Raw genomic sequence first — 57,671 nt, forward strand, 5'->3', positions numbered from 1 at the left:
AAATCTTTGATGTTGTTTTCAAAATGTTGATTTACAGCGGTAAATAGCTATGAAAATATGTCCTGCTTCATTTTTGACGATAACATAAATATGCCTTACTTTTGCGACAAATGAAAACCGGTATGGCGGTTATAAAGAATTGTGAAAGAAAGTAAGCTTATATCTGTTGTTGTGCCTTTATATAATAGTTGTAATACTATTGAAAGGACGATAAAATCCGTTCTGGCTCAGTCCTATCAGAATCTGGAGGTGATGGTTGTGGATGATGGTTCAGAGGACAACAGCAGGGCGCTTATTGAAAAGATGGCGGATAGTAGGATTCATTACTATTGCCTTCCCCATCAAAATGCCAATGTAGCACGTAATTATGGTATAAATCACAGTCGTGGCGAGTATATTGCTATGCTTGATGCCGATGATGAATGGTTGGCGAATCATTTGGAAACTTCTTTGACGGTTTTGCAGGAAAGAAAGGTAGACTGCATTTATGGTAGTTTGATATTACGTAGCAAGTCTGATAGAGTAGTCTTTACCCGTGCGTTGGAGGCGGGAGAATCCATTATTGATTTTTTACTGACCACAGGATACGGTGCTCAGACCTCTACCTTGGTGATGACAGCATCAAGCGCCAAGGATGTATTGTGGAATGAAAGTTTAAGGCGGCATCAGGATTATGATTTTGTTGTGCGTTATGGAAGGAAATACAGACTGTATCCGAAGTTAGAGCCTACTGTGGTTTATTATCTGTCCGATACCCCGAAAGTGATAGACTTTGGTTCGTGCATCCGTTTTATTCATACGGTAGAAGGAGAAATCACTGACGATGTCTATATGAATTATCATAGACGCATGTTAGGTCTGGCTATGGCAAAAGGAGCAAGGGAGGAGGTGATATGGCATTATCGGAAGGCTGCCACATATTATAAATATCTTTTGTCTTTTCATGACTATCTTTTATTGCTTCAGCCTCAAAGTAAGTTGAAAGTCTGGCATTTGATGATAAAATATTTTTGGGGGCTATTTAGGAGTGTATAGATATCTAGGGTAGTGAACGTTGAGATATATAGTAGAACTGACTAATCTTTAAAAGATAATATTTATGAAAACATTTGTAACCTTTTTCTTTCTTATGCTGATGGCAATGGCAGGAAATGCGCAAAAAACAAAATTTAAGATAGATGAGAATAATAAGGAACTGCAATTGTTGCGTGAACAGGCTAAAAAAAGGACGGAAAGACAAAAGGAACAGTTGTCACCTTATAGTATAAAGAGTAAAGGTAAAGTCTTAAATCCAATGCTGCCTGCTTGTAGGAATGTCTCTAAGTATAAAACTATAGATCATGGTACTGTTCGTATATTGTATGCTTTTAATGCGGAGGATATCGCTGACCCGCAAACGTATGATGACTTACAACGGTTGGAAATTGGTAAAAACTATGTGAAATATTATGGTTATAATGTTTTTCAAGCAGATTCTATTGCGACTGTTGAATTTATGATAAGCAGTAAAATTTATGGTGTGAGTTTTCCAATGGAGGGTGGTAATATTTTTATTAGTATGCAAATTGATGGGAAACATCAAGGATGGTCGCGAAATTTATTTTCTGAGTTTTTTAAAGACTTGTCTAAAAATGAAATGACAGAATATTGCCGTATGCCTAGTGGACGTATGTTGAGGAAATATAATAGCTATTATACAGAACCTGTACCTGTGCAGGATTGGCAAATAGAAGAAGAAACCCAGGAAATAGCCGGTTATTTGTGTCAAAAGGCAGTGTGCGATTTTAGGGGGCGTAGTTATACGGCATGGTTTACCGTAGATATTCCTATCAGTCAGGGTCCCTGGAAGTTCAGTGGATTGCCGGGGTTAATATTAAAGGTATATGATGATAGGCAGGAATATGTGTTTGAATGCGTAGGCATAGAACAACATTCACAGGAATATCCTATTATTCTATTGGATAACTATAAAGATTATCAGAAGACTACCCGATTGAAACTTGATAAGTTGTTGAAGAGTGTCTGTGAAAACTATTATCAGTTAACAGGCATGACAGATGCTGTATCCACGTTACTGTATCCATATAATCCGATAGAACTAAAATAACTGACATAAATGTATAATTCTCAAAGAGTCTCGCAAGCTTATTGAGAAGTCTTGTTAGGATGGACTAAAAATAAATAAAAGCGAAAAAGAATGATAATAGAAGTGATTTTTGTTACTTGAAAATTTGGAATGCAATTGTTAATTTTAAATGTATTATTCATGAAAAAATTTAATAAAATATCTTTGTCTGAGTTGAACCATCTTGAACTTAAAAAGAAGCAACAACAATTGATTTTTGGTGGTAATGCCTGTAAATGTGGCTCTTGTGGAGAATGGGCAAGCACTGAGGCTAATATGAATGCTAATTTTGATGGCAATATAACCGGAACAGGAACCAATGATCCGATTTGTAGGTGCACTGGCGGATTGGAAGATGCAATTGTGCCTGCTATAGCATAGTGTGAAAAACAAGGGGGATTTTTCTATAAAAAGGGAGAACCTCCCCTTGTATTAGGTATTTACATAAAATAGAGACAATGGATATTTACAAAGAAAATGGTTATCAATTCAACTTGTCAGCATCAGTGCCTGTTTTTAAATTGGTCAATTTGAGGCAATTAGTTTTTGAGGTTACAACTTATTGTAATTTGAATTGCACTTATTGCGGTTATGGCTCTCTTTATAATATGCGTACACATAAAGAACGGACTCAAATGCCGTTTTCTATGGCTAAAATAATGATTGATTATCTGTTTGACCTTTGGGTTACGCATGATAATGGCTATGATATAAGAGAGACTTTTATTGGTTTTTATGGTGGAGAACCCCTTTTGAATTTTAAATTTATAGAATCTGTTGTTTCTTATATTGAGGAACATCCCGTGAAAAAACGGAGATTTGGATACACTATGACTACTAATGCTATGCTACTTGATAAATATATGGATTTTTTGGTCGAAAAAAAATTTAATCTTGTTATTAGTTTGGATGGCAATAAAATGGCACATAGTTATCGTGTAGATTGGAATGGTCAAAATTCTTTTGATAGGGTGATTGGGAATATTAAAGAATTACAATCGAAGTATCCTGCATATTTTGACAAGTATGTAGCATTTAATTCTGTGTTGACAAATCGGGGGGATTTATTAGGTATAAAAAAGTTTGTTTTGAAAGAATTTGGTAAAAATCCGATGGTGGCAGAAGTTAATGATTTTGGTATTCAAGAGGCTCAAAGGGATAAATTTAATAAAATTTACAAATCAGTAAGAAGAGAATTATCCCAAAAAACAAGTAAGGAACTTTTTGACAAAATAGATTTTGCTAAAAATCCGACAAACAGAGTTGCTTTTCTTATTTTAAAAAGTTTAAGTGGTAATAGTTTTTCTTCATATAATTCACTCCTCCCTCAAAAGGAAGGGCGTGTTTTTCCAACTGGGACATGCTTTCCGTTCGATAAGAAATTATTTGTTACAGTAAAAGGTGAGTTGCTTCCTTGTGAGCGTATTAATCAGAGATTTAGTTTAGGACATATAGCTGAAGATAGAGTACATATCGATTTTGAGTATATCGCTAAAAAATATTCAGATTATTATAAACGGATTTATAACCATTGTAAAGAATGTTATGCTAAACCAATATGTGAGCAATGTATGTTTTATGTCAGTGGTATAGATGATAATCCTTCTTGTCCGAACTTCCTTAATAAGCAACAATATGAAGAATTAATAGCTTCACATTTAAATTATTTGGCAGAGAATCCGCATATATATCAACGGATGATGGAAGAAATGTTTTGAAGTTAAGGACTCTATTTGTATAATCTATAAAAATATTGTTTATGTATAAATCTATAGTTTTATATCCTGATACTTTTCTTTGGTTTACGGAAACACTGGGAGTGTTTTATAATTGTGAGAATACTTCATTTGTACAATTTGAAATAACTCCTTTATTGTTGAAATATTGTTTTCGTATAAATGATTTTAATAATATGTACACGATTGCTATAGATCCAGAAGACGAAAACGATACAGTCTTTTGCAAATGGCTTAATCGTATCGTAAACAATCATATTGGGAAAATAGTCTCTTTGGCCTTTATAGATAAGAAACCTTTCAGCCTTCCTCCAATATTGAATCTACGGCATGAATTAGAAGAGCGACGCATGGACGATTTTTACTACCGTCCGATAAATATAGCCAATAATTTTCATGAAGTGACTTTCCTGTTGGGGGGAGAAAGAATGTCAGAAGAGGAAACCGGATATTATAAGCAAACGCACTACCCTATAAGCTCGGAATTTCGTTTGGAGGTGAGTAATATTTGCTCCTTTTTGGATAATAACAATATAAGGTATCTTCAACAAATAAATATTGTTAGCGGTGAACTCTCTGCTTATCCCGATTTAGAATTTCTATTGGAAAAACTTTTTCAATATGACATTCCGCTTACTTACTTTTTTCGGGGAAATGATGTGGAAGGTGTAAGTAAAGTCTTAAAATATACTTCCTCCGGGAAAATTTCTCTTGGACTATATTTTGCAGATGTTAAGTCATTTCAAGAGACAGAATCCTTGTTGAAAGACGGAGGGATTGATTATCGGTGGATTTTTTTGTTGCGGGAAGAGAACGAATGGGAACAGGCACAAAGGATTGTGGAAACTTATGATATAGAGTATTACAATTTGGTGCCTGTTGTGACAAGCAATGTTTCTAATCTGGACTTTTTCAGCGAGAATGTGTTTACATCCTACAATGAATTATCTCATATGTCTCTTACTAAGCAGAATATTTTTTGTAACCAAACCATCAACTCCAATTGTTGGGGGCAATTATTCATCACCCCAGACAAGAAAGTGTATGCTAATTTGAACGGAAATTCTCTTGGGACTATCGGAGAAGATGTTTTATGTTTGATACGGAAAGAAATGACAGGTGGAGAGTCTTATTGGAAATATACTAGGGACAAAGTAATTCCGTGTAAGGCTTGTATTTATCGTTATTTGTGTCCGCCACCTTCTAACTATGAGTTTTACTTAAAACGATTTGATTTATGTACGGTGAATAATCTGTAACTTTAAAATCTATGATGATGAAAAAAAAACTAACCATAATTATTCCGTTTGCGAATGAAGGCGAGGAGGTGGAGAACACCGTTAGAAGTATTCGAAATCATTCCAAAGATGATATAGATATTATTGTTATCAATGACGCTTCTGACGATGGTTATGATTATGAACATTGTCTTCGGAAATATTCGGTAGAATATGTACTTAATCGGGAGCGTATAGGAGTTGCCGGTACTCGGGATATAGGGGTTGGCCTGTGTAGAACGGACTATTTCTTATTGTTGGATGCGCACATGCGGTTTTATGACTCGGAGTGGGTGTCTGCTATAGTACAAAGACTTGACGAAGACCCCAGAACAATCCTTTGTGCTCAGACAAAAGTTTTGAAGGAAATAGATGGAAAAATCATAGAAAGAGGGCAGACAGAAATATTTTGTGGAGCCTATGTTAATTTCTATACCCCGGTGGATTACTTGGAACCACAATGGGCGTATGTAAGTTGGTTGGTCGATTCGGTAAACAGTACGGATATGCAATTGATACCCTGCATATTGGGGGCTGGCTATGCAGCTTCAAAAAGATATTGGTTGCACTTACATGGGTTACAGGGACTTTTGCATTATGGCAATGACGAAGTATTGATTAGTATGAAAGCTTGGTTGGAGGGTGGGAAATGCAGGCTAATGCCTGATGTGATAATCGGACATCTTTATCGTCAATCTTCACCTTATAAGCATTATACTGAAAAAAGAATATACAATAGGTTGTATATTAGTCATCTGCTTTGTCCGGCCGAGTACCAAAAGAAATTGTTTGCTATTGAAAAGGTGAAATATTTGCAAGAGAATTTTGATGCTTGGAGGTTGTTTTATGAAAATTTTGATGATATAGAGCAGGCCAAACAAGCTTTTGAACGAATAAGTACAAAAAAATTTACTGTATTTGAACGTTTAAACCGAAGCCGTAAAGTTGTTGAAAAGGAATCAATAGAGAAAAAAGAGAAGTTTTTATTGAAATGTCTTCTATACATTGTAAATAGTATCAACAAATCTGGTAAAATAGGATTGGTAAATGGTAAATTGGGAGTTACTATTTTGCTGTATTGTTATGCGCGATATACCCAAAATCGTTATATAACAACCTTGGCAGATACTTTTTTGGATGAAATTATAGGGCAAGCAAGTATTGATGGCTCTCTGAATATACCAGATGGCTTATTAGGGATTGGTTGGGGAGTCTGTTATTTATCCCAGCAGCATTTTATTTCTTGTAATGTCAATGAAATATTGTCTGATCTTGACCAGAAAATCATGGAAATAGCTCCTGGTAGAATGACGAATTTAGATTTGGAGTATGGTCTGGGTGGTATTTTACGTTATGTTCTTTGTCGTCTATATGGTACGGCGGATTCTTCCGAAAGAGTGTTTTCTCCAGCTTTTCTTTGTGAATTGTATAATCGGGCAAAAACGGTGTTGGAGGAGGGATTGTGTAATACATGCCCGGAGACATACGTCGAATATATATTGTTTTATGAAAGGAAAAGGGATATTCTTCCGGCTTCTATTTATGATATCCTTATGTTACCGGGTTGGAACAAATATAGTAAGGCATGTAAGGATGTGTCTTTACACGGCCTGTCCGGTATGTGTTTAGAGTTTGTGTTAATGCAAATGGATTCAAGAACTTAATATCATACGCTTATGAAAAATAGAATCGCCTTTTTAATTTTATTGATAATGGGAGCATTGTCTGCTTATTCCCAAACAATAATTACCGGTACGGTAAAAAATAAGAAAGGAGAACCTATTTTGGCGACAGTAACCTTGCAGCGTTTGGGAACAAACACCATAGCGGGATTTGCCTCTACGGATGATGCCGGAAAATATAAAGCGGTTTATAAGGGAAGCGGAGATTCTATTCTTGTTGTTGTACGCGGTCTGATGGTAGAACAAACGACACGTTGCATACCCAATTGTTCTGCTATGGTAAACTTTACTGTCGTGGAGAAGGTAAATAAACTGAAAGAAGTATCTGTTACCGCCAGTCCGGTACGCCGTAAGGGCGATACGCTGACTTATGCCGTGGGGGTATTTGCAGGACAGAGTGACCGTACCATAGAGGATGTCATGAAGAAGTTGCCTGGTATTGAAGTGTCCTCGTCAGGGGGTATTTCTTATAATGGGAAGGAAATCAGCAATTTCTATATAGAAGATTTGGATATGTTGGGCGGACGTTATAATGTCGCTACCCGAAATATTGAAGCTAAAGACGTCGCTTCCATTCAAGTCTATGAAAATCATCAGCCCATTAAAGCGAATCCGATGTTCTCGGATCAGACTGCCATCAATTTGAGGTTGAAGGATAATGCGAAAGGCATTTGGACAGTCAATGCACTGGCCGGTATCGGATATAAACCGGTATTGTGGAATGCCGAATTGACGGCAATGCACTTTGCCCGTAACAGGCAGCATATTTCCATGTATAAAGGGAATAATAGCGGGCATACGGCGGATGAAGAATTGCGGAAGCATTATGACACAGGTGCGGCCATTGCCTTTACCGGAAGTATATTGTCGGTTACCCAGCCGGGGACGCCTAATGTTGCCAGGAAACGCTATATTGACAACAGGACTAATAGCATATCCGTGAATCAGCTTCTTAAAGTTAAGGAAACGGAGCTGACAGCGAATATCAACTATTACAATGAATGGTTGGACAAGGAGGGGTATTCTTCGTCCGTCCAATACTTGCCGGATGACACTCCGCTGGTTATTGAAGAAACTGTAAATAATGTTTCCAAAGAAAATAATCTTTCGATGGAATTATCTGCACGTTCGAACAAAGATAGGGAATTCTTTTCCAATAAGCTGGAGGCCAAAGCTTCGTGGAACCGGACATATACTGACGCTCTTTCAACAAGCAACCGCCGGACGGAGAACAGTGCTGTATTCCAACATCTGGACCGACCTTATTTTTCTGTAGCCAATGCATTGAATATGATGAAGCGAATTAATAACCATGTGTTCCGTATCCGTTTCAATGTGGACTACAATGATCGTCCGCATCGGCTTTGTATAACCCCTGCCTATTATTTCAGTGGGGACTCACTGGAGGTCTTGAGTCAGGAGGTGGTGCAGAGGAATATGAATGCTACATTGCACACCTCATACGGATTGAACTTGGGCGATTTCAGTTTGAATTATACTCCCCGCTTCAATATGAACCTTCGTAAACTGACATCCGAATTGACCGGAAGAGACGGGAATAATATGTTTCTTCCGGCTGCGGATAGTATGAGGAATAATCTTTGGTATAACAATTACCAGATAGGAGTGGATCAAGACTATACTTATAAGAAGTATGACCGGTTGAGGATTAAATTGACAATCCCTACTTATTTTTCTGTCATTACCAATAATAATCGTTTATCCGGTTCTTCTGTAAATTATAAGCAATGGATTGTGAATCCTGCGTTGACTGCCGATTATAGCTTTACTCCGTCTTTCAAGGTGGTGCTGAATGGATATTACCGGAAATCATACGGCAATATGAATGATGCCTACACTGGATATATCCTGCAATCGTACAGGAACTTGCTTCGCAATATGGGAGATAGGCTGTTTGCAAGCAGTGTAGGCGGAGGACATCTGTCATTAGAATATCGTGATGCCATCCGCATGCTTTTTTTCAATGTGACAGGCAGTTATCAACATAGTTGGAAAAATCTTTTTTACGGCTATAGTTATGAGAATATTGTAGGCATTAAAACATTTGTTGACCAACCGACCCGTGCGGATACTTATCGTTTGTATGCCAGTGCCAGCAAAACTTTCCGTTTCTGGCGAACCAAGGTTGGGTTTTCTGCGGGATTCAGTAAAAGTGATAACGAACTATTCATTCAAAACAAGGCGGAAGCCTACAATTCAAAAAAATATTTTGCAGGTTTTTCTTTCAATACAACTCCCTGCAGGTATGTAAATTGGGTTTACGATTTTTCGTGGTCACGTACAGAACAAAAGGTGGAGAGTACCTTGGAGGGTGATTCGCCCCTGCGCAGTCATTCGCATGAGTTTAAGCTTTGGATTTTCCCGAATGAAGCGCTAAGCATAAACTTCAATGTAGATTATCAGTATTATAATAAGGCTGGTAACCGGAACATGGCTTTTGCTGATGCATTGGTTCGGTATAAATATAAACAGACCGAATGGGAACTGGAATGTAACAACCTGTTTAATGCCAAGCGATATGTATCTACCACTTATTCCGCAATGAGCACTTACGTTAGTCAGTATGAATTACGTCCTCTTAGTCTTTTACTGAAAGTGAGGTTTAAGTTGAAATAAGTAGTTTTCGGAAATATGAGAGGAAAGTTCCATTTATATACTCAGTTGGATGCCATGGATTGTGGCCCTTCTTGTCTGCGCATGATAGCCAAATATTATGGTAAGAATTATTCATTGCAGTCTTTACGTGCCCGCTCTTTTATTTCCCGTAACGGTGTCTCTATGTTAGGTATCAGCGATGCCGCAGAGTCTATCGGTTTTAGAACATCGGGGGTACGTGTCTCTTTTAAACAACTGGTGGAAGATGTTCCCATGCCCTGTATCCTGCATTGGAACCAGAATCATTTTGTGGTTTGCTATGATGTGAGGAAAAAGAGAGGGCAATATTGGTTTAAAATAGCAGATCCGGCAAGCCGGTTGGTCACCTATAATGAACAGGAACTGAGAAGGTGCTGGCTAGTTACCAAATCGGACGGAGAAGAAAAAGGAACGGCACTTGCACTAGAGCCTACTCCGGACTTCTATGCCGGTGACGACGAACAAGAACTGAAAGCAAGAGGATTGCGCTTCTTTCTTCGTTACCTGATACCTTACAAGAAGCAATTGGTACAGCTGGTACTGGGCATGTTGGTGGTGAGTCTGCTCCAACTCATATTACCTTTCCTTACGCAAGCTCTGGTGGATGTGGGTATCCGTGACGGGAATTTTGGCTTTATCACCTTGGTGTTGGTGGCGCAGATTGTAATCTCCGTATCGCAACTTTCGGTGGAATTCATCCGTAGCTGGATATTGCTGCATGTGAACACGCGTATCTCCATCTCCCTTATTTCGGACTTCTTGGCAAAACTGATGAAACTGCCGCTCCATTTCTTCGACACGAAGATGGTGGGGGACATCATACAGCGTATCGGTGACCATAACCGTATTAAGACCTTCCTGACTGGCTCCTCCATCGGCACCCTCTTCTCCTTTGTCAACTTTTTCATCTTTGCCATTGTACTGGGCTATTACAACTTGACGGTATTGGGAATCTTCCTTCTGGGTAACAGCCTGTACATAGCCTGGATTCTTGCCTTCTTGAAGTACCGGCGAGAGTTGGATGTCCGTCGCTTTGCACAGGCTGCCGGAGAGCAGAGTAACCTGGTACAGATGGTGACCGCCATGCAGGAGATAAAGTTGAACAACTGCGAGACACAGAAACGTTGGCAGTGGGAACGAATACAGGTAAAGCTGTTCAAGATCAGCGTGAAAGGGTTGGCCTTGGGGCAGGTGCAGCAGGTGGGTTCCGTGTTTTTCAACCAGACCACGAATATCATCATCTCGTTTATGGCCGCCAAGGCCGTTGTGGAGGGGCAAATGACTCTGGGTATGATGATGTCTCTTACCTACATCATTGGCCAGCTCAGTGCGCCCGTAGCCTCCTTCATAGGGTTTGCGCAGCAGCTTCAGGATGCCAGGATAAGCTTGGAGCGTTTGAACGAGGTGCATGGCAAGCCGGACGAGGAACAGGATATCGCTTCCAAACTGTCGGTGTTGCCCGAACGGCGGGATATAAGGATAGAGAACCTATCCTTCAGCTATGACGGGGCGGACCGGGACTATGTGCTGGAGAATGTGTCTTTGCTGATTCCTGAACATAAGGTCACGGCGATTGTAGGTGCCAGCGGCAGCGGCAAGACTACGCTGGTGAAGCTGATGCTCGGTTTCTACTCTCCCAACAAGGGGGCGGTGAAAGTGAATGATACGCCGTTGGAGAATATAAATCCTCACCTGTGGCGTGCCAGAACGGGAGCCGTGATGCAGGACGGCTTTATCTTTTCGGAAACGATAGCGCAGAATATTGCCGTGGGAGAGGAGCAGATAGACATAGAGCGGCTGCGCCATGCCGTGACGGTGGCCAATATCCGTGATTTCATAGATTCCCTCCCGCTGGGGTATAACACCAAGATCGGCATGGAGGGTAACGGCATCAGCCAGGGGCAGAAGCAACGCCTGCTGATAGCGCGCGCCGTATATAAGAATCCTGAATTCCTCTTCTTCGACGAGGCTACCAACGCCTTAGATGCGAACAACGAGAAAGAGATTATGGAAAACCTGCATGAATTCTACAAAGGGAAGACCGTAGTGGTGGTGGCTCACCGCCTCAGTACGGTGAAGGATGCCGACAAGATAGTAGTGTTGGACAACGGACACATTGCGGAGGAAGGTACCCATCACGAACTGACGGAGCGGAAGGGGTTGTATTACAGGCTAGTGAAGAACCAACTGGAATTGGGGAGTTGACGGATGGAGGAAGAGAAGAAATATATGGACATAGAGCTTCGCAGTGAAGAGGTGCAGGAGGTGATGAACCATATTCCCTCCCGGGTGCTGAGGTGTGGCATTACGGTTCTGGCAGTGATTCTTTTGACGGTACTGGCGGGGTGCTGGATATTTAGGTATCCGGACACCCTGGCTGCGGAGGTGACACTGGCCACGGAGGAGCCTCCCGCCTTTGTACTGTCGCATGCTACGGGGAAACTGGACACGCTTTATGTGGAGAACGGAAGCTCGGTGGAGGCGGATGCCGATCTGGGGGTGATAGGCAATGCGGCGGAATCCGAAGACGTGCGCTTTCTTAAAGGACAGATGAAAGTATGGGAAGCACAGAGGTATGAACCGCAGGAGGGTGTGGAACTGTTTGTCGGCAGGCACCTGCAGTTAGGGGAGCTGCAACCGGCCTTTGCGGCTTTCATAACTTCGCTTACGGGATATGCACGCTTCATGGAACTAGATTATTATGCCCGAAAGCTCCGGTCACAGGAGAAACGGATGGGCAGACAGCGGTCATATCTCCGTCTGGCGGAGCGGGAATATGAACTGACAGCCAAGGATATAAAGCTTGCCGGAAATATGTATGCCCGCGACTCCATACTGTATGTGCGCAAGGCGATGATTACAGCCGAATTCGAGGAGTCCGCAAGCAAGTACCTGCAAAGTCTCCGTGCCGGGGAGAGTGCGCGCATGAACTTGGTACAGGCGGAAATGCAACTTGTACAGCATGAAGAGAACCTGCTGGATATACGCAAGCAGGCATACGACGAGGAGCAGAAACATCGGATAGGCTTGAAGAATGCCATGGAGCAGTTGTTGGCACAGTTGGGTGCGTGGGAACACTCTTACCTGCTGAGAAGTCCGGTCAGCGGTAAGGTCACTTTCATGACGGTATGGGGGCGCAACCGGAATGTGAAGTCGGGCGAGACGGTCTTTGTGATTCAGCCTTCGGACAGTTCGGGGGTGCTTGGCAAGGCGCTGCTTCCGTTGCAGGGCTCGGGCAAGGTACATACGGGTCAGCGGGTGCATATACGCTTGGATAACTATCCCGACCAGGAGTTCGGCTATGTCAAAGGGCGGGTGAAGAGCGTCTCTCCCGCTCCGACGGAAGAAGGCATGTATGTGGTGGAAATCTCTTTACCCGACGGACTGCGGACCAATTACGGCAGGTTGTTGCCCGTTTCGCGCGAACTGAAAGGCACTGCGGATATCATCCTTGCTGACAGGAATGTGCTGGAACGGTTGTTGGCGCCATTGAGGAGGGTAGTTGAGTATGGGAAGTAGCATTTCTGTTGTTTGAACCGTTAAATCTATCTTTTTTTCTCTAATATTTTGTAGTCGAACATATTATTTATATCTTTGCATGCGAAAACGGATGAAAGGTGGAGGGGCGATAAAGCTCCTCTTTTTTGTTCTTATTAGTTAATCTATGATAGAAAAGAAAACAGTTTGTCAGATTGTTGACGAGTGGCTGGAAGGAAAAGATTACTTTCTGGTGGAAGTAACGATCAGCCCTGATGACAAGATTGTGGTGGAAATAGACCACAAGGAAGGCGTTTGGATTGAGGACTGCGTGGAGCTGAGCCGCTACATCGAGTCGAAGTTGAACCGTGAGGAGGAAGATTATGAACTGGAGGTTGGCTCTGCCGGAATCGGACAACCGTTTAAGGTATTGCAGCAGTACATCAATCATGTCGGTAAAGAAGTGGAGGTGCTGACAAGGGACGGACGTAAACTCGGCGGTGTGCTGAAGGAAGCGGACGACCGGCATTTTGTGGTTACTGTGCAGAAAAAGGTGAAAGAAGAGGGTGCCAAACGTCCCAAGATGGTGGACGAGGACCTGACTCTGAAGTATGATGAGATAAAATACACTAAATACTTAATCAGTTTTAAATAAGACTATGGCCAAAAAAGAAGAAACTATCAGCTTGATAGATACATTTTCGGAATTCAAGGAACTGAAAAATATCGATAGAACCACTATGGTAAGTGTGCTCGAAGAGTCATTCCGTAGTGTAATCGCGAAAATGTTTGGCACCGATGAGAATTACGACGTAATCGTGAACCCCGACAAGGGTGACTTCGAGATATGGCGTAACCGTGAAGTAGTAGAGGATGCGGAACTTGAGAATCCGAACTTGCAGATTGCGCTGTCGGAAGCACAGAAGATTGATGCATCGTATGAGGTGGGTGAGGAAGTGACGGATGAGGTTATATTCGCCAACTTCGGACGCCGTGCCATCTTGAACCTCCGCCAGACGTTGGCCTCTAAGATTCTGGAACTGGAAAAAGACAGTATCTATAATAAATACATTGATAAGGTAGGCACCATCATCAACGCGGAAGTCTATCAGATTTGGAAAAAGGAAATGCTGCTGCTCGATGACGAAGGCAATGAGTTGCTGCTGCCCAAGACCGAACAGATACCGAGCGACTTCTACCGCAAGGGCGAGACTGCCCGTGCCGTTGTAGCCCGTGTGGATAACAAGAATAACAACCCGAAGATTATCTTGAGCCGCACGTCGCCCGTATTCCTTCAACGTCTGTTTGAGATGGAAGTGCCCGAAATCAATGACGGACTGATTACCATCAAGAAGATTGCCCGCATCCCCGGTGAGCGTGCCAAGATTGCCGTCGAGTCATACGATGACCGTATAGACCCGGTAGGTGCATGCGTCGGTGTGAAGGGCAGCCGTATTCATGGTATTGTCCGCGAGCTCCGCAACGAGAATATCGACGTTATCAATTACACGTCGAATATCCAGTTGTTTATACAGCGTGCCTTGAGCCCTGCCAAGATTTCTTCCATCCGCTTGAACGAGGAGGAACATAAGGCGGAAGTGTTCTTGAAACCGGAAGAGGTTTCGCTGGCTATCGGTAAAGGCGGTTTGAATATCAAGCTTGCCAGTATGTTGACTGAATATACCATTGATGTGTTCCGTGAATTGGACCAGGCGGTAGAGGATGAGGATATTTACCTGGATGAGTTCCGTGATGAAATTGACGGTTGGGTGATCGATGCCATCAAGGCTATCGGTATCGATACGGCTAAGGCTGTGTTGAACGCTCCCCGTGAAATGTTGATTGAAAAGACGGACCTGGAAGAAGAAACGGTGGACGAGGTATTACGCATTTTGAAACAGGAGTTTGAAGAAGAGGGCGACAATGAGTGATTAGTGTTTCCTGCTTCTTTCTCCATTATTCATTAAATTTAAAGTATGACGATAAGGTTAAACAAAGTAACAAGAGATTTAAACGTAGGGATTACGACGGCTGTCGAGTTCCTGCAAAAGAAAGGATTTACCGTGGAGGCAAATCCGAATACGAAAATTACCGACGAGCAGTTTGATTTACTCAAGAAGGAATTTAGTACAGACAAGGACCTTAAGATAAAATCGGAACGTTTCAGCCAGGAGCGTCAAAGCAAGGACCGTAACAAGGCGTCCGTGTCCATTGACGGCTACGAGAAGGAAACGCAGGAAAAAGCGAAGCCCGAGGAGATAAAGACTGTGATTCCGGAAGATGCCCGTCCGAAGTTTAAGCCTGTCGGCAAGATTGATCTGGATAAACTGAACCGCAGGCCTGCGCCTGTCCAGGAGAAGGAGAAAGAAGTGGTGGAGAAGAAGGTGGCAGTAGAGGAGAAGAAGGTAGAAGAACCTGCACCGGTAGTCGTGGAGACACCGAAGCCGGAACCTGCTCCCGTACTCCAGCCGGAGCCCCAGCCCGAACCCAAAATGGAGCCTCAGCCCCAGCCGGAGCCTCAACCCGAACCGGTAGCTAAGGAAGAACCCGCACCAGTTGTTGAGGCTAAAGAAGAACCTAAAAAGGAAGAAATGAAAGAAGTGCCTGCTTCGGCACCGGTGGCTGAAGAAGCTCCGGCCGAAAAAGAGGAGAAAAAGGAAAAAAAGGGAGAAGAAATCTTTAAGATACACCAGCCTGAGTTTGTTTCGAAAATCAATGTGATCGGACAAATTGACTTGGCTGCGTTGAACCAATCTACACGCCCGAAGAAGAAATCGAAAGAAGAGAAGCGTAAGGAACGTGAAGAAAAGGAAAAGATTCGTCTGGATCAGAAGAAGCAGATGAAGGAGGCCATCATCAAGGAAATACGCCGTGATGACAGCAAACAGAAAGATGCGAAGGACAATGGCACCGGTGATCCGAACAAGAAGAAGCGTGTACGCATCAATAAGGAGAAGGTTGACATCAATAATGCCTCCAATTTCCAACGTGGCGGAAATGACCGTACGCGAAATAATAATGGAGGTCCCGGCGGCAACCAGCAAGGCGGCAACCAACAAGGTGGCAACAACAAGAACCGTAATAAAGACCGCTTCAAGAAGCCTGTCATCAAGCAGGAGGTAAATGAAGAGGATGTGGCAAAGCAGGTGAAGGAAACTCTGGCGCGCCTGACATCCAAGGGAAAGAACAAGGGTGCCAAGTACCGTAAGGAAAAACGGGATATGGCTTCCAACCGTATGCAGGAACTGGAAGACCAGGAAATGGCGGAAAGCAAGGTACTGAAGCTTACGGAATTCGTGACGGCCAACGAGTTGGCAAGCATGATGGATATTTCCGTTACGCAGGTCATCGCTACTTGTATGAGCGTAGGCATCATGGTTTCCATCAACCAGCGCCTGGATGCCGAGACTATTAACCTGGTGGCTGAAGAGTTCGGCTTCAAGACGGAATATGTCAGCGCGGAAGTTTCTCAGGCCATCGTTGAGGAGGAGGATGCAGAGGAAGACCTTGAGCCCCGTGCTCCGATTGTAACGGTGATGGGACACGTTGACCACGGTAAGACTTCGTTGCTGGACTACATCCGTAAGGCGAATGTAATCGCCGGTGAGGCCGGTGGTATCACACAGCATATCGGTGCCTATCACGTGTCGCTGGACGACGGACGCAAGATTACGTTCCTCGATACTCCGGGTCACGAGGCGTTTACTGCCATGCGTGCCCGTGGTGCCAAGGCTACGGACATCGCCATCATCATTGTTGCCGCTGACGACGACGTGATGCCGCAGACCAAGGAAGCTATCAACCATGCCATGGCTGCAGGGGTTCCTATCGTGTTTGCCATCAATAAGATTGATAAACCGACTGCCAATCCTGATAAAATCAAGGAACAATTGGCCGCCATGAATTTCTTGGTGGAAGAGTGGGGCGGTAAGTACCAGTCGCAGGATATTTCAGCCAAGAAGGGTATAGGTGTGCCCGAATTGATGGAGAAAGTGCTGCTGGAGGCTGAGATGCTCGACTTGAAGGCAAATCCGAACCGCCGCGCTACCGGTTCTATCATCGAATCTTCTTTGGATAAGGGACGCGGTTACGTGGCTACGGTGCTGGTATCCAACGGTACCCTGAAGATGGGTGATATCGTGTTGGCTGGTACAAGTTATGGGAAGGTGAAGGCTATGTTCAACGAACGTAACCAGCGCATGAAAGAGGCAGGTCCTTCCGAACCGGCTTTGATATTGGGTTTGAACGGTGCTCCCGCTGCCGGTGATACGTTCCACGTAATCGAGACCGAACAGGAAGCCCGTGAAATAGCCAACAAGCGTGAACAGCTGCAACGCGAACAGGGACTGCGTACCCAGAAGATGCTGACGCTCGACGAAGTAGGCCGCCGTCTGGCATTGGGTGACTTCCACGAACTGAATGTGATTGTCAAAGGTGACGTGGATGGTTCGGTAGAAGCCTTGAGCGACTCTTTGATCAAGTTGTCAACCGAGCAGGTACAGGTCAATGTTATCCACAAAGGTGTGGGTGCCATCTCCGAGTCGGATGTATCTCTGGCTGCTGCTTCGGATGCGATTATCGTTGGTTTCCAGGTACGTCCTTCCGGCGCTGCCGCTAAACTGGCGGAACAGGAGGGTGTGGACATCCGCAAGTACTCCGTGATCTACGACGCTATCGAAGAGGTGAAGGCGGCCATGGAAGGTATGCTGGCACCGACCTTGAAGGAGCAGGTGACTGCAACTATCGAAGTCCGCGAGGTGTTCAACATTACCAAGGTGGGTCTTGTGGCAGGTGCCATGGTGAAGACCGGAAAGGTGAAGCGCAGCGACAAGGCTCGTCTGGTCCGCGACGGTATTGTAATCTTCACGGGGACCATCAACGCCTTGAAGCGTTTCAAGGACGATGTGAAGGAAGTGGGTACCAACTTCGAGTGTGGTATCAGCCTGACCAACTGCAACGATATCAAGGTAGGTGACGTAATTGAATCTTACGAAGAAGTAGAAGTGAAGCAGACGCTGTAATAAGCGCAATAGATAGTTAGGCACGGATTACACGGATTTCACGGATTGGTTAAAAGAAAAACCGTGCTTATCCGTGTAATCCGTGCCTTTTTTAGAAAACGGAGGATGATGGAGACCATAGACATTATTATATTGGTGATTGTCGGTATAGGAGCGGTACTTGGCTTTATGAAAGGCTTTGTGAAGCAACTGGCTTCTTTGTTGGGCCTGGTTGTCGGACTGTTGGCTGCCAAGGCATTGTATGCTTCGTTGGCAGAGAAGCTTTGCCCTACGGTGACGGACTCCATGACATTTGCGCAGATACTCGCGTTCGTCATCATCTGGATAGCCGTTCCGTTGGCTTTCGCATTGGTGGCTTCACTGCTGACCAAAGCCATGGAAGCCGTTTCACTGGGTTGGCTCAACCGTTGGCTGGGTTCCGGGCTGGGAGCTTTGAAGTTCCTTCTGCTGGTAAGCCTGTTGATCGGTGTTATCGAATTTATCGACTCGGACAATACGCTGATTGATAAAACAAAAAAGAAAGAGTCTGCGTTATATTATCCTATGGAATCATTTGCCGGGATATTTTTTCCCGCTGCAAAGGCGGTTACGGAGCAGATTGTAAACGGAGACTTTGACTGATGACGTAATCCGTGATTTTGTAATTCATAATTTGTAATTATAGAAGTGATGCAACAAGAAGAACCCAATAATAAGAATCGGAAAAAGGACGAAAAGAAAAAGAAGGAAGAGAAAAAGACTTCTAATGAATTTGTCCGAAAGATTGCGGAAGAGAAGTACAAGTACGGTTTCACCACCGATGTACATACCGACATCATTGAGCGTGGACTGAATGAGGAGGTGGTGCGGCTTATTTCGGAGAAAAAAGGTGAACCGGAGTGGCTGTTGGAGTTCCGTTTGAAAGCGTACCGCCATTGGCTGACGCTGGAGATGCCTACATGGGCGCATCTCCGTATCCCTGAGATAGATTATCAGGCCATTTCTTACTATGCCGACCCTACGAAGAAGAAAGAAGGGCCGAAAAGTATGGATGAGGTGGATCCGGAGCTGGTGAAGACATTCAACAAGCTCGGTATTCCTTTGGAGGAACAGATGGCGTTGAGTGGTATGGCCGTAGATGCCGTCATGGACTCCGTATCTGTAAAGACTACCTTTAAAGAGACCTTGATGGAGAAAGGAATTATTTTCTGTTCGTTCAGCGAGGCGGTACGTGAGCACCCTGATTTGGTGCAGAAATACCTCGGTTCGGTAGTGCCTTACCGTGATAATTTCTTTGCGGCGTTGAATTCGGCTGTCTTTTCTGACGGTTCTTTTGTCTATATTCCGAAGGGGGTACGCTGTCCGATGGAATTATCCACTTATTTCCGTATCAATGCCCGCAATACGGGACAGTTTGAGAGAACCCTGATTGTGGCGGATGATGATTCGTATGTTTCTTACCTGGAAGGTTGTACCGCGCCGATGCGTGACGAGAACCAATTGCACGCTGCTATTGTGGAGATTGTGGTGCACGACCGTGCAGAAGTGAAATACAGTACCGTCCAGAACTGGTATCCGGGAGATGCGGAAGGCAAGGGTGGGGTCTATAACTTCGTGACGAAACGCGGCCATTGCAAGGGGGTAGGCAGCAAGCTTTCCTGGACGCAGGTGGAAACCGGATCGGCCATTACCTGGAAGTATCCTTCCTGTATCCTTTCCGGAGATGATTCGACGGCCGAATTCTATAGTGTGGCGGTGACCAATAACTATCAGCAGGCTGATACAGGTACGAAGATGATACATCTCGGCAAGAACACCCGCAGTACGATTGTGAGCAAAGGTATTTCTGCCGGAAGAAGTGAGAACTCATACCGTGGTCTGGTGCGTGTGGCGCAGAAGGCGGACAATGCCCGTAATTATAGCCAGTGTGACTCTTTGCTGCTTGGTGACAAATGCGGTGCGCACACTTTCCCTTATATGGATATCCATAATGAGACGGCAATCGTGGAACATGAAGCCACTACCAGTAAAATCAGTGAGGATCAGATATTCTATTGCAACCAACGTGGTATTTCTACGGAAGACGCTGTGGGATTGATTGTAAACGGTTATGCCAAGGAAGTGCTGAATAAACTGCCGATGGAGTTTGCGGTGGAGGCACAGAAACTGCTCGCCATTTCGCTGGAGGGAAGCGTAGGGTAATTGTTGGAATTCAAAATTCAAAAATAAATATCATGTTAGAAATAAAAGACCTGCATGCCAGCATCAATGGCAAAGAGATATTGAAAGGCATTAACCTGACTATCCGTGACGGTGAAGTACATGCGCTGATGGGACAGAACGGTGCCGGTAAAAGTACATTGAGTAACGTGTTGGTGGGGCATCCCGCTTACGAAGTGACTCGCGGTTCGGTTACCTTCAACGGCAAGGACTTGCTTGCCATGAGTCCCGAAGACCGTGCTCACGAGGGTGTCTTCCTCTCTTTCCAGTCACCGGTGGAGATTCCGGGTGTTTCGATGGTAAACTTCATGCGTGCCGCCGTGAACGAGCAGCGCAAGTACCGCCACCTCCCTGCTTTGTCTGCCAGTGAATTTCTGAAGCTGATGCGCGAGAAGCGTGCCATTGTGGAATTGGATAACAAACTTGCCAACCGCAGCGTGAACGAAGGCTTCAGCGGTGGTGAGAAGAAGCGTAACGAAATTTTCCAGATGGCTATGCTCGAACCCACTTTCGCTATCTTGGACGAGACCGACTCCGGCCTTGACGTAGATGCCTTGCGTATTGTGGCAGACGGATTCAATAAACTGAAGACACCGCAGACCAGTGCCATGGTCATCACTCACTACCAACGTTTGCTGGATTATCTGAAACCCGATACCGTACATGTCCTGTTGGGTGGCCGCATTGTAAAGACAGGCGGTCCGGAACTGGCCCAGGAGATTGAGAAGCGCGGTTTTGACTGGATAAAGAAAGAAACAAGTGAATTATAAGTTTTGAATTTAAACAACATGACTATCGAACAACAATATATAGATCTATTCTCCCAGACGGAAGCCATGATATGCAGGCATAGTGCGGAGGTGCTGAATGCACCGCGTGCTGCCGCATTTGCCGACTTTGAACGGCTCGGCTTTCCTACCCGCAAGCAGGAGAAATATAGATATACGGATGTCAGCAAGTTTTTTGAACCGGATTATGGTCTGAATTTGAACCGTCTGGAGCTTCCTGTAAATCCCTACGAAGTATTCAAGTGCGATGTGCCCAATATGAGTACCTCCCTTTACTTTGTGGTGAACGATGTTTTCTATAATAAGGCTTTGCCGAAACCGCATCTCCCGGAAGGGGTTATCTTCGGCAGTTTGAAGGAAATGGCACAGCAGCATCCGGAGCTGGTAAAGAAATATTATGGTAAGCTGGCAGATACTTCAGAAGATGGCGTGACGGCGTTCAATACGGCTTTTGCACAAGACGGTGTTCTGTTGTATGTCCCTAAGAACGTGGTGGTAGAGAAACCGATTCAGTTGGTGAATATCCTGCGTGGTGACGTGAACTTTCTGGTAAACCGCCGTGTACTGATTGTTCTGGAGGAAGGTGCGCAGGCGCGTCTGTTGGCTTGTGACCATGCCATGGACGGGGTAAACTTCCTGGCAACGCAAGTCATAGAAGTCTTTGCCGGTGAAAATGCCACTTTCGACCTTTATGAACTGGAGGAAACCCATACCAGTACTGTACGTATCAGCAATATGTACGTGAAGCAGGAAGCGAACAGCAATGTCTTGTTGAACGGGATGACTCTGCATAACGGTACTACCCGTAATACCACCCGGGTGACTCTCGCCGGAGAGCATGCCGAACTGAATCTTTGCGGCATGGCGATTGCAGACAAGAACCAGCATGTGGATAACCATACGGCCATTGATCATGCCGTGCCCAACTGTACCAGCAATGAACTTTATAAGTATGTTCTCGACGATCAGGCGGTGGGAGCCTTTGCCGGACTGGTCCTGGTGCGTCCTGACGCACAGCATACCAGTTCACAGCAGACCAACCGGAATCTGTGCGCCACCCGTGACGCGCACATGTACACCCAACCGCAGCTGGAAATCTATGCGGATGATGTGAAGTGCAGTCATGGCGCTACGGTGGGGCAACTCGACGAGAGTGCCTTGTTCTATATGCAGCAGCGTGGAATCCCGGCACGTGAAGCACGCCTGTTGCTGATGTTCGCTTTTGTTAACGAGGTTATTGACACCATCCGTCTGGACGCTTTGAAAGACCGTCTGCACCTGTTGGTGGAAAAACGTTTTCGCGGTGAGTTGAACAAGTGCCAGGGATGCGCGATATGCAAATAGAATGTCATCCATAACTTATAATTCCGATTCATTATGAATAACGATACCAACTTCGGGGAGAGGCTTCGGGCTGATTTCCCCATCCTTTCCCGCACTGTATATGGCAAGCCATTGGTTTATCTGGACAATGGAGCCACTACGCAGAAGCCCCGCCAGGTGATAGATGCCATTACAGACGAGTACTATTCGGTGAATGCCAATGTACATCGTGGCGTGCACTTCCTCTCTCAGCAGGCTACCGAGTTGCATGAGGCTTCTCGCGAGAGGGTGCGGAAGTTCATCAACGCACGCAGTACCAACGAGATTGTCTTTACACGCGGGACTACGGAGAGTATCAATCTGTTTGTCACCAGTTTCGGCGAGGAGTTCATGCAGGAGGGAGATGAAGTGATTCTTTCCGTCATGGAACATCATAGCAATATTGTTCCTTGGCAGTTGCTGGCAGCAAAAAGAGGGATTGCCATCAAGGTGATTCCGATGAATGACAAAGGTGAGCTTCTTTTGGATGATTATAGGAATCTGTTTTCCGAACGTACGAAGATTGTCAGTGTGACACAGGTGTCCAATGTGCTGGGAACGGTGAACCCCGTTAAGGATATGATTGCCTTTGCCCATGCACAAGGAGTTCCCGTACTGGTGGACGGTGCGCAGTCCATTCCCCACATGCCGGTGGATGTACAGGATTTGGATGCCGATTTCTTTGTCTTCTCCGGACACAAGGTCTATGGTCCTACGGGTGTCGGTGTGCTTTATGGTAAGGAAGAATGGTTGGAAAAGATGCCTCCCTATCAAGGCGGAGGTGAGATGATACAGCATGTATCTTTTGAAAGGACCACATTCAACGAACTGCCGTTCAAGTTTGAAGCCGGTACTCCGGACTACATAGGGACAACCGGGCTTGCCAAGGCTTTGGATTATGTATCGCTTATCGGTATGGACAAGATTGCCGCTTATGAACATGAGTTGACCCGGTATGCCATGCGGCGGTTGAAAGAGATTCCCGATATGCGTATCTTCGGCGAGGCGGAAGCGAAAGGGAGTGTCATCTCTTTCCTGGTGGGTGATATCCATCATTTTGATATGGGCACTTTGCTCGACCGACTCGGCATAGCTGTACGGACAGGACATCATTGTGCCCAACCGCTGATGCAGCGTCTGGGCATTGAAGGAACGGTACGTGCTTCCTTCGGACTGTATAATACTAAAGAAGAAATAGATGTCCTGGTTGCCGGCATCAATCGTATCCGGCAAATGTTTTAAGCTGTTGCTGCAACTTTTTGCCTGCTCCGTGCGTCTAATAGTAGCAAATAACTTAAAAGAATAAGATTATGTTAGTAACAACAACTCCGACTATTGAGGGTGGACGTATCACCCGCTATTATGGTATCGTCAGCGGTGAAACGATTATCGGTGCCAATGTATTCCGTGACTTCTTTGCCAGCATCCGTGATGTGGTGGGCGGCCGAAGCGGTTCATACGAAGAGGTGCTTCGTGAGGCCAAGGACACTGCCTTGCGGGAGATGCAGGAGCATGCACGTGCCATGGGAGCGAACGCTGTGATTGGTGTTGACCTCGACTATGAAACGGTAGGAGGCAGCGGAAGCATGCTGATGGTAACAGCCTGTGGCACGGCGGTAACGGTAGAATAAAACAACGCTGGCGAACTGCTCATGAAGCTTATCGTGTCATATTGATTGGGAGATTATTGAAAAAATGACTTTTAGGGGCACTTCTCATTTATACCAGTCCTTATGGTCTGCGCCATTGGAGTTGACCCAATTCATGAAGTTCGGGAAGCTCTGGTCGATGGCTTTATTTTCAGGGGTTTTGAAACTCTCCACATTTATCAGGTGGATGGCGAAAGGATAATTCCCATTGGCGACATAATAGCTGCCGGGAGGGTTAGACAAATCATTTCCGGTATGGAAACGTTTCTTGTCTGCTTTCTCGGTGGGAGCGTAGTTCACTAAATGTATTTCGGTGCGTTGTTCTTCCAGATTGTCATGCGTTATGATGAACGGATTGTAAGGAGGAATGCCGAATGTAGCATGAGGAACAGGCGTGGTAAAGCTGTTCTTTATCTTATAGGTACCGGTGCGGGTATTATTGTCCGTTACATTGATGGCGCTGAGCAGTACGTTGACGGTGGCTTGAGAAAGGTCGGCATCCAGCCCCTGTCCGGTGAAGGTGGTGGCGGCCTCCGTGACCTGCGTGGCGACGTTCGCACGTTCGGTGTTCAACTGGTAGGCGTAGCCATTCTTGAAGGAAGCGCCGGACCAGAGCAACTCATAAGTGTCTTCGGTAGAAAGCACTTCGTTCTTGCTGTTGAAGTTCAGTCGGGAGCTGTACTTCACGATTACGTCGTTCAAGTCATAGTCTCCTTTGGCGGGCCAGTTGTCCTCGAAGGCGACGATTCCCTTGTAGTCTTTGCTGTATTTCACGCTGCCGTTGTCATCACTGCCGCCGTGGTCCGGGTTGATGTCGGGTATCTCAGGGCTGATGATGGCTTCGATGGGATTGGACCATACGTTGAACTGGATGTCGTTGTAGTCCTGGTCAGTCCAGTCCTCAAACGACAATACGATGAAATCGTCGATGCGGAAAGCGGCGGTATGCGTGCGGAGGTCCGAGTTCAAAGCCGTGGTAGAGTAGAAAGCTTCTCCGTTTCCGCTATAGAACTTGTCGTTCAGCAAGAACCAGCCAATCTTTATTCCGTTGGGGAATGCGGTTCCTTCATCTTCCCCTTTATCGTTGATGTAATGCAGTTTGACGCTTTCACCGCTTTTCAAACCGGAAGCTTTCTTTCCATTATAGTTGCTCATCAAGGTGTTGGGGAATACGATGCATTTCGGGGCTTGGGCTATCTCTTCTTGGCTTGCGCCGATTTTATAGCAGTAATAGCCAAACATACTGGCTGCGCCACTGGTACCTCCAATCATGCGGACGGAAACTTCGGCTTTGCGCCCTTGAGGGTCATTCAGCTCAAAATCCACCGATTGGCGAAACTCTTCCGGACAGTCTCCGCCTTCTTGCAGCGTATTGCTGATGGTTTTCAAGACATCTGCGGGGATGTTTATCCGCTCCTTCTCCAAGTAATTGGGCTTGCCTTTGGCATTCCAGTCACCCAGGGTGTGATAGCTGGCCGGTGCTGCTTTTGCTCCTTTTGCCGAACGGGTTTCCGCTGCTGCATTGGCTGTATCCCAACTGATGTCGGCTGTGATGGCATCTCCGTTGAAAGAGGTCTTGAAGAGGGCAGGCACACCCGTATAGGCGGTATAGATATATACTTCGTTGCCGTGGGCGGCTTCGATGATTTCTTTTCCGCTGTATGCACCGTTGCCGTCTGTGATGCGTCTAATGGCGGGTTCCAAGTCTGTCCGTTTCACGATTTGTCCGTCTGCGTCAGTGGTGAAAGGGTTTTCCAGATAAACGTCAAAAAGAATCTCATAACCTTTCGGTACATCGTATTTTACATTTAGTCGGATAGCGGAAGTGGTGGCGAAGTCGAAAGTGTTGGGTTTCTCTTCATCCTTTCCGTTGTCGGGATTGTAAACATTGTTGTGTTCACATCCTGCTAATGCGGAAACCATCATGATGCTGAGCAAAATGTAGGTCAATTTCTCACTGAGTTGATAGATTGGGTTTGATTTCATACATTTGTTGTTATAATACCGGTGCAAATATACAAATTAACATCGTAAATATACAATAAATATGCAATAAAATAGACGGAAAGAACTGATATAAAGCGGTTTTTAAGGGTTTTGCTTGCATCTCTCATTTCAAATCCTTACATTTAGGCTTTCGTTCAACCTTCTTTAATACAATGCTATGGACCAATTGCTTTTCTGGCTGGTTCCAGCCGCTTCCGTTCTGGCACTTTGTTTTGCCTGGTATTTTCACCGTGAGATGATGAAAGAGAGTGAGGGTACTCCTCAAATGATCAAGATTGCCGCCGCAGTGCGCAAGGGTGCCATGTCGTACCTCCGTCAACAATATAAGATTGTGGGGTGGGTATTCTTGGGACTGGTCATTCTCTTTTCCATTATGGCATACGGGTTCGGGGTACAGAATGCCTGGGTACCTATTGCTTTCCTTACGGGCGGTTTCTTCTCCGGGCTTTCCGGTTTCTTGGGCATGAAGACCGCCACATACGCCTCGGCACGTACGGCTAATGCTGCCCGCAACTCTCTGAATGCCGGTTTGCGTATCGCTTTCCGAAGTGGTGCGGTGATGGGACTGGTGGTAGTCGGTCTTGGATTGTTCGATATCTCTTTCTGGTATCTGTTGCTGAATGCCGTGATTCCGGTGGATTTGATGACACCCACCCATAAGCTCTGTATCATTACTACCACGATGCTGACTTTCGGTATGGGAGCCTCCACGCAGGCGTTGTTTGCGCGTGTGGGCGGCGGTATCTATACGAAGGCTGCCGATGTGGGCGCCGATCTTGTGGGAAAAGTGGAAGCCGGTATTCCCGAAGATGACCCGCGCAATCCCGCCACCATTGCCGACAATGTGGGTGACAATGTAGGTGACGTAGCCGGTATGGGAGCTGACCTGTACGAGAGCTATTGCGGTTCCATCCTTGCTACCGCTGCCTTGGGGGCGGCGGCCTTTATCCATTCCGGAGATACGCTGATGCAGTTCAAGGCGGTCGTCGCACCGATGCTGATTGCCGCAGTGGGAATCATACTTTCCATTATCGGCATTTTCTCTGTCCGTACCAAAGAGGATGCGAAGATGAAAGATTTGCTGAATTCACTGGCTTTCGGAACCAATCTTAGTTCCGTGCTGATAGTGATAGCCACTTTCTTTATCCTCTGGCTGTTGAAACTGGATAACTGGATGTGGATTTCCTGTTCTGTGGTGGTGGGATTGGTGGTAGGTATTATCATTGGCCGTTCCACGGAATATTATACTTCCCAGTCTTACTGTCCCACACAGAAACTGAGCGAGAGTGGAAAGACCGGACCGGCTACCGTAATCATTTCCGGCATCGGTTTGGGCATGCTCTCTACCGCCATTCCGGTGATTGCAGTGGTGATAGGCATCATTGCTTCCTACCTGTTTGCTTCCGGATTCGATTTCTCCAACGTGGGGCTGGGACTTTACGGCATCGGTATCGCCGCCGTGGGCATGCTCTCTACCTTGGGTATCACTCTGGCTACGGATGCTTACGGGCCTATCGCCGACAATGCAGGCGGTAATGCCGAGATGTCCGGTCTGGGAGAGGCTGTCCGTAAACGCACCGATGCGCTCGATTCTTTGGGTAATACTACTGCAGCTACGGGCAAGGGGTTTGCCATCGGTTCCGCTGCTTTGACGGGGCTTGCCTTGCTTGCTTCCTATATAGAGGAAATCCGAATCGGTCTTACCCGTATCGGCATGACGGAAATCGTTTCCGGAGGAGGAGAGACGGTCTCCGTGCAGGATGCTACCTTCTTCGACTTCATGCATCACTACGATGTGACGCTGATGAACCCGAAAGTCCTTTCCGGTATGTTCCTCGGCAGCATGATGGCTTTTCTGTTCTGTGGCCTGACCATGAATGCGGTGGGACGTGCCGCTGCCCACATGGTGGATGAGGTACGCCGCCAGTTCCGTGAGATTAAAGGTATTCTTACGGGTGAAGCGGAACCCGATTATGAACGTTGCGTGGCTATTTCCACCAAGGGGGCGCAGCGCGAGATGGTTGTTCCGTCCTTGATAGCGATTGTGGCGCCGATTGCCACCGGACTGGTCTTTGGTGTTCCCGGTGTATTGGGACTGTTGGTTGGAGGATTGAGCAGCGGTTTCGTGCTTGCCATCTTTATGGCGAATGCGGGCGGTGCATGGGATAACGCCAAGAAGTATGTGGAAGAAGGTAATTTCGGCGGAAAAGGCAGTGAGGTACATAAAGCTACGGTTGTAGGCGATACCGTGGGCGACCCGTTTAAAGATACTTCCGGTCCGAGCCTGAATATTCTTATCAAGCTGATGAGTATGGTCGCTATTGTGATGGCGGGACTTACCGTTGCATGGAGTTTGTTCTAAAAGGAACAAAAGAATGTAACCAGGAACGGTACGCTGAAATCGACCACGAAGCCATGGAAGATGGATATGACCACAAATTGTTGCCCCGCTGTCCGGGTGATGATAGGCAGTGTCGTATCCATCGTAGTGGCACCGCCTGCCGAAATGGGGGCGAGGTTTCCAAACCACCTTACCAGCAATGGAGCACCCAGTAAAGTCAGGATTTCACGGCTGATGTTGGCAAGCAAGGCGATTGTTCCCAGTTCTGCTCCCTTGTATTCGGTGATGAATATGCTTGAGAGCGAATAGTAGCCGAATCCGGAACCGATGGCGAGGCAGTCTGTCAGAGAACGGTGTGTCAGGATGAGGCTGGCGGCGGCGGAACCGGCCAATGTACCCAGAATGGTCATAATGGGCAGGAAGATCAGCCGGGGGTTGAGTGAACGGAAGTTCTTCAATGTTTGGGGATCGTTGCCGACACTGATTCCTACACTGAACATCAGTGCGCAAAGGGCGTAGAAACTGATTTGGCTGTCTGCTATCAGGTCGGCGGGAATCAGTTTGTAAGCTCCGCAAAGTGTCCCCAATGCAAAAAATCCTACAATGATGAGGCTTCCTTTCATAGTTGTCCTCCTTTCCTCTTATACAGCGCCTTCCAGAGTCCCCAGGCTGCGATGACACTTCCCGCTGTTCCTCCTATGGTCAAAATGACGGCTTCCAGGCCGATGGTATGGAGTCCCTTGACAATCTGTTCGTTTCCTCCCACTTCTATTCCGAGAATGAAAAGGAGCAACCAGATAAGCAGGGTGATGACTGTATGGATTTTATTCAAGTTCTGTTTTCGCAGGAGATAGCCCAGCAATATTCCCGTGAGCATCAGTCCGATAATTATAAACATGTCTATATCGTTTTTGGGAGACAAAGATACGGATAAAAGGATTATCTTTGCCGAACAAAAGCCATATTATGTTATTACCTTATTTGAATAAAGACTTGATAGAGGCCGGCTGTGATGAGGCGGGTCGCGGATGCCTGGCGGGTGCAGTCTATGCGGCGGCTGTCATTTTGCCCAAAGATTTTAAGAATGAACTCTTGAATGATTCCAAGCAACTGACGGAGAAGCAACGTTATGCCTTGCGGGAAGTGATTGAGAAAGAGGCCTTAGCTTGGGCCGTGGGTGTTGTCTCTCCCGGAGAGATAGACCAGATCAATATTCTTAATGCTTCTTTTCTTGCTATGCACCGGGCTGTCGATCAGTTGAATATACGTCCCCAGCACCTGCTTGTTGACGGTAACCGTTTCAAGAAATACCGGGATGTGCCTCATACCACTGTAGTAAAAGGTGACGGCAAGTATCTTTCCATTGCTGCTGCTTCCATTCTTGCCAAGACTTACCGTGATGATTATATGAACGGACTGCATGAGGAATATCCTTATTATGACTGGAACCATAATAAGGGATATCCTACCAAGAAGCATCGTGCCGCCATTGCCGAACGGGGTACTACGCCTTATCACCGCATGACGTTCAATCTGTTGGGAGGCGACGGGCAGCTGGAGCTTGACTTTGCTCTCATGCCTTGATAAGAAGCTCCGTTTCTATTGCCGTTCGTTCTGCAAGTACGCTTTTTTTCAACTGTTATGGGGAGAAGTCAGGATAGGTGCTTTTCTAACATTTCTATGCGTTTTTCCAGCATTTCAATCAGTTTGCTGTTGGCCTTGATGAGTTCGCGGAGGTCAGAGCTATCCGTATGTATATTGCTGTAGTCTTGTGAAATACCTACATTGATGCTTCCTGAATTGGTGAAATAGATATTGCCGTCTATTTTGCTGAATAATTCAGCGGCCGACATATTCAGTATATTTGCAATTTTATTTAACCGGGTCAGTGTGAGGTCGGTCTCTCCATACTCTATTTTACAGTAGGCACTTGTCGATAAGTTTAATTGTTCTCCCATCTGTTCCTGAGTTAAATTCTTTTCCATACGGAGCAGCTGTAGCCGTTGTCCTACTATTTTTTTCAGATCTGTTTCCATAAGTCATAAAAATTAGGGGAGTTATTCGTCTTTTATCGGGCAAATGTAATAAATATAGTGGATATAATCAATGTTAATGCGTGCTTATCTTTGTGAACAAAGGAAAACACTCATACCAGACCAGTTAATGTGATACGGAATCACAAGAAGAGAACCGATGTCCCGATAGAATTTCAATTACGGCGAGAGAGGACATTTAAAGCTTGTTAGATATTTATAAATCCGAAACAGGAGTACACGCTTCTGCTTCACATTAACTATTACACATTTATGAAAAAGTATTTATTGAATCTGAAGAGTACTATGCTACTCGTTGCCTGCGCTTTTAGTACACTGACTGTCAATGCTCAAGAAGGAGGGGAAGCGAAAGGAAAACCGAATGTATTTATTGATTATTTCTGGCGTCCGGCTGAAGTGTCTTTCACTTGGGCTGAAAACCTCCGTAGTTGTGTGATCGAGGGAATCAGTGCGACAGGCCGTGTGGAACTGACAGATGTCGATTCCAAAGATGCCTTGAATATAGAGCGGTCCCGTCGTGAATCTGGAGAAGCGGTTGCGGGTGATGATATGGACCGCATGAAAGTGATGACTTCAGAGGGAGCCAATTTCTTGATTCAAGGTAGGATCTCATCTATTGCCACTGACATCAGCAAGACAAAGGAAGGTACTTATTATTATACGGCAACTTGTGCCTATACATTGAAAGTCATCAATCCGATGGATGGCAAGTTGATTTCTACCAAGACCTTCAAGCATGGAGATGGCTTGACCAACATTGTTACTGCCGATACCGAAGAAGAAGCCGTGGCTAAAGTTTGCAGACAAGCCATAAAGGCAGTCCGTACACTGGTGGAAGATGCGTTTAAGGTACAGGGTACTATTCTTGAGATTGCCGCTGAAAAGAAAGGCGAAGCCAAGGAAGTTTATATCAGTATAGGTTCAGACCACGGTGTGGGAGACGGTGCTTTCTTCAGCGCATGTATCGAACGCCAGGTTGCGGGCAGAACATCACAGAAAGAAATTGGTGAATTGAAAGTGAAGAATGTGGAAGCCGGTGACCTCACTTTGTGTGAAGTAAAAAAAGGTGGGGAGGAAATCAAGAAGGCAATTGATGCAGGACAGACTGTCGTGATAAAGAGCAAGGAAAAGAAAAGCTTCTTTGATAAGGCAGCAGGTGCTGTAAATAGTTTATAATTTAATTGTTCAGTGATGAAATATTGTTGGACGTTTTTATTGGTGGTAATTCTGTGCGCAGATATCTGCGCACAGAATTATTCTACAGAAGTAAGTCTTGTACAACAGGACAATAATTCGGTTACTGTGCTTGCCACCGCAGTGGGAGACAAGAAAAAGGATGCCGCTTTGCTTGCCGCGAAGTCGGCGTTTTATACGTTATTTCATGCGGGTGTGGAAGGAGTTAAGAATGGTGTGCCTATGGTTGCGGTGGAGAAGAAGGACTACGATTACCGGTTCTTCAATGAATCTCGTTACATCAATTTTATAGGCAGTGAAGTGAAGACTGTGGATGACACGAAGATAGGTGGAAAGTACCGGGTGACGGTGAGACTGACCATCCAACTGAAAACCTTGCTTGCCGACCTGGTACGTAATAATTTGAGCGTCAGTCCGGGTTGGTCCGATGCTAAGGCTGTGAAGGCCACTGCCGCGCTGACTCCTACCATTGTGGTAGTGCCGGATACGCAGGGAGAAGGCTCGGATGCCGAGGCCATGCGCAAGGTAATGGACAAAGATCCGGTGATGAAGCATCTTATAGCCAAGTTGACGGAAGAATTTACCAAGCATGGATATAAGACCAAGAATTTCATAGCTCAGTTGCAGGGTGCCAAGAATTCGGCTTTCTTGCGGGCAGAAGCGGGTGCGCAATCCGATGGAACTACTGATTTTGTGAGGAACTTGCAGGCTGATATCATAGTGACGGCTTCAATGAATCTCAATATCAATAGTGCATCCAATCGGGGAGAATGTGCCATAAACTTGGCTGCCGTGGAATTTCAGACACAGGGGAACCTTGCGAACAAGAGTTTTGCCAGCGGACAGTATATGACAACAGACGGCATTATGCTTGCCGACCATGCAGTGAAGAAGATGCAGGCGGATTTCTTCAGCCAGTTGCAGGCGGCTTTCGAAAAAATGGTAGCCGAAGGCCGTGAGGTGGCAATCGAGCTGAACTTGTCGGAAGCGGTGACCGATTGGGATTTCAGCCAGAGTTCTCCGGCTACGGGAAAACCTTTCAAGAGGGCGCTTGACGCTTGGGTACGTGAACATTCGTTCCAGAGCGTGTATAGTATGGATTATAGTACGAATAAATATATCAAGTTATCCGTAAACGTACCTCTGTGGGATCAAGAAAACAACTGCTCTTATAATCTGAGCAACTTCGGTGACGACTTGAATGCATTCTTGCAGTCACAGCTTGGAAGTGACTATAGTCCTGAAGTAGTGGCTATGGGACAGGGTATGAGTATTACTGTTAAATAGCCGTGTGCCGATTGTTTTAAACTTAATACACAGCAGAAATGAAGAAATTATTATTCCTGGTGATAGGGTGGTGCATAGGTCTTTCGCCGCTTTTTGCGCAGGGTGAAATCCAGTTTACATTGTTGAAGGCATCGCAGGGGGATATATCCCAAAGTGTTGCGGATGCGTTGGATCTAAGGTTGAAGCAGGTGCTGACGCGTAATACTGCGGCTTCTGCCAACCAGTACAATGTGTTTGCTATCGAGCCGATATTCGAAATGACGGATGTGCTGACTTCCGAAGGGCTGATACAGAATGTATCGGTGGCAAAAGGGGAACTGACTTTGATGGCGAAGAATCTGGTGGACGGAACCATGTACTACAGTATGGTTATTCCCGTGAAAGGCAATGCGGTGGGTGATAAGGAGAAAGCGATGAAGTCGTTGGTAGCCAATATCAAAAGTACGGATACGGCTTTCACACGATTTATCCGTAATACCCGTCAGAAGATTCAGGATTACTATGCCGCCAATTGTGCGACCATACTTCAGAAAGCACAAAGTCTGTACGATTTGAAGAAGTATCAGGAAGCAATGAGCTATCTTTCTGCTATTTCCGATGTTCTGCCTTGTTATGAGCAAGCTGCCGTGTTGCAGGCCGAACTGGCGCAATATATGCCGGAGGTGGCTGATACGGTTATTGTAGAGAAGATCATTGAGAAACCGGTGGAAGTGGAGAAGATAGTGGAAGTTGAAAAGGTGGTGGAGAAACCGGTAGTTGTTGAAAAAGTCGTGGAGAAGCCGGTTGTTGTAGAAAAGATTGTCGAAAGGCCGGTAGTCGTGGAGAAGCCGGTTGAGCGGCCTGTTCCCCAGGCTGATTGTGAAATAACGATGTCGACGAACCGGTTGCAGTTCAAGGTATTGAAATGTTATGGAAACGCTACTCAGCAACGCATCACGATTTTGGTGGAAATGATGAATGTGGATACGAAAAGGAATACCGATGAGTTTCTGAAGGTTACTTCCGCCATTACGGACAGCGGCACGGAGTGCAGCAGTTTTGAGATACAAAACGGTGCGTGGCTCAAGATGCCTCCACGGGTCAAGTTGCGCAAAGAGTTTTATGTCACTAAAGTTTTCGATAAGTTTTCCGGCTTTTCATACGTGGAACTATATATAGCCGATACACGTGTTTATATTCGTAATTTGCCCGTACAGTGGTAATTAGAAAAAAAATCATTATGAAACGATTGATAGGAATAGTTTGTGCCTTGCTGCTGGTTGCCGGTGCAGGAGCCCAGACCAAGGTAATAGAGAAAAGTGCCAAAAAGGTTCCGGTATGGATGAATACGGCGTTGGACGATTATCTGGTGGTGTCGGTAACTGCCAATTCGCTGGCGGAGGCGCAGACGAAGGCAATGGCGGAAATCACGGAGCGGATTATCCAGGCTGTGGCAAGTCATGTTACCGTTTCGCAGAAGAGTGAACTCTCGGAAGTGAATATAAACGGGAATATTGATTCGAAAGATGCTTACAGTCGGGTGTCAAAGATCAAATCGGCTAACCTGCCGTTCCTGAAAGGGATCTCTTCAACCAATATAGAAGAAATTTATTGGCAGAAGGTGCAGGATAAGTCCACGAAAAAGGAGTACTATGATTATGCGGTGAAATATCCTTTCTCGCAGGCGGAACACCAGAAACTGGTGGCGGAGTTTGAGGCGCTGGATGCTGAAAAGGTGGCCCGGTACAAGGCTTTGGAGCAGAAAATACGGGAAATAGAATCCGTTGAGGAAATAAAAAATGCCGTGACGGAACTGAACACTCTGTGCGAGTACTTCTTCGATGAAGTTCGCTTGAGCGAGGCGGAAGGGCTGAAAGAACGCTATCGCCGGTTGTACGACGCCCTTTCGGTCACAGGCACGTTTCTGGAAGCAGGGAAATACCAATGCCAGGTCTTGCTGGAAGGAAACCCGGTCAAGGTGTCGGTTATGCCGAAAGTCACTTCCAACTGTGCGGCTCAAATCAGCGTGCGTCCGTCCGACGGTATGTTCATCGTCTCTTACGATGCGATAGATTGCTTGCCCGAGGAGGATAATTTTCTTCATGTCCTTTTCCGCATTGACGGGAAAAAGCTGGAACATCGGGCATACATCAAAGAGGCTGGCGGTGCAGGTACGTCCACTTTTTCGGTGATTCCCGAAGGTAAGTTGATTTTTACCGCAGACTCCGTGGCGGCCGGTACCCGGAAGATTTTCAATATCAATATTCGCTTGACGCTGAACAACCGTGGCGGAACGGCTTTTGGACTTAAAGCATTGGAACTGCATGTTCCCGACCTGTCTGCTCCCATCGTGTTTGATGACATAGACGCGGTATATAAAACAAAGGGAATACTGCAAATCAAGGCTTTGGCCGAGGGCGAGTTCACGGCATTGGAAAAAAAGAAATCCGTATTCTCGTTTGTACAGGGTTCAATGGTGTTGGTCAATCCGTTGACAGGTGCCGTGGAACGTGTGAAGCTTTCGTTGCCATACGTCACAAACTGGGAATAGCGGAAGCCGGCTTGAACACGTTCAGAATTTAAATAGAATAGTAATATTAACGATTAACATCAGAAGATTATGAAGAAGAGTTTTATGTATTTCATGCTTGTTTTCGCCATCCTGTTTGGGGGCGTAGCCAGCGTTGGGGCACAGTCCAAGGCATTGGCCAAGGATGTGAAAAAGAGAGTGAAGGAATTGAAGAAGGAAGGCTGGACGATGCAGGCAAGCACTTCCACAATGGACTATGCCTTGTTGAAGTATCGCACCTATATGGAGGAAGATGAGGACAACCGCATTGCCATCAATGGAATAGCCGAAGGGAAGAACTTGAAGATAGGCCGTGAGAATGCCATTATGTTCGGTATTTCAAGTTATGCCGGTAGGGCAAAAGCACAGATACAGGGTAAACTGAAAGGTTTGCTCAGTGCGGACAACAAGGAAGCGACGTCTGAAGAGACCGACCGGTTTGCGGCCGCCTACGAGATGGGGGTAGCTGCCAAGATTGGAGGACTTGTGAAGCAGCATTTTGTATTGGTAAGAGACATGGGCAATGGCAAGAAGGAATTCAATGTTTTCATGTCATTGGATGAATCCAAGGCGCGCAAGGCCAGGGAAGAAGCTGCGGAAACGGCAAGACAAAAGGCCGGACTGGCTGATTTGTCCCAAGATGTGAAAGATTTTATCGGTGAACCGATAGAGCCGGAAGAGTAACAGGCGGCTGTCTTAAATTCTCTTCCCGGGAGACTGAAGCATATAAGTATTTATATACTGAACTGCTAGAGAGCATCAAGAGAGCTTTTGCACAGCCTCCCGGGAGAAGAAGAACCTGGGTTATTCTGCCTTGGATATTAAAGAATATGTGTAAGGTGAGTTTCCGGAAGGAGGAGAATTTGAGATGCTTTTTTTTGTATCAAACTTATATTAAACAGAGCGTAGCCATGAAGAAAATAGGATTTCTTGTTATCAGTCTTTTACTGCCGTTGGCGATGAATGCCCAGCAGGAGGAAGATGATTTTTCCAACTTTGTGAAGCAACAGTCGGCAGACTTTGACAAGTTTGTGGATGATGCGAATAAGGATTTTATAAACTTCATGCGCAACCCCTGGAAAGAATTCGAGGCGGAGAAGCCTGTGAAGAAAAGGGTTAAGCCGGAACCTGTGAAGCCGGTGGTCTATGATGAAAAGACGGCTCCGAAGGATAGGAAACCTGTCTGTTTGGACATTGAAAAGATTCTGGACATGACAACCGGCGAAGGCAAGCAAAGACCGGTAGTTAAGGTAAAGGAGGTTGATGAACTGACTTTTGACCAACCTACGGTTATAGTCAAGAAAAAGAAAGAACCGGTGGTGATTGTTGTGGAAGAGAAGGTGACGGACAAAAAGCCTGTGAAAGAACGGCCTGGAAAGAAACCGGTTGTGGTACAAGTTGAAGAGACGCCCGTTGTGGAAAAACCGGTGGAGAAAACTCCTGTCGTAAAGCCGGAAATTCCTGTCGTGAAACCGGAAGTGCCTGTCGTGGAGCCTGAAATACCTGCTGTGAAGCCTGCGGCGCCTATCGTCAAGAATGTCCCTCTGTTTGCGGGAGGTGCAGGACGTACTAAGTTTGTTTATGGAGGAATGACGTACTACTTGAGCAATGCATTGAACCGTAAATGCCGGTTGTCTTCACTGGATGAAAATGCCATAGCGGATGCGTACGAAACGCTGTGCGCTTCTGATTATAAGCCCCTGCTCAATGATCTCCATACAATCAAGAAGGATATCCTTTACAATGACTGGGCCGTTTGCATGTTGGTGAAACAGATTGCCCAAGAGTATTGCAGCACTTATAATGAGAGCATTGTCATGCGGCAGTTTATCTTGAACGAGATGGGCTACAAGGCAAGAATGGCACGGAAAGCCAATGAAAATAAAATGGTGCTGTACGTTGCCACCGATTGCCAGATATATGGCAACATCTTCATTACGCAGGGCGGGCAGAAGTATTATGACCTCGACAATCAGCAGCCATACGCGTTCTATATGTGTCAAAAGGATTCTCCGAAGGCGAAGCATAGCGTCAGCATGTATTGGCAGGAAACACCTGTACTGGCAGGGGAGAAAGCCGTTTCTATTCATCAGGCTGCGGGAAGTACCGCCCGGACAATGGTCAGCATCCCCAAAGCGCTGATCGATTTCTATAAAACCTATCCTCACTGCGATTACAGTGTATATGTCAAGGCACGCGTCGATGCCGGTGTGGAAAGTGAACTTTTGTCGTCTTTGGCTCCCTTGGTGGCAAACAAAAGTGAGGAAGAGGCGGCGAACATTCTGCTCAACTTTGTACAGACTGCTTTCCAGTATGCCATGGACGATGAACAGTTCGGTTATGAGAAACCTTTCTTTGTAGAAGAACTTTTCTATTATCCGTACAGCGACTGCGAGGACCGGTCCGTGCTCTACGGCTACCTGGTGAAGAAGCTGCTGAAACTTGACGTTGTCTATTTAGACTATCCCGACCATATAGCTACTGCCGTGCGCTTCAACGAGGAAGTAGGCGGTGACTACTTGATGGTGGAAGGACATAGATATACTGTCTGTGATCCGACCTTTATCGGAGCAAGCATCGGCATGACCATGCCGATGTTTAAAACGGTAGCGGCAAATGTCCTGAAATACTGATTCCTTCTTTTTAGAACCATTTGATCTTCCGGAACCATACGAACGTGACGGTTGACAGCAATGCCGAAAGCACGATGATGAATATGAAGGCGTGTGGGAAGCTTTCCAGATGGATATCTACATTCATGCCGTAGAAACTGGCGATCAGTGTAGGTATCATCAATGTGATGGAAAGGCTTGTCATGCGCTTCATGATGGCATTTACATTGTTGGAGATGATGGAGGCAAAGGCATCCATCGTTCCCGTTAGGATGTCGCTGTATATGTTTACGGTGTTGTATGCCTGTTTCAGTTCGATGATGACATCCTCCAATAGTTCCAGGTCGAGATAGTTGGTGTCCTGGAAGATGTTCTTCAGCCGTCCTATCATGACCTCGTTGCCGCGAATGGAGGTATTGAAGTAAACCAGTGTCTTTTGCAGTTTCATCAGTTGGAGGAGATCCTCGTTGCGGATGCTCTTCTCCAGTTCCTTTTCGGCGGTGGCTACATCGTTGTTGATTTGTTTCAGATACTTAAGGAACCAGACGGCGGAAGAGTAGATAATCCGCAGGATCAGGTCCAGTTTGTTGTTGACAACAATGCCTTTGCGGCGCGTATGCTGGATGAAGTCGGGTATCAGTTCCGTATGGTGGTAGCAGACGGAGATGATGATTCCGTCATTGGTGATGATGCCGATGGGGACAGTGATGAAAGGGACACCACGCTGGTTGCTCTGCATGGGAATACGCAGGATGGTCAACAGCCAGTTGCCCTCGGTTTCCGTACGCGGGCGTTCGTCCACGTCGGCTATATCTTCAAGAAATGATTCGGGAACTTTCAGTTCTTCGGTAAGGAATTGGAAATCATTGTCGTCCGGGCATTCTACATTGACCCAGCAGTTGGGTTGCCACTCTTCTTTTTCTACAAAGCCGTTTTCGCTGTAGAGATACTTTCTCATAAGGTTTGCCTCCTTTCTTTAAAGTGCGAGCAGAGGCGTTGCGAAAAACGGTCTCCGTTCGCTTTATGGGTGAATACTATTGTACGTTCGTGGGTTTGAATCGTCCATCTTTCTTGTTTTTTGTTTTTTAAGCGCGGCAAAAGTACATAAATCATTTGAAACAGTACGCTTTAACCGCTGTTTTTTGTACCTTTGCAGCGCAAAAAACTTCCTTCTATGTATAGAACGTTTTTGGCATATAAAAAGATTTTACAATTATAATCAATTAATATTATGAGTAAGAAAGCCCTTTTAATGATTCTTGATGGCTGGGGCATTGGCGATCAAGGTAAAGATGATGTAATTTTCAATACACCGACTCCCTATTGGGACAGTCTATTGGCAAATTATCCGCACTCTGAACTTCAGGCAAGCGGTGAGAACGTTGGTTTGCCCGACGGACAGATGGGTAACTCAGAAGTAGGCCACCTCAATATCGGTGCCGGACGTATCGTTTATCAGGATTTGGTAAAGATAAACCGCGCTTGTGCCGACGGCAGTATCTTGAAAAACAAAGAAATCGTTTCTGCTTTCTCATACGCAAAAGAAAACGGCAAGAACATCCACTTTATGGGATTGACTTCCAACGGTGGCGTGCATAGTTCTTTTGACCACTTGTTCAAACTCTGCGATATTTCCAAGGAATATGGTATCGAGAATACTTTCATCCACTGTTTCATGGATGGCCGTGACACGGACCCGAAAAGCGGCAAGGGCTTTATCGAACAACTGACGGCACATTGCGGGAAGTCGGCTGGTAAGATTGCTTCCATAGTAGGCCGTTTCTACGCCATGGACCGCGACAAACGTTGGGAACGTGTGAAAGTCGCATACGACTTGCTGGTAAACGGTGAAGGTAAAGTGGCTACAGACATGGTTCAAGCTATGCAGGAATCGTATGATGAAGGTGTGACGGACGAATTCATCAAACCGATTGTGAACGGTGGGTTCGACGGTACCATCAAGGAAGGTGACGTCGTGATTTTCTTCAACTATCGTAACGACCGTGCCAAAGAGTTGACTGTTGTCCTGACTCAGCAGGATATGCCGGAACAGGGCATGCATACGATTCCGGGCTTGCAGTATTACTGCATGACTCCGTACGATGCCTCTTTCAAGGGTGTACATGTCCTCTTCGACAAGGAAAATGTCCAGAATACCCTGGGTGAGTATTTGGCCGCCAATGGCAAGACTCAGCTTCACATTGCCGAGACAGAGAAGTATGCCCACGTGACATTCTTCTTCAACGGTGGCCGTGAAACTCCGTATGATGCGGAAGAGCGTATCCTTGTTCCGTCTCCGAAGGTGGCCACTTACGACTTGAAGCCGGAAATGAGTGCCTACGAAGTGAAGGACAAGTTGGTTGAGGCTATCAAGACGCAGAAGTTCGACTTTATCGTTGTGAACTATGCCAACGGTGATATGGTAGGCCATACAGGTATCTACGAAGCCATCGAAAAAGCGGTGAAGGCCATCGACGAATGTGTGAAAGATACAGTGGAAGCTGCTAAGGCCAGCGATTATGAAGTAATCATCATTGCCGACCACGGTAATGCCGACCACGCCTTGAATGCGGACGGAACTCCGAATACCGCCCACTCGCTGAATCCGGTTCCGTTTGTTTACGTGACTGCCAACAAGGATGCGAAGGTAGAAGACGGTGTATTGGCTGACGTGGCTCCTTCCATCTTGCATATCTTGGGTATGGAGCAGCCGGCCGAAATGACCGGCAAGGACCTGATTAAGTAAATAGCGTTGATAACTATATCTTAGGCGCGGATTCCGTATAATCCGCGCCTTTTTTCAATTCAATAATTATGTTGCAGATTGGCGATGTTGTAGTCTCTTTTGATGTGTTGCGCGAGAAGTTTCTCTGCGATCTGGATGCCTGCAAGGGAGCATGTTGTATAGAAGGAGACGCCGGTGCACCGGTGGAGTTTGAAGAAATTGCGAGACTGGAAGAGGTGTTGCCCGTGATTTGGGATGAGCTGGCGCCCGAAGCGCGTGCAGTGATAGAAAAGCAGGGCGTGGTATACACCGACCAGGAAGGCGATTTGGTTACTTCCATCGTAAACAACAAAGATTGTGTGTTTACCTGTTATGATGAGAAGGGCTGCTGTTTCTGTGCGATCGAGAAAGCTTACCGTGAAGGCAAGACTGATTTCTATAAGCCGGTTTCCTGTCATTTGTATCCCATAAGGGTGGGTAATTATGGCGTTTATAAGGCTGTGAACTATAACCGGTGGGATGTTTGCAAGGCTGCCGTCCTGCTGGGGCAGAAAGAGAATCTTCCTGTATATAAATTCTTGAAGGAACCGTTGGTCCGTAAGTTTGGCGAGGACTGGTATGCTGAACTGGAAATGGTGGTGGAGGAGATGGTGAAGCAGAAAATGCTGTAAGGCAGTATCGGGAAGGCAGGCACTATTCTCTGAAAAGGACCGGACTCCAAAGATCCAAAGAAAAGCCCCGGACGGCAGGATTATCCTGCCCGTCCGGGGCTTCTTCGTTGTAAGATACGAGGTTGGTTATTGATTAAGCGTCTATATTAGCATAGGTTGCATTCGCTTCGATGAAGTCGCGTCGCGGCCCTACATCTTCGCCCATCAGCATGGAGAATACATAGTCTGCTTCGGCGGCGCTTTCCAGATGGACTTGTTTCAACATACGGTTCTCCGGATTCATGGTCGTCTCCCACAGCTGCTCCGGGTTCATCTCACCCAAACCTTTGTAGCGTTGGGTGTGGATCGCGTTTTCAGAGCCACCGCCATAGGTGTCGATAAACTTCTGGCGTTGCTGGTCGGTCCAGCAGTATTCTTTCACCTTACCCTTGCTGCAAAGGTAAAGCGGCGGAGTAGCGATATACAGGTATCCGTTTTGGATTACTTGCGGGAAGTAACGGAAGAAAAGCGTCATGATCAGTGTGTCGATGTGAGAACCATCGACGTCGGCATCGGTCATGATGATAACTTTCTTGTAGCGCAGCTTGTCGATGTTGGCTTCCTTGCTGTCCTCGCTGTCCACACCGAAGCGGATACCCAGCGCCTGGATGATGTTGTTTACTTCATCGCTTTCGAAAGCCTTGTGCCACATGGCTTTTTCCACATTCAGGATTTTACCGCGCAGAGGCAGGATGGCCTGGAAAGCACGGTTGCGTCCTTGTTTGGCCGAACCGCCTGCCGAATCACCCTCGACGAGGAACAATTCGCATTCTTCCGGATCCTTGCTGGAGCAGTCGGCCAGTTTGCCCGGCATGCCGCCGCCGGACATCGGCGACTTGCGCTGTACGGATTCGCGAGCCTTGCGTGCGGCAACACGTGCCGTAGCGGCCAGAATCACTTTCTCGACAATCAGTTTGGCTTCTTTGGGATGTTCTTCCAGATAATAACTCAAGGCTTCGCCCACGGCCTGGTTAACGGCGCCGCTTACTTCGCTGTTACCCAGTTTCGTCTTGGTCTGTCCTTCAAACTGCGGCTCTGCCACTTTTACGGAGATAACCGCAATCAGACCTTCGCGGAAGTCCTCGCCGGAGATTTCCACTTTTGCCTTTTCTAATTGCTTGGCGCAAGTATCTTCGCCGTATTTTTTCAACACGCGTGTCAAGGCGGCGCGGAAACCACCCTCGTGCGTACCGCCCTCTTTGGTGTTGATGTTGTTGACGTAAGAGTGGAGGTTCTCGCGATAGCCGGTGTTGTACATGATGGCGCATTCGATAGGCACACCCGCTTTCTCGGTATTCAGGTAGATTACGTCGTCGAAGAGCGGGTTATTGTTACTGTTCAGGTAACGCACGAATTCCTTTACGCCTTCCTCGGAGTGGAATTTCTCTACCTGCGGATTGCCTTCCTCGTCTTTGCTGCGAAGGTCGGTCAAGGTGATGGTAATGCCTTTGTTCAGATAGGCCAGCTCACGCAGACGTGCCTGGAGAGTGGTATATTTGTATTCGCTGACGGTAAAGATACTGTCGTCCGGCCAGAAAGTCTGTTTGGTTCCCGAGAAGCCGGGGTCGCAGGTTCCCACTTCCTTGACTGCATACAACGGCTTGCCGCATTCGTATTCTTGCTGGTAAATTTTCCCGTTGCGGAATACCTGGGTCGTCATGTGTTTGGAGAGCGCGTTTACGCAGGATACACCGACGCCGTGCAGACCACCGGATACTTTATAAGAACCTTTGTCGAATTTACCGCCGGCATGCAATACGGTCATGACCACTTCCAGTGCAGACTTTTGCTCTTTCTCATGGAAATCGACGGGAATACCACGGCCGTTGTCCTGTACAGTGATGGAATTGTCCTCATTGATGGTGACTTCGATATGGTCGCAATAGCCGGCCATGGCTTCGTCGATGGAGTTATCTACTACTTCATATACCAGATGGTGCAGACCGTTCTCACTGATGTCTCCGATATACATGGCGGGACGCTTACGTACGGCCTCCAAACCTTCCAATACCTGGATGTTACTGGCCGAGTAATTGTTTTCGCCGTTTATCTTTTCTTCTTCAGTCATAATCTATTTTCCTTATTGTAATAACAAAGCAAAAGTAGTGAAAATCCTTGAGATTTCACGTTAAACGAAGGGATAAATTTGGGTCGTTTACAGCTTTTTAGCACCGTAAAGAGGTGAGGATGAATCCTTGGGATGGAGTAGGTGTAAAATGGAAAAGGCTGAACTTTTTAGTTCAGCCTCTTATATCTTTCGTGCGACAAATCAACTTAAGCGAGCTTGTTGATGTAGATTGCCAACTTAGACTTCAAGTTGTTAGCCTTGTTCTTGTGGATAACGTTTGTTTTAGCCAATTTATCCAGCAATTTTGTAATGCTTGGATACATGGCTGTTGCGGCAGCCTTATCTGTAGTAGAACGAAGTTTACGAACAGCATTTCTCATGGTCTTACCATAATATCTGTTGTGAAGTCTTCTTTTCTCTTCTTGTCTGATTCTTTTCAGTGATGATTTATGATTTGCCATCTCGACTAATCTTTTTTTAATTCGTTTATTTTTTTATTTGTAGCCCGTGGGGGAATCGAACCCCCCTTTCAAGAATGAAAATCTTGCGTCCTAACCGATAGACGAACGGGCCATCCTTTGTTGAGCGTTTCCGCTCTTGCAAGCGCCTTTGTTTCTCGTTTGCGGTTGCAAAGGTAGAAACTATTTTTAAACTACCAAAACATTCCGGAATATTTTTTCATGTATTTCTCTGCCTTGTTTTAAAAATTGGAGTTTTATTGTCTGATAATCAGCGCTGTATAATCTTTCATTTTTTTACTCATCTTCCTTCCTTTTTTTATTCATCTTCTTTGATTATGCTTTTATCGGGCTTTTTTTGTAGTTTTGTTATCGGATTGAAAGCCTAAAAAGAATCGGATATGTTACAGAAAACATCGGGAATTGTGCTGCACACCTTGAAGTATAAGGATACTTCCATCATTGTGGACATCTATACGGAGGTGGCCGGAAGGGCGTCGTTTGTGGTTTCGGTGCCCCGTTCACGCAAGGCGGCGGTGAAGTCCGTGCTTTTCCAGCCATTGGCTTTGGTGGAGTTGGAGGCCGATTTCCGTCCCACTGCTACTATATATAAAGTAAAGGAAGCCAAGTCTTTCTATCCTTTTTCCACGCTCCCATACGATCCCTATAAGTCGGCCATTGCCCTGTTCCTGTCAGAGTTCCTGTATCGGGCCGTGCGCGAGGAGGCGGAGAACCGGCCTTTGTTTGCCTATCTGCGCCATTCCATCATCTGGCTGGATGAATGCGGAACGGGCTTTGCAAATTTTCATCTGGTTTTTCTGATGCGTCTTTCCCGTTTCCTCGGGCTGTATCCCAATCTGGAAGATTACCATAAGGGAGACTATTTCGATATGCGGAATGCCTGTTTCACGCCGTTGCGTCCGCAGCTGCATTCCGATTATATAGCTCCGGAAGAGGCTTCCCGCCTGACGCGGCTGATGCGTATGAATTATGAGACGATGCATCTCTTTTCCATGAGCCGGGCGGAACGTACCCGTTGCCTGGCGATCATGAATGAGTATTACCGCCTGCACCTGCCCGATTTTCCCGTCTTGAAATCCTTGGAAGTACTGAAGGAATTGTTTGATTGAGCGCTGCTATGGGGGGATCCGTTCGTCTTAACGGGAAATGCCGCCTTGCGCACACCCGGCAAACAGCCTGTATAAATAAGGAAATCTGCTTTTGGTAATATATTAATAGTCAGCGACTAATTACTGCAAGGTTACTGCATGTGCTTTGCAGTGGCAGTGAATACGTGTTGCAGTGGCGCTGCAAAGTATATACAGTGATACTGCAAAGTATATGCAGTGGCACTGCAACATATATGCAGTGATACTGTTATATATGTGCAGTAATGCCGTCGTAAGTATGGGGCGGCATTGTGAAATGTATGCGGTGGCACGGCGTGATATACGGGGTTGTGAAATGAAAAGAGAGGGCGCCGTTACCGTGCCCTCTCTCTTGTGATGATCTGTTGTCCTGTTTTTTTTCTCTACATGTCGCCGATGGCGGGAATGCCGGTCGTGTTCTTTTGCGAGACGCTGCGCGTGTTGGCCGAACGGGTATCGATGGCATAGGCCGAGCGGGTGGGAGTGCCGGGCTTGGGCTTCACGTAGGCTTCAAAGCAGTAAACATCTTGAGAGGCTGTATTGGTGAAGACACTGCCTTCGTATTGGCCTCCTTCTGCCCACCAGTTGCGGTTCAGTACATAGATTTCATCGTTCGCCGCTACACGGCGGTAGGTCGGTTGCAGGTAGTAGTCGGGACCCTCGTCCGGAAGCAGTTCCTGGGGAGTGGCTTCAATTTCTGCATCCGTTGCCTTAAAGGTGACGGTGCCGGATATGTTGTATTCATCTATATAGATGTCCGGGTTATAGGGCATGGCGATGATGTAGGGGGTATTCGGCTCGATGGAGGTTACGTCGGTAAATCCTTCTTGGGTCAGACGGCGCAGCCAGAAGGGCTTGGCGCCCTCAATGTCACTTCCGAAAGGTGCCAACCGGCCTTTTTCGGCGTGCGAGATGTGGGTGGGCGTAAAAGGTAGCGCCAGGGTACGCCATCCGGATGAGACATTCTGGTATGTCCATTGTGTATCGAAGTGAATGTCCACTGAAATGCTTTTTGCCTTGAAGGCTTGGGGGCAAGCGAATATATTCTCGCTGCCTCTCCAACTGGAAATGTCGTATTTCAGTTCGATGGACTTGGCTACTCCATCTATGATTACGTTGACCCAGTTGGGGCCCCAATAGGGTACGCTGTTGTTCTTGGTCTGCAGGTATAGGAAGCAGTTCTCGTTTACTCCCTGGGGGTCGCCTACTTCTGCTTCGGAGTTCCAGAAAACTCCTGTGAGGTTGCTGCAATAGTCGAACAGGGAACCTTCTGTTTGGGTAACGGTTTCCGGTATGGTCAGTGTCCGGAGTTGCTTGCAATTTGCAAAAACGCGATTACCCAATGTCGTTACGGATGCGGGAATTTCGATCTTTGCCAGTAGGGTGCCGTTGAAGGCGTATTCTCCTATTTCTTTCAGTGCATCCGGAAGCCGGACGGATGTCAGTCTGGTATTCCCAAATGCCCATGAGCCTATCTTGACTACACCGTCCGGAATCGTTATGCTTTCTAAGGACGGGCAGTTTTCGAATGCGTAAGGCCCTATCTCTTTCAAGGTTGACGGAAGGTTGACGGTTTTAAGCCGGTGACATTCGCCAAGGTTGGAAATGGAGGTAATGCCTTCTTCGATAGTCAGGGTGGTCAGACCGGAATAAGCGAAGGGTCTGTTCATCGACTTTATATTGCTGGGTAGGCTTATTGCCTCAAGGGAGGTGCATCCCTCGAAGGCATGCCATTCGATACTGTTGATCGCAGCGGGTATTTTGAATTCTTTCAGGGAAGTCATGCCTGCAAACATTTGATAGCCTATTGTCTTTTCACTCAAGTAATTGTTTACGTTTACTTCTACGGTATATCCGTCAGGATTAACGTACGAACAAGTGAAAGAGTAGTGGGAATGCTCATTGTGGCTTTTTACTACGGCACCGGTCATGTCCAGGCTTTGCAGTGCGGTCAGTGTGTGCAGGAACTCCACGTCTATGGCATTGAATGTGCCGGATATGGTCAGCTTCTGTACCGTCGGTGCGGCGTCTCCCAACGCCTCGGCCAGTTTGGCTTCCAGCCTGTCGGTATCGGTCAGTGTCACATGGGCAGTCACCGGTTCGGTAGCCCTTGAGTCGGTGCTGCTCGACTGTGTCCCTCCGTTCAGCAGTTCCAGGCTTTCATCGCTTCCCGTACAGCTTGCCCATTGCAGGCCGGTGGCTATGGCCAGGAAGTAGATCCATTTTGTATATTTCTGTTTCATAATCATCATTCTTTGTTTTTATGTCGTTACATATCGCCTATGGCAGGAATGCCGGTCGTGTTCTTTTGAGCGGCACTTCGTGTTTTAGGAGAGCGGGTGTCTATTTCGTACAAAGCGCGGGTGGAGCTGCCGTTCTTGTCCTTGACGTATGCTTCGTAGGCATACACATGGGTGGAACTACGGGCGAATACGCTGCCCAGCTCATGGTTACGGATGCTGTAGTCGTAGTTCAAGGCATACACCATGCCGCCTCTTTTCACAAATTGATAGGTGGGCTGAAGAAGATAGTCCGGTCCTTCATCGGCGGGTAATTCATCCGGAGTCACTGCGATTTCTACGTTCTCTCCCGTGAAGGTGACGTTTCCGCTGATGTTGTACTCGTCCAGATAGACGCCGGGATTGTAGGGCATGGCGATGATGTAAGGCTTGTCGGCCTCGATGGATGTTGCGTCCACGAAACCGTCCGCTGTAAGCTTACGCAGCCAGAAGGGTTTGGCGCCTTCCACGTCGCTGCCAAAAGGAGCCAATGCGCCTTTCTCTTCCGAAGTGATGGAGCTTACCTTGAACGGCAGTGTGAGGGTGCGCCATCCGGAAGCCTTTCCTTCGTAAGTCCATCTGTCGAGGAACGTCATGGTCAGGCTGATGCTTTTGGCGGTGAAGGCGATGGGACAGGAAAACTTCTTGGTCGTTTCCCAGGTACTGTTTGAATAAGTCAGCTGGATGCTTTCCGCAATACCGTCCACAATAGTGTTGGGCCAGGAGTTTGCGTCGTAAGTGGCTGCCGTGCCATTGTCGCTGTTGATGTACAGGAGACAATTCTCGGTGGGACGGAATCCGGGTACGGCTATGGTTGTATTCCAAGCAAGCATCCGGAGATTCTCGCAGCCATCTACCGGTGAACCGTCTGTTTGGGATACGGTTTTCGGTATGGTCAGTGTCTGGAGCTGTTTGCAGCTGTTGAAGACTCCATAGCCCAGTCGTGTACAGGATGCCGGAATTACGATTTCTGTCAGTCCGGATTCGGCAAACGCCTGTGATTCGATATATTCTACACCTTCCGGAATTGTAAGGCTCTTTAAAGAGGCACTGCCTCGGAATGCTTCACTGCCGATTTCCTTTAAGGTGGATGGCAGATGCACAGTGGTAAGCGTGCGGCAATTGTTGAAACCGGAGATGCGGGTTACGCCTTCGGGCACAGTGATGGTGGTTACGGGAGAGCCGTGGCATATATTATAAAAGGCAAAAGATGTAATGGTCGAAGGTATTTCTATTTCCTTCAAAGCCGGCATGCCGGCAAACATATAGTTGCCTATTCCATTATCTGACAAGTGTTCCGATACATTGACTTCTTGGATGTTGCCGTAACTGTCTTCATAAGAGTAGCTGAAGGTATAGTAGGGGCGGTCGTAGTCCCACTTTGTCTCTGCGTCTGTCATTTCCAGTTTCTCCAAGGCGGTCAGTGTGTGCAGGCATTCCACGTCCCTGGCATTGAACGGTCCCGCAATGCTCAGCACCTGGACATTGGGTTTATTGCTGCCCAATTTTTCGCTTAACTTTGCGTCCAGCGTGCCCGCTTCGGTCAAGGTAATGTCGGCCGTCACCGTCTCGACCGTGCGGGAGTCGGTGTCTTGCGGAGCGGCATTCAGCCGCTCCAACTCTTCCTGTCCTCCTGCGCAGGCATATAGCAATAGGCTACATGCGCTTGCCAGAAGAACGTTCCATATTGTATTGTTCTGTTTCATGATTATTATTTTTGATCGGGTGAAACATTGTCGCCTTGTCCGGGAATACGTTTAGTGGTGAATTCCCATCTGCCGATATAGTTGTCTTTGCCGTCAATGGTGACATAAACCCACAGGTTATACGTTTTCCCTCCTGTCAGTCCTTCGATGGTGCCGCTGAATTTCCTTTCGGCATCTATGTTGGTGCATTTCAGTTTGCCGGTCGCTTCCTCCGGCCCGGTTTCAGAATTGTCCGACCAAACGAATCCATATTCAGCGTTGCTCAGGTCCACCTCGCTATGGACTGTGGCTTGGACTTCGCACTTGGTGTCTGTGGGGGTATTGCTAGTACTTATGGATAGGTTTTGCGTGTTCATCCAATACGTACCGTTATAGCAAACAATCTTCTCGTCTCCTATCTGAACAATGGCGTAGGCTCTTACTTTATAGGATGCATTGAAGGACAAATCTTTTATTTCCAGTGTATAGCTGCTTTCGGAGGCCGGGGTTACGGCTTCTTCCACTTTCAGGTCATCCACTGTCGGGTCCGAGGTGCTTTCAGTGCTGATGGCGCAAAAACCTCTTGCCACGATGGTGCCGTCTGCGCCCGGTGTTATTGCCGTGGTTACTTTCAGAGAGTTCAGTGCACTTTCATTCTTCATCTCACCGAACGAAGGACGGTCGAAGTCCGGAGTATAGAAGTTGTTCCAGCCGGAGTAGGCAATCTCGGTTCTTCCCCCTAACTCGCACTTGGCATAGGCGCGTACATAATAGTTGGTCTGGTATTTAAGCCCTGTTACGGTGGTGATGAAACCCGCGTCCGAGGTAATCGCTTTGTCGCAATTCTCCAATGTGACTTCCGAGAACTGGGTACTCAGGACAAACCCGCGTTCCGTGATGTTGGTATTTCCCGGATTGGGCATCTTGCCAACCAGTTCTGCGGAGTTGAACGTCAGCTTGTCGGAACTTGTTTCTATTTCGAGTGAAGGCAGGTTGAATCCCTCTGTCCAAAGCTGTGTATAGCCATTGGTATAGCCTGTTTCCGTCAAGTCGCCCGACTTATAGATGGCGTATGCGCGTATGTAGTAGCTGCTGGCCATTTCCAGTCCTTCGATGGTCGCTACAATCTGGTTTTCTCCGTTGGTCACGGCTTTGTAGGTACCGGCTGTCTTGGCATCTTCGATAGACAGTTCCCCTTGGCTTCTGCTCCAGATGAAACCTTTCTCTACCAGTGCGTTCGCGTCATAGTTCTGGATGGATGCTTTTACGGTCATCGTAGTTGCCGTACAGCTGTAGTCCAGAGAATTGTCGGCTTTATAGGTAAACTCTATCATAGGTCTGTCCAGCCTTTTGGTCGTGATTTCGCGTGTTGCCCCATAGGCGATTCTTTCTTCACCGCCAACGGTGTTTTTGGCGTACGCCCGGATGTAGTAATGTGTATCCTGCAGCAGGTCCGTAATTTCTTCGATGTACGAGTACTTTTCTCCACTGACATTTATGCCCTCTTTGGGGTGAACGAATTTGGAGTCGCTGTTGTAGGTGGGAAGAGCGTTTGTCTTGCTGTAAACGAATCCGCATTCGTCAATGGCGCCGTTGGAACCGACCGCGGAATTGATGGTGCCTGTCATCTTTACGGAAGTGATTTTGATGTCCCCTTCGTCAATCACGCCTGTCTCGATGTTGGCGGACAACAAAGCGGCGGTTTTCTGTTTGAGGATCGTACCATATCCTTCGATGCTGCCGGTAGAGGCGTCTTTGTCGGCGGCATTCTTGGCGTAGGCACGGAAATCATATTCTGTATCGGGCTCCAGGTCGGTCAGCTCGATGGTGTATTGGTCATCTTCCGTGATTTTTTCGCTGGCGACAGGGATGAATGTCTTGGCGTCGCTTTTCTTATAGCTGACACCGCACTCTATCAGGACCTCGTTCCCGTAATCTTCCACGTAGAACTTGAAACGGGCATATCTCTCGCCGATGGAATCGGTTACCAGTTCACTCAGCTGCGGGCCGGACATTGAGGTGGTGTTGAAGGGGCGTTCCTCGCTATAGACAGTCGTGGCGCCCGTGGTGGCATACATGCGATAGTAATAGAAGGTGCTGGGGGATAACCCTTTTACCTGGATGGTCAATGAAGTGCCTGCCCCCGATTCCAGCATCGACACTTGGGTGGTCTGGTCGGTCGGGAAGTCTTTGGAAGTAGAGTATTCGAAACCGAAATCTTTCAGTTTGTCTGTCTCGCCGGAAATGGAACCGGAAAAGACGGCTGAGGTACGGAGGGCATTACTTACTTCCTCTATCGTAAGTTTGGGTGCCATATTGTCGGGAATATCCTCGTTGGTGCAAGAGAATGTTGAGCAAATGAGCCATCCTGCCGCAAAAAAGGGAAGCAGGTTCTGTGTGATGTATTTCTTGATTTTCATATCTGATAGCATAATAGTTGTTTAAAACATGATACCTATACCTACGGTAGCTTCCCAATACTTGAAGCTGTTGCTTTGGATGCCTGCCGTGAAGGCTACGCTCTTGGCGCGCAATACGCAACCGAGGTCAACTTCCACGCCGCTGTAGCTGAGGTCGTTGCATTCGGCCCACAGTTTGTCGGCGGTTTCCCATGCCAGTTTACGGTATCCCCAACCGGCACCCCCATACAGGTAGAAGGGCTTGGCCAGACGCAGCATCATGCCGGTGGTGATGGCCAGGCGGCTGCTTTTCTTTTCACCGGTAAACCAGAAAGCTTCCCCATCGGGTGAATTGCCGCCCTTGTCGCATTCGGTGTCGGTGGAGAGTGACTTGAAGTCGTATTTGGCTTTTAGGTACCAGCCGGTTTTTTTCACGACACCAATCATCAGACCATAGGAGAGGTCGCTGCCTACACCCACGACGGGGGTCAGCAAGGTACGCAGCCTGTTGGCGTCCGATTCAATGAATTTTAGGGTCATCTTATATACCACCTGTTTCTCCAATTTCTGCGTGAACTCGTAGCGGAGCGAGCCGAACTTGTCGCTTTTGATGGTAATGTTGCGTGAGCCTTGTGTCATGTAAACAATGGCCTCACCCGTCTTGTAGATGACATCACCGATGATATTGCCCTCAAAGGTGTATTCTTTTACATCGGCAACGGAAATGCGCACGATGGCGCAGGGATCGTCATTCAAGTCAAGGCGTTCTTGTGTGCGGGCCATCAGGTCACGGTCCATACGTTGGAAAGCGGTTACTTTGACGTCTTGTGCATGGCAAAGGCCGCACAAGAGGAGTAGGACTCCCAAGAGAAAAAAGCGTTGTTTTTTCATAATGAATTAGTTATAAATGATTGATTAAATGTCGAAGTCGTCCACGCTGAAGATTTCGTCTTCGGGCATGGTAACGTCACCGATCTTGTCCGGTTGCCAGGTGCGTACATGGATCTGAGGTGCGTCGGGATTGGTGAAGTCCCACAGCAGGAAAAGATAGCCTTCGTCGCTGTAATGGTCGGAACTGTAGCCCTGCTTGAGGGTGACGCCGTAAAAATTGGGCTTGGCGGGATGGCGCATTACTTTAATATCGTCAAACAGCACGTTGATGCGTTTGTTTGCCCGGAAAATCCGCTCCAGTTTGGTGAGGTATTCCTTTTTGGTCTGTTTGCTGTAAACTACTTTTTTGTTGTTGATGCTCATGCGGTTGACATCGGACTTTACGGTGGTGATGACCTTACCGGTGATGATAAGCGCATCGTCACTGAATATCTGTTGGAGGAAATTGATGTCTTTCAGGTTGTAGGAGTTGCGGAAGCGTTCCACGTATTCCAGAATGAGCTGTCGTTGCACGAAGTCTTCAACGGCGGCTGCGCTGCCCATCACTTTGATGTAGAGACTGGCGTCAATGGCCAGATGAAAACCGGTGACGGTACCTTGCGGGCTGACGGTGAATACGCCTTCCTGGTATTTCTTCCAGGATACATCCTTGCTTTCACCCTCTACGGGCATCATGATGAGCGGGATGTTGCGTAGTTGATAGTCGCCGCCGGAGTTTTTGCCGGCACTCTCCACGACTTCTGTTTCAGCGCAGCGGAAAGGACAGTCTTTCCAAAGTTTCAGCAAGTCACCTTTCGCCTCGGGAGTGATGGCGATGTTTTCCAGCTGGAGAGGGCGATGGTTGCCTTGGGCATTGTTGAACTCTGTCAGCAGGGCGGATAGTGACCGGCTGATTGCTTCACGTGCATTCGTGTCGGAAATTTCAGTGGCAAAGAATTCGGTGGTGTACTGGGCGGAACCGGGTACAGCCATGAGCAAGGCAAAGACAAGTACCGACAGGCGGATGAATATAGGTTTCATATCGTTTTTAATTTTAGTATTCTTGTACGAAAATGGCAGAATGTTTTCCGCCTTTATAATTGTTCAGATGGTCCGGTTGGCCGGTCACGTAGTTGGTGCGGCTGTCGCTGCCCGGGCTTAACAGGGAAACTACTTTTTGGGTAGCTTTGTCAATAATGATAATGTAACATTTTTCCGGGCTTTGCATCGTGCGCATACTGCCGTATATCAAGGTGTGATTCTGCTTTTCTGTGTTCAGATAGCGGATAAGCCCGTTTATGGAACTCTGGGCAAGCATTGCCTTTGCTCTGGCGGGAGTCTCTACGGCAGGTGCGGGAGGAGTAGTCGGCTGCATGACGACAGGGTCGGCCGGTTGTACTACCGGTTGGGGAACAACGGGTGTCTCCTCTTTTTGTGGCTGCGGCTGTTCCTCTTTCGGCTTTTCCTCTTTGGACAGTTCTTCCTGCGGTTGAGTGGAAGTCGTTTCCTGCACCGGTTCAATAGGGGCGGGTACTACTGAATCTTTGGGTTGTGTAGCATGGGTAACCTCTATGGGCACTGAATCGGTGACAACCGGATCAGTGGCAACACTATCCGCTGTAGCTGTTTTTTCCATATATTTCTCTACATCACCTTCTTTCGGCTTCTTGGGGCCTAATCCTATGGCATCCTTCATGATGTAGGAAAACACTCGGAACAAGTCTCCTTTCTTCACTACGATATTCTGGCATTTATCGTCGATGACATCCCAGATTTCCTGTACATCTTTTTTGCTCATCTTCATGCGTTTGGCAAAAATTTCAATAACGTGTGCCTGTAGCATGTCCCGAGATTTCTGGTGGGCGGCCGAGAGGGCTTCTTCATCATCCGAAGCCATTTCCATGATGTCGGCGTAAACGGCCTGTTCGCTTCTTTTGATTTGATTGATTTCTTTCTTTTTGGCCGTCTCTTCATCAACAGGGACGAGGGCGTTCTGGGCTGTGGCCTGGACGCAGCAGCACAGCAGCAGGATACTTAGATATAACTTATATTGTTTCATGTTCTTATTGATTATTATCTATTATAGACGCAATATTGTGGATAGGCACATAGCTGAACATCTTCAGTTTGACCTGTTTCCCTTTTATCTCCGGGATGACGGACTTGTCCAGTGTAAAGGTGAGTATATGCTGGTATCCCAGTTCCGGATTGACGGCCATCCATGCACCGTATATCCGGTCTTTCTCTATTTTCCGGATGGCTGTGTAGAGGGAGCATTTTTGGGAACGGAGATAGCTCGTCAAGCGGCTTAAAGGTATTTCGTAGATGTGGCTTTTGTTGCCATACAGGCTTTGGCTGATTTCCACTGTTGCGCCATAGTCTATTCCGGAATTGAAGAGATTGCAGACGGATTCTATCGGACGGTCCTGTGAGAAGACAGGTTGATAAGCATCGCCTTCTTTCGTATAATAGGAGGTGGAAACAATGTTCTCCATCATGTAATAGTCATCGTTTGCCGTGTAGATGCCTGGCTCTTTTTCCCGGAAATCCGTTGCGGCGGGTTGGGGGACGGAAGTGCTTTTGTGGGTAAGCAGGCTCATATAGACGGCATTTTCTGCTTCCGGCTTCGTATATCCGGTGATGAGTTCGTAGCGGGCAGGGAACTCTATGGATAATATCGTACGGTTTCCGTCCATACACAGTAATTTATAGCGGTTGCCGGCATTGCTGAGAAGGAAGGAAAGGCGGTTGGAAAAGGCTGCGATGATGTTTTGCAGATCCTTGCGCAACTTGCCGGTCATGGGGATGTCAGAAGAGAGTTTTATACGCTCCATCTGTAACCGCTGGAGGGCATCGGCGTCGGTCTGGGTGAGTAATAGTTCCAACATGTAGCGTTCCACGAAATGGAAGATGGGGGTATGCTGTTTTTCTACCATGTCGGGGGCGAAAAGTTTGAGTCCGATATGGTCTATCTCTTTCGTTTCGGATTGGTGCACGAAAAGGGAAGCCGGGGAACCGAGAATCTTCACGGGGATGTCGCCGGACTGTTCGATGGCTACTCCGCAGGAGGCGGACAATTGACCGGCTATATCCTGCAACAGTTTGCTGGTATAGCGGGGCTGTCCGCTCAGCGGCAAAGAAAGGCTGATGCCTGTGAACAGGCATAGGCAGACAAGCTTGGGGGAGATGATTTTCTTCATGCTATATAATAAGGTGTATTTATCTGTCTTTGAAAAAGGATTTCCGTTTCGAAGCCGATGCCTTGTAATAGGCGTTTACAAACTCTTTCTGTTTTTCGGTGCGGGCCATGATTAGCTTGACGGATTCCATCAGGTTGCGGATGGCCGTATCGTATTCTTCAGGAGCATGGGCCAGCTCCAGCAAGTAATTGTAGGCGGCTGTATTGGCTCGGTTCGAAGCGTCAAGCAGTTCGTTGACTTCCTTTTCTTCTTTTTCCGGCTGGAACTTGGCCTGGCGATAATGCACGAACTCATTGTAGAGGTCAGCGGCTTGGTTGAAAGACTTGATGGCTTTTTTATAAATATCGTAAATCTCTTGCCCTTTATAGACTTGGATATTGGACTGCGTCAGTTGCAGGAAGTAGTCAACCAGTGGATTGGGAGTGCCATTGGCTTTTATCCTCCGGTTCACATCGATTTGCTGCTGCACTTTCGTCAAACGGGTATAGGCTCGGATAGTGTCATTGTAATTGATGGCTTTCTCTGTCGAGGCGGGGGGCAGAGAACTACTCTTGTCATATAGGTGGAACGGATAAGGGCGGTCTATCAATTGCCATATCGGATCGAACGGCATATGGTTCTGGAGCATCCGGATAGGAGTGACCTGGCAGTAGTTCATGTTGGGATTACTGGTGAACTGGTTGTTGGCGATGGAGCCCATACCGAACGTTACATCGTATAAAAACCATTGCCCGTTTACCTTGGCGCAACACCAGGCGTGAGGATCGGTCATTAATGTACCCTCAGCCTTTACATACCCCTCGACCACAAAAGCGGGGATGTCCAGCATGTCGGCGACGGTCTTGAACACCAAGGCGAAGTTACGGCATACGCCGCTGCGGGTTTTCAACGTGTTGCGCACATCCTTTTCTTCGCTGTATATATCGTTGCGTGATTCGAAGGTGGTATATACATTATATTTCATGTTTGCGGTCATCCACCGGTAGAGTGCCGACAGCTTGGCGTCTTCTCCTTTATGGTGCAGGCTGATATAAAACGCAAGGGAATCGGCAGAGTAGGTGTATGCAGGGGGGATTTCCGTAGATGTCCCTGCGGTTTGCCCGTATGCAGTCCATACGGATAGGCTTAAAAGCAGTAGCGTATATCTTATAAGACGGTTCATCGTTGTAGTTATTTAAAGGTTTTCATCCAGATGATGGCGTGTCCCCGGTATTTTTTGACAACTTCCATCTCTTTGGTCTTCAAGTTCATGCGTTCTCCTTTACCTTTGTCCAGAACGGCTATCAGTTTGCTGTCCTTGATGATGATCAAGTAGGCTTGCTCCGGTGAGGTGAGTGTGGCGATACGTCCATATACCAAACGTCCGTCATCCTGCATGGCATCCAGATAAAGCATTACATTGGTGTAGGTATCGAGCGCCAGTAAGGCACTTACGTCTTGGTTCAGCGGCTCTTCCAGATCTTCTTCTGATAGGTCGAAGTCGTCCAAGTTGATAAGAGGAGGCTCCGGGGCGGGCTGGACAGCAGCGGCTGTGGTGTCGCTGACTGTGGACGGGACGGTTTCTGCTGCCGTTTGCTTGGTGGCGGCAGTGATGGCAAGATCACCGGCGGGAACGTTGTTTTTCAACAGATATGTGAAAGCCTTGTGCTGGGTCAGATTTTTATATTCCAGCGTCTGGCAGGTGCCCTTTGTGGCATTCCAGGCAGTTTCAGCTGCTTCACTGCTTTTCCCTTGGCCGGTCTGCAAGGCAACGAAGCGCTCGTGTAGTTGCTCCATAGCCGCTTTCCGGGCATCTTCCGGACTTGTGAGGCTGACCGACTCGGCAAAGACAAATTCTTCGCCCAGTTTTATATATCTGATTTTTTCCTTTATGGCTGCATTGGGATTATCTTGCGCCCATGCAGAAAAGGTCATTTGCATTGCTATCAGCAAAAGGTATGCGAAACGTTTCATTGCTTTTAGTGATTTTCGTGTTACAGAATGTCGAAATCATCGCAGGTAAATACGTCTTCCTCCGGTAGTTTGGTGGTGGTACTAAGCATTTCGGGTTGCCAGGTACGTACATGGATTTGCGGGGCTTCCGCATTGGTAAAGTCCCACAGCAGGAAGAGATAG

47 protein-coding genes and 1 tRNA gene (2 of these 48 cut by a window edge) are annotated in these 57,671 nt (G+C 46.9%); 30 read left to right on the forward strand and 18 right to left on the reverse strand.

What is annotated here, in order from left to right; genetic code table 11:
• The 19 genes from HMPREF9446_RS14075 to HMPREF9446_RS14165 form a co-directional block, all read left to right on the forward strand.
• Positions 1–2, forward strand: a 2-nt sliver of a protein-coding gene (locus HMPREF9446_RS14075; protein ID WP_009126381.1) for a tetratricopeptide repeat protein. It extends 1,726 nt beyond the left edge of the window; only 2 of the gene's 1,728 nt are visible here; the start codon falls outside the window, past its left edge; its stop codon straddles the left edge of the window (only 2 of its three bases are visible, at positions 1–2).
• A 139-nt stretch (positions 3–141) separates the two neighbouring features.
• Positions 142–1,035 carry a glycosyltransferase family 2 protein gene (locus HMPREF9446_RS17960; RefSeq protein ID WP_009126382.1) on the forward strand — a complete coding sequence of 298 codons (894 nt, stop codon included), beginning with the start codon at positions 142–144 and terminating at the stop codon, positions 1,033–1,035.
• A 64-nt stretch (positions 1,036–1,099) separates the two neighbouring features.
• Complete coding sequence (locus tag HMPREF9446_RS14085; protein ID WP_009126383.1) at positions 1,100–2,107, forward strand: GLPGLI family protein; 1,008 nt, start codon at positions 1,100–1,102, stop codon at positions 2,105–2,107.
• Between the two features lie 159 nt (positions 2,108–2,266).
• Positions 2,267–2,506, forward strand: coding sequence for a TIGR04149 family rSAM-modified RiPP (locus HMPREF9446_RS14090; RefSeq protein ID WP_157243335.1), 240 nt, complete (start codon positions 2,267–2,269; stop codon positions 2,504–2,506).
• Positions 2,507–2,583: 77 nt separating this feature from the next.
• Positions 2,584–3,843, forward strand: a complete 1,260-nt coding sequence (locus HMPREF9446_RS14095) for a radical SAM peptide maturase (protein ID WP_009126385.1) — start codon at positions 2,584–2,586, stop codon at positions 3,841–3,843.
• Positions 3,844–3,884: 41 nt separating this feature from the next.
• Positions 3,885–5,120 carry a TIGR04150 pseudo-rSAM protein gene (locus HMPREF9446_RS14100; RefSeq protein WP_009126386.1) on the forward strand — a complete coding sequence of 412 codons (1,236 nt, stop codon included), beginning with the start codon at positions 3,885–3,887 and terminating at the stop codon, positions 5,118–5,120.
• 11 nt (positions 5,121–5,131) lie between these two features.
• Positions 5,132–6,802: a glycosyltransferase gene (locus tag HMPREF9446_RS17965; RefSeq protein ID WP_009126387.1), complete on the forward strand. Its 1,671-nt coding sequence runs from the start codon at positions 5,132–5,134 to the stop codon at positions 6,800–6,802.
• A gap of 12 nt (positions 6,803–6,814) precedes the next feature.
• Positions 6,815–9,457 carry a carboxypeptidase-like regulatory domain-containing protein gene (locus HMPREF9446_RS14110; protein ID WP_009126388.1) on the forward strand — a complete coding sequence of 881 codons (2,643 nt, stop codon included), beginning with the start codon at positions 6,815–6,817 and terminating at the stop codon, positions 9,455–9,457.
• A gap of 15 nt (positions 9,458–9,472) precedes the next feature.
• On the forward strand, positions 9,473–11,680 hold the full coding sequence (locus HMPREF9446_RS14115) for a peptidase domain-containing ABC transporter (protein ID WP_039969687.1): 2,208 nt from the start codon (positions 9,473–9,475) through the stop codon (positions 11,678–11,680).
• Between the two features lie 3 nt (positions 11,681–11,683).
• Positions 11,684–12,994 carry an HlyD family efflux transporter periplasmic adaptor subunit gene (locus tag HMPREF9446_RS14120; protein WP_009126390.1) on the forward strand — a complete coding sequence of 437 codons (1,311 nt, stop codon included), beginning with the start codon at positions 11,684–11,686 and terminating at the stop codon, positions 12,992–12,994.
• Between the two features lie 145 nt (positions 12,995–13,139).
• The gene (rimP, locus tag HMPREF9446_RS14125) at positions 13,140–13,607 is read left to right on the forward strand and encodes a ribosome assembly cofactor RimP (protein WP_009126391.1); all 468 of its coding nucleotides are present in this window, start codon (positions 13,140–13,142) and stop codon (positions 13,605–13,607) included.
• Positions 13,608–13,611: 4 nt separating this feature from the next.
• The gene (nusA, locus tag HMPREF9446_RS14130) at positions 13,612–14,883 is read left to right on the forward strand and encodes a transcription termination factor NusA (RefSeq protein WP_009126392.1); all 1,272 of its coding nucleotides are present in this window, start codon (positions 13,612–13,614) and stop codon (positions 14,881–14,883) included.
• A 45-nt stretch (positions 14,884–14,928) separates the two neighbouring features.
• Positions 14,929–17,973 carry a translation initiation factor IF-2 gene (infB, locus tag HMPREF9446_RS14135; protein ID WP_009126393.1) on the forward strand — a complete coding sequence of 1,015 codons (3,045 nt, stop codon included), beginning with the start codon at positions 14,929–14,931 and terminating at the stop codon, positions 17,971–17,973.
• Positions 17,974–18,081: 108 nt separating this feature from the next.
• Complete coding sequence (locus HMPREF9446_RS14140) at positions 18,082–18,594, forward strand: CvpA family protein (RefSeq protein WP_039969742.1); 513 nt, start codon at positions 18,082–18,084, stop codon at positions 18,592–18,594.
• A gap of 48 nt (positions 18,595–18,642) precedes the next feature.
• Entirely contained in the window at positions 18,643–20,154 is a 1,512-nt protein-coding gene (sufB, locus tag HMPREF9446_RS14145; protein WP_009126395.1) for a Fe-S cluster assembly protein SufB, read from the forward strand.
• Between the two features lie 32 nt (positions 20,155–20,186).
• Positions 20,187–20,942, forward strand: coding sequence for a Fe-S cluster assembly ATPase SufC (sufC, locus tag HMPREF9446_RS14150; protein WP_009126396.1), 756 nt, complete (start codon positions 20,187–20,189; stop codon positions 20,940–20,942).
• 18 nt (positions 20,943–20,960) lie between these two features.
• The gene (sufD, locus tag HMPREF9446_RS14155; protein WP_009126397.1) at positions 20,961–22,304 is read left to right on the forward strand and encodes a Fe-S cluster assembly protein SufD; all 1,344 of its coding nucleotides are present in this window, start codon (positions 20,961–20,963) and stop codon (positions 22,302–22,304) included.
• A 33-nt stretch (positions 22,305–22,337) separates the two neighbouring features.
• Positions 22,338–23,564, forward strand: coding sequence for a cysteine desulfurase (locus tag HMPREF9446_RS14160; protein WP_009126398.1), 1,227 nt, complete (start codon positions 22,338–22,340; stop codon positions 23,562–23,564).
• 68 nt (positions 23,565–23,632) lie between these two features.
• Positions 23,633–23,953, forward strand: a complete 321-nt coding sequence (locus tag HMPREF9446_RS14165; RefSeq protein WP_009126399.1) for a heavy metal-binding domain-containing protein — start codon at positions 23,633–23,635, stop codon at positions 23,951–23,953.
• A gap of 84 nt (positions 23,954–24,037) precedes the next feature.
• Here the strand turns inward: HMPREF9446_RS14165 and HMPREF9446_RS14170 are convergent, their stop codons facing one another.
• A complete protein-coding gene (locus tag HMPREF9446_RS14170) occupies positions 24,038–25,957 on the reverse strand; it encodes an LruC domain-containing protein (protein ID WP_009126400.1) in 1,920 nt (639 codons plus the stop codon).
• Positions 25,958–26,135: 178 nt separating this feature from the next.
• Here HMPREF9446_RS14170 and HMPREF9446_RS14175 point away from each other — a divergent pair, with 178 nt between their 5' ends.
• Positions 26,136–28,340 carry a sodium-translocating pyrophosphatase gene (locus tag HMPREF9446_RS14175; protein WP_009126401.1) on the forward strand — a complete coding sequence of 735 codons (2,205 nt, stop codon included), beginning with the start codon at positions 26,136–26,138 and terminating at the stop codon, positions 28,338–28,340.
• Here the strand turns inward: HMPREF9446_RS14175 and HMPREF9446_RS14180 are convergent.
• Positions 28,337–28,942 carry a LysO family transporter gene (locus tag HMPREF9446_RS14180; protein WP_009126402.1) on the reverse strand — a complete coding sequence of 202 codons (606 nt, stop codon included), beginning with the start codon at positions 28,940–28,942 and terminating at the stop codon, positions 28,337–28,339. The two genes, HMPREF9446_RS14175 and HMPREF9446_RS14180, sit on opposite strands and share 4 nt — an antisense overlap.
• Positions 28,939–29,217, reverse strand: coding sequence for a LysO family transporter (locus HMPREF9446_RS14185; RefSeq protein ID WP_009126403.1), 279 nt, complete (start codon positions 29,215–29,217; stop codon positions 28,939–28,941). The genes HMPREF9446_RS14180 and HMPREF9446_RS14185 overlap by 4 nt, the downstream gene beginning before the upstream one ends.
• A 68-nt stretch (positions 29,218–29,285) precedes the next feature.
• Between HMPREF9446_RS14185 and HMPREF9446_RS14190 the strand changes: the two genes are divergently transcribed.
• The gene (locus HMPREF9446_RS14190; RefSeq protein ID WP_009126404.1) at positions 29,286–29,903 is read left to right on the forward strand and encodes a ribonuclease HII; all 618 of its coding nucleotides are present in this window, start codon (positions 29,286–29,288) and stop codon (positions 29,901–29,903) included.
• Between the two features lie 68 nt (positions 29,904–29,971).
• On the opposite strand, the gene HMPREF9446_RS14195 is transcribed toward HMPREF9446_RS14190, so the two are convergent.
• On the reverse strand, positions 29,972–30,355 hold the full coding sequence (locus tag HMPREF9446_RS14195; protein ID WP_009126405.1) for a helix-turn-helix domain-containing protein: 384 nt from the start codon (positions 30,353–30,355) through the stop codon (positions 29,972–29,974).
• Between the two features lie 270 nt (positions 30,356–30,625).
• On the opposite strand from HMPREF9446_RS14195, the gene HMPREF9446_RS14200 reads away from it, so the two are divergent.
• The 6 genes from HMPREF9446_RS14200 (at position 30,626) to HMPREF9446_RS14225 (ending at position 38,035) form a co-directional block, all read left to right on the forward strand.
• Complete coding sequence (locus HMPREF9446_RS14200) at positions 30,626–31,549, forward strand: hypothetical protein (protein WP_009126406.1); 924 nt, start codon at positions 30,626–30,628, stop codon at positions 31,547–31,549.
• 15 nt (positions 31,550–31,564) lie between these two features.
• Positions 31,565–32,854, forward strand: a complete 1,290-nt coding sequence (locus tag HMPREF9446_RS14205) for a DUF6175 family protein (RefSeq protein ID WP_009126407.1) — start codon at positions 31,565–31,567, stop codon at positions 32,852–32,854.
• Between the two features lie 38 nt (positions 32,855–32,892).
• Positions 32,893–34,056 carry a hypothetical protein gene (locus HMPREF9446_RS14210; protein WP_009126408.1) on the forward strand — a complete coding sequence of 388 codons (1,164 nt, stop codon included), beginning with the start codon at positions 32,893–32,895 and terminating at the stop codon, positions 34,054–34,056.
• 17 nt (positions 34,057–34,073) lie between these two features.
• A complete protein-coding gene (locus HMPREF9446_RS14215; protein ID WP_039969690.1) occupies positions 34,074–35,384 on the forward strand; it encodes a hypothetical protein in 1,311 nt (436 codons plus the stop codon).
• Positions 35,385–35,453: 69 nt separating this feature from the next.
• The gene (locus tag HMPREF9446_RS14220; protein ID WP_009126410.1) at positions 35,454–36,086 is read left to right on the forward strand and encodes a hypothetical protein; all 633 of its coding nucleotides are present in this window, start codon (positions 35,454–35,456) and stop codon (positions 36,084–36,086) included.
• 227 nt (positions 36,087–36,313) lie between these two features.
• Positions 36,314–38,035 carry a hypothetical protein gene (locus tag HMPREF9446_RS14225; RefSeq protein ID WP_039969746.1) on the forward strand — a complete coding sequence of 574 codons (1,722 nt, stop codon included), beginning with the start codon at positions 36,314–36,316 and terminating at the stop codon, positions 38,033–38,035.
• A 10-nt stretch (positions 38,036–38,045) separates the two neighbouring features.
• Here the strand turns inward: HMPREF9446_RS14225 and HMPREF9446_RS14230 are convergent, their stop codons facing one another.
• Positions 38,046–38,972: a magnesium transporter CorA family protein gene (locus HMPREF9446_RS14230; protein ID WP_009126412.1), complete on the reverse strand. Its 927-nt coding sequence runs from the start codon at positions 38,970–38,972 to the stop codon at positions 38,046–38,048.
• A gap of 273 nt (positions 38,973–39,245) precedes the next feature.
• Between HMPREF9446_RS14230 and gpmI the strand changes: the two genes are divergently transcribed.
• Together gpmI and HMPREF9446_RS14240 are read left to right on the forward strand one after the other, a co-directional pair.
• Complete coding sequence (gene gpmI / locus HMPREF9446_RS14235) at positions 39,246–40,760, forward strand: 2,3-bisphosphoglycerate-independent phosphoglycerate mutase (protein ID WP_009126413.1); 1,515 nt, start codon at positions 39,246–39,248, stop codon at positions 40,758–40,760.
• 68 nt (positions 40,761–40,828) lie between these two features.
• Positions 40,829–41,410 (forward strand): DUF3109 family protein, encoded by a 582-nt coding sequence (locus tag HMPREF9446_RS14240; protein WP_009126414.1) that lies wholly within the window; start codon positions 40,829–40,831, stop codon positions 41,408–41,410.
• A 133-nt stretch (positions 41,411–41,543) separates the two neighbouring features.
• Here HMPREF9446_RS14240 and gyrB read toward each other — a convergent pair whose 3' ends face one another.
• The 3 genes from gyrB to HMPREF9446_RS14255 all read right to left on the reverse strand — a co-directional run bounded on the left by gyrB (position 41,544) and on the right by HMPREF9446_RS14255 (position 44,090).
• Positions 41,544–43,517: a DNA topoisomerase (ATP-hydrolyzing) subunit B gene (gene gyrB / locus HMPREF9446_RS14245; RefSeq protein ID WP_009126415.1), complete on the reverse strand. Its 1,974-nt coding sequence runs from the start codon at positions 43,515–43,517 to the stop codon at positions 41,544–41,546.
• Between the two features lie 206 nt (positions 43,518–43,723).
• Positions 43,724–43,978: a 30S ribosomal protein S20 gene (gene rpsT / locus HMPREF9446_RS14250; protein WP_009126416.1), complete on the reverse strand. Its 255-nt coding sequence runs from the start codon at positions 43,976–43,978 to the stop codon at positions 43,724–43,726.
• Between the two features lie 40 nt (positions 43,979–44,018).
• Positions 44,019–44,090: transfer RNA gene (locus tag HMPREF9446_RS14255), tRNA-Glu, on the reverse strand.
• Between the two features lie 286 nt (positions 44,091–44,376).
• Here HMPREF9446_RS14255 and recO point away from each other — a divergent pair.
• The gene (gene recO, locus HMPREF9446_RS14260) at positions 44,377–45,105 is read left to right on the forward strand and encodes a DNA repair protein RecO (protein WP_009126418.1); all 729 of its coding nucleotides are present in this window, start codon (positions 44,377–44,379) and stop codon (positions 45,103–45,105) included.
• Between the two features lie 401 nt (positions 45,106–45,506).
• On the opposite strand, the gene HMPREF9446_RS14265 is transcribed toward recO, so the two are convergent.
• The 10 genes in view from HMPREF9446_RS14265 to HMPREF9446_RS14310 are tightly spaced (at most 26 nt apart) and all read right to left on the reverse strand, a layout consistent with a single transcriptional unit that may run on beyond the window.
• Positions 45,507–47,366 carry a leucine-rich repeat domain-containing protein gene (locus HMPREF9446_RS14265; protein ID WP_172634256.1) on the reverse strand — a complete coding sequence of 620 codons (1,860 nt, stop codon included), beginning with the start codon at positions 47,364–47,366 and terminating at the stop codon, positions 45,507–45,509.
• 26 nt (positions 47,367–47,392) lie between these two features.
• Positions 47,393–49,108: a leucine-rich repeat domain-containing protein gene (locus tag HMPREF9446_RS14270; protein ID WP_009126420.1), complete on the reverse strand. Its 1,716-nt coding sequence runs from the start codon at positions 49,106–49,108 to the stop codon at positions 47,393–47,395.
• A 5-nt stretch (positions 49,109–49,113) separates the two neighbouring features.
• Positions 49,114–51,507, reverse strand: a complete 2,394-nt coding sequence (locus tag HMPREF9446_RS14275; protein WP_039969692.1) for a hypothetical protein — start codon at positions 51,505–51,507, stop codon at positions 49,114–49,116.
• Positions 51,508–51,528: 21 nt separating this feature from the next.
• On the reverse strand, positions 51,529–52,377 hold the full coding sequence (locus HMPREF9446_RS14280) for a hypothetical protein (protein ID WP_009126422.1): 849 nt from the start codon (positions 52,375–52,377) through the stop codon (positions 51,529–51,531).
• A 24-nt stretch (positions 52,378–52,401) separates the two neighbouring features.
• Complete coding sequence (locus HMPREF9446_RS14285) at positions 52,402–53,397, reverse strand: hypothetical protein (protein ID WP_009126423.1); 996 nt, start codon at positions 53,395–53,397, stop codon at positions 52,402–52,404.
• Between the two features lie 13 nt (positions 53,398–53,410).
• On the reverse strand, positions 53,411–54,415 hold the full coding sequence (locus HMPREF9446_RS14290) for a hypothetical protein (RefSeq protein ID WP_009126424.1): 1,005 nt from the start codon (positions 54,413–54,415) through the stop codon (positions 53,411–53,413).
• Between the two features lie 4 nt (positions 54,416–54,419).
• Complete coding sequence (locus HMPREF9446_RS14295) at positions 54,420–55,556, reverse strand: hypothetical protein (RefSeq protein ID WP_039969693.1); 1,137 nt, start codon at positions 55,554–55,556, stop codon at positions 54,420–54,422.
• A 19-nt stretch (positions 55,557–55,575) separates the two neighbouring features.
• Positions 55,576–56,718 carry a transglutaminase domain-containing protein gene (locus HMPREF9446_RS14300; protein ID WP_009126427.1) on the reverse strand — a complete coding sequence of 381 codons (1,143 nt, stop codon included), beginning with the start codon at positions 56,716–56,718 and terminating at the stop codon, positions 55,576–55,578.
• 8 nt (positions 56,719–56,726) lie between these two features.
• The gene (locus HMPREF9446_RS14305) at positions 56,727–57,509 is read right to left on the reverse strand and encodes a hypothetical protein (protein ID WP_009126428.1); all 783 of its coding nucleotides are present in this window, start codon (positions 57,507–57,509) and stop codon (positions 56,727–56,729) included.
• A gap of 20 nt (positions 57,510–57,529) precedes the next feature.
• On the reverse strand, positions 57,530–57,671 hold the end of the coding sequence (locus HMPREF9446_RS14310) for a hypothetical protein (protein ID WP_039969749.1). 839 nt of this gene lie beyond the right edge of the window; only the last 142 of its 981 coding nucleotides appear in the window; the start codon falls outside the window, past its right edge — the gene reads right to left on this strand; its stop codon occupies positions 57,530–57,532.

This window comes from Bacteroides fluxus YIT 12057 (assembly GCF_000195635.1).
Taxonomy (GTDB): Bacteria; Bacteroidota; Bacteroidia; order Bacteroidales; family Bacteroidaceae; genus Bacteroides; species Bacteroides fluxus.

Coding starts and splice junctions, on each gene's coding strand:
- rimP (WP_009126391.1), top strand. CDS start 13,140: ATGATAGAAAAGAAAACAGTTTGTCAGATTGTTGACGAGTGGCTGGAA.
- HMPREF9446_RS14240 (WP_009126414.1), top strand. CDS start 40,829: ATGTTGCAGATTGGCGATGTTGTAGTCTCTTTTGATGTGTTGCGCGAG.
- HMPREF9446_RS14120 (WP_009126390.1), top strand. CDS start 11,684: ATGGAGGAAGAGAAGAAATATATGGACATAGAGCTTCGCAGTGAAGAG.
- HMPREF9446_RS14265 (WP_172634256.1), bottom strand. CDS start 47,366: ATGAAACAGAAATATACAAAATGGATCTACTTCCTGGCCATAGCCACC.
- HMPREF9446_RS14100 (WP_009126386.1), top strand. CDS start 3,885: ATGTATAAATCTATAGTTTTATATCCTGATACTTTTCTTTGGTTTACG.
- HMPREF9446_RS14270 (WP_009126420.1), bottom strand. CDS start 49,108: ATGAAACAGAACAATACAATATGGAACGTTCTTCTGGCAAGCGCATGT.
- HMPREF9446_RS14215 (WP_039969690.1), top strand. CDS start 34,074: ATGAAACGATTGATAGGAATAGTTTGTGCCTTGCTGCTGGTTGCCGGT.
- nusA (WP_009126392.1), top strand. CDS start 13,612: ATGGCCAAAAAAGAAGAAACTATCAGCTTGATAGATACATTTTCGGAA.
- HMPREF9446_RS14110 (WP_009126388.1), top strand. CDS start 6,815: ATGAAAAATAGAATCGCCTTTTTAATTTTATTGATAATGGGAGCATTG.
- recO (WP_009126418.1), top strand. CDS start 44,377: ATGTTACAGAAAACATCGGGAATTGTGCTGCACACCTTGAAGTATAAG.
- HMPREF9446_RS14300 (WP_009126427.1), bottom strand. CDS start 56,718: ATGAACCGTCTTATAAGATATACGCTACTGCTTTTAAGCCTATCCGTA.
- HMPREF9446_RS14095 (WP_009126385.1), top strand. CDS start 2,584: ATGGATATTTACAAAGAAAATGGTTATCAATTCAACTTGTCAGCATCA.
- HMPREF9446_RS14140 (WP_039969742.1), top strand. CDS start 18,082: ATGGAGACCATAGACATTATTATATTGGTGATTGTCGGTATAGGAGCG.
- gyrB (WP_009126415.1), bottom strand. CDS start 43,517: ATGACTGAAGAAGAAAAGATAAACGGCGAAAACAATTACTCGGCCAGT.
- HMPREF9446_RS14190 (WP_009126404.1), top strand. CDS start 29,286: ATGTTATTACCTTATTTGAATAAAGACTTGATAGAGGCCGGCTGTGAT.
- HMPREF9446_RS14185 (WP_009126403.1), bottom strand. CDS start 29,217: ATGTTTATAATTATCGGACTGATGCTCACGGGAATATTGCTGGGCTAT.
- HMPREF9446_RS14200 (WP_009126406.1), top strand. CDS start 30,626: ATGAAAAAGTATTTATTGAATCTGAAGAGTACTATGCTACTCGTTGCC.
- HMPREF9446_RS14195 (WP_009126405.1), bottom strand. CDS start 30,355: ATGGAAACAGATCTGAAAAAAATAGTAGGACAACGGCTACAGCTGCTC.
- HMPREF9446_RS14295 (WP_039969693.1), bottom strand. CDS start 55,556: ATGAAGAAAATCATCTCCCCCAAGCTTGTCTGCCTATGCCTGTTCACA.
- HMPREF9446_RS14220 (WP_009126410.1), top strand. CDS start 35,454: ATGAAGAAGAGTTTTATGTATTTCATGCTTGTTTTCGCCATCCTGTTT.
- HMPREF9446_RS14290 (WP_009126424.1), bottom strand. CDS start 54,415: ATGAAACAATATAAGTTATATCTAAGTATCCTGCTGCTGTGCTGCTGC.
- HMPREF9446_RS14275 (WP_039969692.1), bottom strand. CDS start 51,507: ATGAAAATCAAGAAATACATCACACAGAACCTGCTTCCCTTTTTTGCG.
- HMPREF9446_RS14090 (WP_157243335.1), top strand. CDS start 2,267: ATGAAAAAATTTAATAAAATATCTTTGTCTGAGTTGAACCATCTTGAA.
- sufD (WP_009126397.1), top strand. CDS start 20,961: ATGACTATCGAACAACAATATATAGATCTATTCTCCCAGACGGAAGCC.
- rpsT (WP_009126416.1), bottom strand. CDS start 43,978: ATGGCAAATCATAAATCATCACTGAAAAGAATCAGACAAGAAGAGAAA.
- HMPREF9446_RS14165 (WP_009126399.1), top strand. CDS start 23,633: ATGTTAGTAACAACAACTCCGACTATTGAGGGTGGACGTATCACCCGC.
- HMPREF9446_RS14280 (WP_009126422.1), bottom strand. CDS start 52,377: ATGAAAAAACAACGCTTTTTTCTCTTGGGAGTCCTACTCCTCTTGTGC.
- HMPREF9446_RS17965 (WP_009126387.1), top strand. CDS start 5,132: ATGATGATGAAAAAAAAACTAACCATAATTATTCCGTTTGCGAATGAA.
- HMPREF9446_RS14175 (WP_009126401.1), top strand. CDS start 26,136: ATGGACCAATTGCTTTTCTGGCTGGTTCCAGCCGCTTCCGTTCTGGCA.
- HMPREF9446_RS14285 (WP_009126423.1), bottom strand. CDS start 53,397: ATGAAACCTATATTCATCCGCCTGTCGGTACTTGTCTTTGCCTTGCTC.
- HMPREF9446_RS14305 (WP_009126428.1), bottom strand. CDS start 57,509: ATGAAACGTTTCGCATACCTTTTGCTGATAGCAATGCAAATGACCTTT.
- HMPREF9446_RS14205 (WP_009126407.1), top strand. CDS start 31,565: ATGAAATATTGTTGGACGTTTTTATTGGTGGTAATTCTGTGCGCAGAT.
- HMPREF9446_RS14085 (WP_009126383.1), top strand. CDS start 1,100: ATGAAAACATTTGTAACCTTTTTCTTTCTTATGCTGATGGCAATGGCA.
- gpmI (WP_009126413.1), top strand. CDS start 39,246: ATGAGTAAGAAAGCCCTTTTAATGATTCTTGATGGCTGGGGCATTGGC.
- HMPREF9446_RS14225 (WP_039969746.1), top strand. CDS start 36,314: ATGAAGAAAATAGGATTTCTTGTTATCAGTCTTTTACTGCCGTTGGCG.
- HMPREF9446_RS14210 (WP_009126408.1), top strand. CDS start 32,893: ATGAAGAAATTATTATTCCTGGTGATAGGGTGGTGCATAGGTCTTTCG.
- HMPREF9446_RS14160 (WP_009126398.1), top strand. CDS start 22,338: ATGAATAACGATACCAACTTCGGGGAGAGGCTTCGGGCTGATTTCCCC.
- sufC (WP_009126396.1), top strand. CDS start 20,187: ATGTTAGAAATAAAAGACCTGCATGCCAGCATCAATGGCAAAGAGATA.
- infB (WP_009126393.1), top strand. CDS start 14,929: ATGACGATAAGGTTAAACAAAGTAACAAGAGATTTAAACGTAGGGATT.
- HMPREF9446_RS14180 (WP_009126402.1), bottom strand. CDS start 28,942: ATGAAAGGAAGCCTCATCATTGTAGGATTTTTTGCATTGGGGACACTT.
- HMPREF9446_RS14115 (WP_039969687.1), top strand. CDS start 9,473: ATGAGAGGAAAGTTCCATTTATATACTCAGTTGGATGCCATGGATTGT.
- sufB (WP_009126395.1), top strand. CDS start 18,643: ATGCAACAAGAAGAACCCAATAATAAGAATCGGAAAAAGGACGAAAAG.
- HMPREF9446_RS14170 (WP_009126400.1), bottom strand. CDS start 25,957: ATGAAATCAAACCCAATCTATCAACTCAGTGAGAAATTGACCTACATT.
- HMPREF9446_RS14230 (WP_009126412.1), bottom strand. CDS start 38,972: ATGAGAAAGTATCTCTACAGCGAAAACGGCTTTGTAGAAAAAGAAGAG.